The sequence below is a fragment of the Methanosarcina sp. DH1 genome (assembly GCF_020804205.1).
Taxonomy (GTDB): Archaea; Halobacteriota; Methanosarcinia; order Methanosarcinales; family Methanosarcinaceae; genus Methanosarcina; species Methanosarcina vacuolata.
Genome location: NZ_WJBJ01000014.1, coordinates 43,172 through 96,847, shown reverse-complemented (window position 1 = coordinate 96,847; position 53,676 = coordinate 43,172). Strand labels below are relative to the sequence as shown.

Genomic DNA, 53,676 nt, shown 5'->3' with positions numbered 1-53,676 from the left:
CCGCTGAYAAAGTGAAGGAAGCTTTTGAGAAGTCAGGATTTGACCTCAAGAAAGATGGTACTCACAACTCTGTCATTACTCCGGGTCTTGCTGCCCGTCTACAGGGTGACATTGAGGACAAACTCGGTGCAAAGGTTCTTGTGGGACCAATGGACTCAGGAAGGCTACCTGGATTTATGGAAAAGAACTGGCCTCCAAAATAATCAGAAACTAAATTTGAATATTAATATTCCGTGTCAAAAGGACACGGAAATTTCTTTTTTAAACAATTGTGAAATAATATATTTAGTATTTTTTGAGACAGTTTTGTAATAAAATAGCTTTTAGCTTTCTGAAAAACGAGACCTGTGAAAATTAATTTCTAGTATTTTCTGATACCTTTTAAATTTAAGAAATATTTATATAAGACAAATACTAATTTACTAAACATCTAAAATATAATTTTAAATCGTTTTATACCTGAAATATACTTTTATTACATTGTAAAGATATGAGCTCTTCGCTAATTTTGCACTCTATAACTTTGGGGAGTCTAAATGCTAAAAAGAAATTAGAAAATCCAGCTATTTTTAAGTAGTGTGTCAAATCTGTCATGCTATTTTATGTGAAAATTGTTTTCTCAGGACATAAAATTTTCGGCATTTTCGATATACTGCAATGATATATTAAAGATGATTCAAAATCTGACTTATAGCATATCCGAAAAAGTCACTAATGCATATCGAAAAGTTGAAATATGTCTAAATATCCGGGCATCTGTTCCGGTTTTACATATTGTAAAAGTTAGATGAATTGAGAAAAGTCTGACTTAAGAAAGAGATAATTCATCGTGAGTTGTGGAGCGTCCCGCGCGCAGGGATGTGATAATGTGGCGCGCGGGATTTATGGTATCAAGGCTCGCCCCAGGCAAATAGGCGAAGAAGCACGTTTTTTAGTTCAATATATTTTAGGCAGGAGTTTCCTTGCTTATGATATAAGCGACCATTTTAGGGTTAAGTTTTCTTTCCCTTGAAACCTTTGCTTCAATATCCTCAGTGGATATACCTTCAGATTTCATTTCCTTTATTTTCTCAGTCACCGAGGACGGAACGGTGTAGTATTCGTTAATGTCCTTCCTGTGACCCCAAACATCACCTTCGATTAGCTGGATACGCTGCATTTTAAAGAACATTTCCATGGACTTTGAGATTGTGCCCATATAGGATTTAGGCAACTGAATTACCTCGATCTTCGGGCAGGTCTCAACAAGTGCAAAAACGTCCTTGTTTGAAGGTCTGAAAGCCAGGTGAACAACGCGCTCATTCGGATTAAGTGTGAAGATTTCTTCTCTAGAACTAACTACTCGAATTTTCATACGTCTCATCATTACAAAGTTGTTTTTATTGATATGACATCATGTCAAATATAAGTAAGTGTGTTGTTGAGCCAATATTATTTATACGGTTGTCTGGAGATGCTGGATATTCAACTTATATTTTCTTTCTGCTCTTCGGGATTGAAATCGCTATACCGGAGTAGCAAAAAAATCGATATCGAACGCCCTCTAGTGTGTGAATCCTAGAGAATTATTTAGACTCCAAGGCTTTGGTTGAGACTAATAGAGAAAGAAGAATTAAACATTAAAATCAAAGCTTAATAGCTAGCAAAGAGAATTAATAGATAGAAAGGGAGTGAAATGTATGACTGAAATGACTCTAATCGAAGCACTGGAAAAACTTGCATTAATCAAAAAAAATGGACTAGATACACTGATCCAGATTCCGGATAGTGCAAATGGATCTATCACAATAAGTGAAGCAATTAAAGCGATCAGGGATCACACTCCAGACATATCCGAAACTGATAATTATATCATAGGCGGTGACGGAATTCGGAAAGGAGAGAAAGGCGAGATAGTATATCAAGTAAAAGACGAGTAAAATTGAGAATCAAAAAAATCGAGAGCTTTAATCCTCGAAATGTGTGCGTCCTGGATAATTCTTTCAACAAATTACATTCGACATACTTGGCTAGTGCAGAAATTGACCCAGGTTTGACCGGGAACACCCAGGACGGGTACTCTGGAGCCCCTGGCAGGTTCATGGCTGAGTCGAAAGGGCTGGGATGAGTTGCATGGGTGAGTTAAATTCGGTAAAATATCCATAAAATAGCAGCAAAATAGTACAACTTTATAAAATCTTATAAAAATATACTGCGGTATTTTAGCTAAAATAGTCACTAAAATATCCGTAAAATAGTACAACCATTTTAAAATTATATATAAATATACTCAATCAACGTTGCGTTGAAAACTCGAACGTAAAATAGTAAAATAGTACCCTCCATTAACACACCACCCTCACAGCACATACACATATGCTATATATAAAAAAAGAAATAAAAATGGTTCGCGTATATAGGATAGGGAGGTGTTAATGGAGGTTGTGATTTTACTATTTTACATCAAGCTTTTTAACGGAGCGTTGATTGAGTGTATTTATATATAATTTTAAAATGGTTGTACTATTTTACGGATATTTTAGTGACTATTTTAGCCAAAACGAGCACAGTATATTTTTATAAGATTTTATAAAGTTGTACTATTTTACTGCTATTTTAGTGACTATTTTAGCAGATTTTAGCGTAAATGACGCAGTTTCTTATAAAAATAAAATATATAAAAAAGAAGTGTATAAAAAATAAATTTTAAATGTCTAGTTGTTCTGGCGTTTGTGAAAAACTTTTATCAGTCGCAAAAACATCTTCAGTGATTGAATTAACAAATTCCATTTTCTCGGGTGGTATTAATGGTGTATTGTCGCGCTGGATAAGTGTTTCTACGGTCGATCTTTCTATAGGCTTTATTTTTTTGAGTATTACACCGGAGTGATATATTCCAGTACCTGTATATCCCACATAGTTTTTCTCGGGTAGCTTAAATTGAGTTCGATTTGTTTTCACATGCAGGAAACACATTGATGCACGGGGCGAACCATTTACACGTATGTACATTGGTATAATAACTCTATACCGAATTAACGTAGCAATGAGTGGTTTCATTTTATGCTCCCCGCGCCGTGTTGTGTTGTATATTTGGGTTTGGGTGATAAATTTGATATCAGCATCATCAGGTAACAGATCAAGCGTGTGTAGCAAATCCTTCATAAATGCAAGCGTGCAGCGTCTTGCATGTTCTACTTCCTCAGGTTTTTCACTACCAAACTCCTCAAACCAGTGGGTTTCGTAAGCGCGTGCTATATCTACCTTTTTTTCCAGTAGTTCCGCTTTAGCGATGTTTTGTGATGTGTTTTCGATTGACTCATACAACTTTTCCATATCCTTATCTACATTTTCACCTCGCAATAGCTCCATTGATCGTATTGCGCTGGGTAGATATATTGTGTCGAACAGCTTACAGGCATATTTCATCATATCCGGAGGTACAACGATCTTTTCTATCGCGACATCGTGCAATAGAGATGTTTTGAAATTAGCAAACATCTCGAAAAGATCATCTTTAGTGTCCTCAAATCGTTCTGCGATCTCGATTTCATCCCCCAACTGAAGCGAATTGTTTTTTATGCTGTGTTGAGATTTCACAATTTGGTAGGGTAAATTTCCGATTGTTATGAGTGCTGCGATTTTATAGAGGTTCTCGAAGTGTCGCCCTCTCACTAACTGCATGAATGGATTATCGCTATATGTTTCCCTCATGTTCAGTTCCCAATTTTTTGCAATTTTCAGGCTCTCCTCATGGAATATGATATCAACCTTTACACCGTTGTATTTTCTCGGATCGAATAACGCCCTAATTATTTCCGTTGCGTTGTACATGGCTTTCTCTTTCATTCCTAGAACAACAGCTTGATTTTCTCGACTATTTATATTAGCAAATATATCCAGGTCTCCATCATCAGAATCAGAAACATCGCTTTTCGGAGGTAGTGGAATTGGGTAATCCACATATGTATAAAGGAATCGCATTAAGAAACCACTGTCAAGATCAGCACTATCAAGGTGATTCATTGCATTCGGAGTAGTGAAGGCATTGATCGTGAGAAAAACATCACCACATCTGAATTCTGTAGTGACGCCCGGTTTATCTCCCGTGTTCTGTTTTGGGGGAAACACACAGGAGAACAGGCTGCACAACATTTGCTCTGATCCTGCCATGTAATTCTTATTCAGTTTCGCGAAAAAACCGCCGTACTCTTCGTCCCATGTACTTTTCCAGCAGTGGGGAATTCCAAGCTCGCTTGGCGGGTGAGTTATGTGAGTTGTTTTCATTTCATTTGTTTTCGGGTCGGGTCGGATGTCTATTTGCTCTTCACACAAGCTTTTTTGTAGGGTTTCCGGAGTAGGTGCGCACGCGGTGAAAGTGTGTGCACCTCCGAGCACGTTAGCCACTGTTTTTTGGCACTCCCTCATAATCGTGGTTTTTGATGATCCTGGTGGCATCAAACCAAGCAAAAAGACATTATTGTACAGCGGTGATGGGAACGGAGACCCAAAAATATCGTATGTGATTTCCTGTGTTTGCTTTAGCGTGACAGAGGCAATCGTTGCTATAGCGTTCTGAAAAACAGCTTCCTTGTAGAGATACGGAGAGTTAAGCCGATTTAACCACAGGTTGATATAATTGAATTTAGGCAAACCTTGCACATCTAGCTTGATTTTGATTTTTCGGTTTTCCTGGATTTCTTCATTCGATTCTTCACTCGATTTCTCAAATTCCAGTTCTTGCGCTGTGATTGGCTGCTGTGTTGTGATTCTTAACAGTTGCTCATATGCCTGATACATGTATTCTTCTGTGTCGATGCCGTTTTTTGACAGCTCGGCTAGAATGCTCTTAAATGCGCTAACCACATCAGCATACTTTATCTGACTTTGTGTGGCTAAATCACGGAGTAGCTTCTTAACACCTTCAGGTACGCTGTCAAGTGTTTCATTCTCGTGGTTTCTTACTTTTTCAGCATTAAGGCTGTGCTGTTCGATCAGGTAATTTATGCCATCCTGTACGTTTTGGGGTGGAATCACATTATTTAAGTCGTTACTCATTTTTATTACCTCACATTTAGGTGAGGCTAAACCGACGACAGCAACTGACAAACAAGTATAAATACAAAAACCGTGTATAAGATCATAGGCAATTGATTATATACACGGTTTGAGTCGTTGTATTCGGCTCAAGCCTCTTTCCTAATTTTCTGTCTTCTGTTCTGTTCTCTTTTCACGTTAGCTCAAATTCCTTCCGCAGTACGTTATTTATATACGTGCTGCGGGGCGCAACACCTCGTGCATTGTCGAGTTTGCTCAGTACATCGAAATCAAGTGTGATATTTAACGCATCTTTTGTTTTTGGTGATCTACTCATATTTAGATCCTCCAATTTGATTATTTGTAATAATGATATTTATGCTATATAAACATATTTGATGGTCTGCGTCTACCGATGTTGTTTTTGTTAAAATTGTTTGAGTTTCATACAAAATTAATATTTCATACATTCGAATATTAATCCGGTATCTCGATTTGCTCCACAACTCTTTGAAGGGCTTCCCAGGCAATCCCATCTTCACACCGCAGGCATCTTTCCCTGATCATTGATGCTTCAACTGATCTCGAATTCGCGATTGCCGGTCTATAGTTTATAAAGTTATACTGCTTGCCATATATCCGCAGCATTTCATCATATGTGCAGCCGCGTTCGGCTGCTAGCACTTTCAATTTCTCAAATACCTCGTCCGGGATCATTCCCAGCGCCTTTCGGACTTCGGGTGATATCATTTCCTAAAATCTCCTTATCCATATATTGGGTGTGGATCAGCTGCTAATGCATCATCCTCAGCGTCGTCCGCCTCGTCCACCGCTGCTATACATTGTTTTATGATATGCTCAATGGCAGATGACAACGAAATGCCTTCAATTTTGTACTCCAACAAATCTGCCAATACCGCCTCGTCTAATGCAATTGTAAGCAATGCCGTCCTTCCTCGCGTCCCTTGCACGGGCTTACTATTTTTAAGCTGTGCAATATGATCTCGCAACATACTCTCGATTGTTGCTGAGCGGGAAAACTCCCCGCTGATGTTGTTTATCTCTATTACCAAGTCCGGGCTGAGGGATGTGTTGACATTTATTTTCCGGTCTTCTGGTTTTTTCATTTTCACCATTGTATGACCCCTTGTTTGATAATCTGTTTAGTAATCTGTTTAGTAATCTGTTTAGTAATCTATTTAGTAATTTGACAACACTTCCCATGCTATAAAAACTCTTGGAGAGTCTTGCTACTAATTTAGGATGATGTTTTTCAACTGTTAAGATGCCTACAGCTCACGGTTTCTATACGTGAAAACAATAGGTATATATAAGATTAATTCAAGGACTGGCTATCCATTAATTGTTATATCGTGTTACGTAAAACCGATAAACCGCGCTGATGGTGTTAAGTATATATAGTAATAAAGCATAGATATATTTGCCAGTTGGGTGAGTGGGCTGCTTATCTCCCGCTTAAGACACATCCAAAGGCTTACCATGCTCTGAACAAAAAACGTATCAGGGTGGTCGTTTCCACCCTGACCTCAACACATTCTCAACCAGTTACTAATTTTCGACTAGTTTCTCACATGATCCCGCCCGTGTGCTTATAATAAACATACTCGCATGATGCACGTAATCGCGTGTATATACGATGAAAAAAGGTCAAAAACCGGAGCGGTAGAGGGTTCAAAAATCGAAAGTTGCACCGTTCGCGGCATATAGTATAAAGGGAAATTTTACTGCCCTATAACCATATTACAAGGTGTAAAAATATATTAATACTATAAATGTTAAAATATATTTGAACATTAACATATTATGTTACTTTCTGGATTTATAAATTTCGGATAATAGTAAGGCTCGGCTTCTTCTGGTTTGATGATTAAACTTTCGGGTTTTTTAAAATCAATGCGATTAAATCCTTTATAGGTTGGCATTCGGCGCGGTGTGTGGCGATTTCGGTTGAGATCAAAGCCGAGTTTGAGCCTCTTCATATACTCTAAATACGCTCTAATGCCTTTTTTGTTTATTTTGTAAAGATAAGCATTTGATCCTTCCAGAGGCTTTAAGCGCCTGAAATAACCATAATGATGTTGTATGTAATGGCATAAGATTCGACTTACATTTTTGGCAGGAACGTCCAAACGCTCTGCAATTTGCCTGCAAGTCATCGGTTGTGATGCCCACATGAGCACATCCATAATGCGCAGTTTCAGGAAGTTATACTTATGATAAAATCTAATTTCTATGCTTTCGTTTTCTGTTTCTTCCATGCATGATAGTTACATCATGAAACTATTTATTTTCTCGTCAGCGTGCAGTCTCCCGATTCGTAAAACACATAACGTGCACGCGCATTATGCCCACGCGCGTAATGTATGTAAAGCCTCTGTATCACGATTTTAATCCTTTATTAATATATTGCTTTTCTCGGAATTAAACTTTCAAAATTCCCTGGTCGCCACATCCTCCCCACGCACGCATAAATCCTGCGCGCGCACCTGTTTTATCGCGCGTGTAAATCCTGCGCGCGTATATGGGGTATATATGGTGCATATATGGTGCATGTATGGATTTAGGGTCTTTTATGGGCTTGGACTGTCCACAGCAAAATCTAAATACATTAGATGCCTAGTAAGGGATAACAGCTTAGTACTGTGGGAATGAGGGACAAATGACTACTATTATCGAAATTGCAGCAGCTCAGGTTCTGGGTTGTGATGTTGAGGATGTCGAAAAGCTAAACTATGATCACTTTGGGATGGATGTCTATACAGATGGAAGCCAGGAATACGCAATAGGGCTGGATGAAGAGGCAAGCCAGGCGGCTCGCGATGAGATCTTAGAGAGTCTCTGGGCTTTTAATGCGGAGTTCATCCTGAGCCACTCAAAGGCAGGTTCAAAGCCGTCCATTATAAAAGCCCTAAAACAGATGCAAGAATCTCTCTGCGAGGATGCAAACGAACTAATAAGAGTCCTCATAACTGACCTGGATCAATTTGTAGAGGATGCGATATCCTCAGATGGGCGCGGAAATTTCCTAAGTCCTTACGATAATGAAGAGCAGGAAATTAACATTAATGGGATCATATTCTACTGTTACAGGCTCAATTAAGTAATTCGCTCTCCGTGTGGGCTTCGACTGTCTACAGCAAAAGCTTTTATGGTACAAACGATATGATAGTTTATATGACGTTCGAACAACAGTACACAGAGAGCGACTTTCTAAAAGTCATTCCATACTCGAATCCTATCTCAATTGCAGCTATCATAAGCGAGATTGGCTGCGCGAAAAACACAGCCAAGCGATATTTAGCGGAACTTGAGCGGGAGCATAAAATCACACGCGCTAATATTCAAGGCTCCATTCATTTTGGATATGTGCGTATTCCTTCGCAGGAAATTACATTAGAGGGAGTTGTTGGACCGGATGGCATCATAAAAATAGATGATAAATTTAAGGGTAGTAAGTACAAATTAATTTTATACAAGGACGAAGATGTTAATCTCTAAAGTCCACCTGTATAATTCTGGATTCATTGATTCTGCACAATTCTCATAAAGCCTATGCAACGCAGTTTTCACGCCATTACAACCTGTATTTCTGCAACTCATAAAATATAAAAAATATTGTTTATATAAAAATATTAAATGTAAATAAGTATATATTATAGAAAAGCAGATTGTATGGTTAAAGCATTTGTCACATTTGACAAGTGCTTTAAACCGAACATCCACCCTAGATTAAAGGAAACCCTTTGGGATATTAAAAAACAACTTGTTGTATAGCAACGGAGAGAAGGGACGCGACTCCCTTCTCTAATCTTTAACTAAAGATGCAAAAGTGCTTATTTTGCATCTTCCAAATCCTCTTTTAATTATACGAAATGTTATTTATACGTTTTGTTTTATGCATTGAAAGACATAAACGCCGAACCCTTCGACTTTTCCCATTTTAAAGCCTCATATCGAAGTTCATATTTACATGGTTCTGGCTATCTTTTCTCGTACGGATGACATCAAGTAGCTTCACAAGCGCAATCAATCCTACGACCGCTGCAATCGCGACGAAAATCCAGGATAACCAGCCTGCCTGATACACTATATCTTCGCTCTGGATGCCTACCATGAGACTAAGCCCGCTCGTGAGCCAAAATACGAATCCTAAGATGCCTGAAATTACGTCCGTGTAGTTGTTTTTGTCATACCCAAACCAGGAATATGCTGTACACAAAAGCGCCAGACCAATCTGAACTTCCCAGATTCCGATAGGTATTGCCATATTAATTACCTCACATTTTTCCGAAACTCTCAACTAGCGCAATTGCAGCTACAATCAATAGTCCGTATCCAAAAGCCGTAAAGATTGGGTTTTCAATAGCTTTGGCTGTATCATTTTGCGTAGCTAATTCAGTGTCATTAGTTGTGTTCACTTCGCCGTGTAACATCTCTAAACCGTGCATTCCGGCAATAAGCAAGACGCCCAACCCGACAAAGAGAATTAGTGCGCCTGTCGTGTTCATGCTATTACCTCACATTGCTGCCATTCGGATAGCATTTGCTTGAGGAGGGATAATGGTTTTTTGGGGTTGGAAACTGACAGCCTGACCAGCCCAGCCCCGCTTGATATTTCCTTGTGGAATCTTCTGACAAATTCAGTATCGTTTTGATTGAGCCCCATCTCGGATAATTCAAGAGCAGAAGCTCCATTCAAATAGACTCTGTAATATTTCGGGATACTGTTATCATGAGGAACATCTATTTTAACGTTAAAATATTCCTTAAGTACCCGCCGTATCGTTTCTTGTTTTGATACTTTCCATTCCTGGGATTTTTGTTCCAAGGCTTCATCAAGTATTTTTCGTACATTCTCAGTACCGTGTTGTTGACCATTACTATATATTTCTCCGCGAGCACGTGAAATATTCAGAGCATCGCAGAGTGTATCCCGTACTACCCGACTTTTTGCGTGACCTCGCACCTCTGCAAGCTGGTTAATAATATCTGCTGCCTGTTCATCCAGACGGAGAGTTATATCGAAAAAACGGCAGCTATTGTGAGTTTTTTGCTCAACATCCTTTTTAGGTCTCTTCTGGGCGGACACTTTAAAATGTTGATCCAGAATTCTCAGCATTGCATGCGGTCGTGACAGCTGCCATGCCTGAGCTCTCCTTTCCAGGGCTGCATTTATTCTCTTTTTAGCGGTCGCGGCTCCATACTGCCTCCCAAGTGTATCGACTTGACCCTCGCATTTTGGTATGTCCAGGCACTCGCACAAGATATCCCTTAATACCTTTGCCTGAGTCTCACACCTTCTCCTGGCAAGCCTGTCTATCCTCTCTGCTATTGATATAGGGAGCCGTGTATGCGCTGAGGAACTTAAAATGTCGCCAAAATCCACAAAATTACCTTGTGTCATTGTTCGCTTCAAATGCCTTTTTAGATGCCTCTTCAAAACCCTGCGCCTTGCTTCCTGTTTTGAGATTCCCCATTTCTTTGCTTTTTGTTCAAGGGCTACATTAATTTGTTTTTGAGTCTGCTGCACACCTATTTGCCTGCCATCGCTGCGCTCAAATCCCTGGCAGGGAGTTAATTGGAGTGCTTCACACAATATGTCCCTAAACACTCTCATTTTTGGGTGTCCTCTCTCCTGTGCCAGCTGATCGAGTTGGTTTGCTATCTCAATATCAATTAGGAGCCTGCTGTCTGCATATTTTACAAGGGTCATAGTACAGGCTTCCTTCGTTTTTGAGATATTAGTTGATCCAATTTTGATACAGGTTTAGCCAGAGATTTTGGTCCCTGGGATTTCACAGGCTTTGAAGCTGACTTTGAAGCAGGTCTTGCAGCAGGTTTTGAGGATGGTATAACCTGGGATATTATTGACGCCTGCCTTCGAGTCGAAGAAGATATCATTGATGGTTTGGTTGCACTTGTAATTGTTTTTCTCGGTGTGCTTCCGAGCATTGTTTCAGCAAAACTCGCGACTTTCGTTGTTGCAATCACTTTATTCTGCTTTACACGCGACGTCTCTATAGCATCTCGTTTTTTATCTTTAGGTTTTTTAAAGAACGTAGTTTGAGGTGGTTTTGATGGTGGAGCAAACATGGTAGTTGCAATAGTTCTAGGGACTACTACAGGTGTAGTCTCCTGTCTTGGTGGTGTAATCGTTTTCTGGTCGATTGTTTCTATCGGAGGAACGATTACAGTCTCTGTAGGTGTTACTATGGGAGATACGATTGTAGTCTCCCATGGTTGTATCCGTGGAGGTGTAATTGTAAACTCTTTTGGCTTTACATTAGGTGGTATTATACCTGGTTTTTGTATTGTTTCGGGCTTTGGTGTTATGATCTGTTTTGTTCCAGGTATTACTACATTTGGGATTACGACAGGTGTTGACTTTTTTATAATTTCGTTTGCATCTGGTCTCTGCATCACAGTTGCAGTGGTTTTCGGAAACACCATCGATGTCATGCGTGACTTCTGACGCTCACTCGGCGCTATTTTTGCTTGTTCATTTGTTAGCGTCATACTGGACGTATCAAATGTTGATTCATCAACAGGCGTGTAAGATCGCGAAAAAAGTGCCGGAAAAACCGGTCTCGTATTGACCATTCCAGTGGTTTCATCTTCATATTTCAGCTTTTTCTTCGCATCTTTTTTCACCTCTGTTTTTACCTCTGTCTTTACCTCTTCCATAACTTTCGTTTTCTTGTCTTTGGCTTTAATATCCAAAATTCTGAAGATGTCCTCTTTCGTTTTTCCGAGGTCGCGAAGTATTTTAGACGCTGTGTTTTTCGACATTTTCCCGCTCTTCACACGGTCGGCAATATATTGTTCATTCTTCGATAGCTTTACTTCAGTCTTCACCTCGGGTGTAAGCTTTGTCCGCGTTTCTGGTATTTCCCTGAGCATTACAAGCTTTGCCCGCTTTTTTGGTGTTTTCATGAGCAATACCTGACCACCGGACTGTATTTCACTACCGCCGCCCATCGAGGCTGATCTATTCCGATCCAAAATCGCTCTACCTCTATCAGCAGCTTCGGTAGCTTTATCACGTTTCATCGTTCTCTCTCGTAGAACGCTTTTATCTGACGTCCCAAGAATATCTTCCATTTTCTGTGCTGTTTTATTGGTAGCCTTCATCATGCTGTTAATATCAGATTCACGATTACCAAATTCCCTTAATGCTGTTCTAGCTTCAGATTCGGACATCAAACCATTGCGATATTCGTCAACGATTGTAGCTTCTTGTTGTGAGTAACTTTTTTTGCCGAGCTCAGCATCTTTTGGTGTTGGCTTTGTTGATGGTGTTTTATTAGCAGCCTTCAACATATTGTTAATATCAGACTCACTGTTTCCAAATTCTTTCAATACTGTTCTAGCTTCAGATTCAGATGCCAAACCATTACGATATTCATCAACAATTGTAGCTTCTTGTTGTGAATAGCTTTTTTTGCCGAGCTCAGCATCTTTTGGCGTTGGTGTTTTATTGGTCGCCTTCATCATATTGTTGATGTCATACTCACGATTACCCAAATTTCCCAATATATCCCTTGTTTCTGCTTTTGTTAAAGCTCCAGTACGATAATCAGACATAGCTGCAATTTCTTGATATGAATATCCTCGGTTGCCAAACGTGGTATCAGTTTTACGATTTCTCGTAAACATGTTTGTGAGATCATATTTTTGGGCTCTAGCCATTGATTCAGGTGTGCGATTATCGATTACACTATAGCCGTCTTTTGCAACTATCTCGCCTTTCAACTCTGTATTATTACCATATTTCTTAGCTCTAGCTATTGATTCGGGTGTGTGATTATCGATTACACTATAGCCGTCTTTTGCAACTATTTCACCCTTTAGTTCTGTATTATTACCATATTTCTTAGCTCTAGCTATTGATTCAGAAGTTCTACTATCGATCACACTGTAATTATCTTTTGCAGTGATTTCGCCTTTCAACTCTGTATTATTACCATATTTCTTAGCTCTAGCTATTGATTCAGAAGTTCTACTATCGATCACACTGTAATTATCTTTTGCAGTGATTTCGCCTTTCAACTCTGTATTATTACTATATTTCTTAGCTCTAGCTATTGATTCAGGTGTACGATTATCGATTACACCTTTCTTCGCACTCTGTGTTACAACCGACTGCAAATCTGTTACACCAGATGATGTTTTCACCGCTTTACTGGCGACGCTATCAAATGCCTTTATGCCCTTGCTCATCCCCAAACCGCCGACTGCAAATTCCTTTGCAGTCCCAAACAGACCGGCGACATAATCCTGCTTCGCTGTTTCCTTTCCCTCCGCCGAAAGCGCTGAATATTCCTTGGACGTGAAAAACTTGTTCGCAGTGTAAACATTACCGCCTACAAGACTGCCTACCAGAGCTGCATCCACGCCATATTTCCCTACACCTGTAATGACTTTCTTAGCTGCACCGCTTGTTACTTTTGATGCTATCTTATTTACACCAACTTTGGACAAAAGTTTTAGACCACCGACACCGACACCGGCGATAGTTCCACCGACATACATTACACCTAGTTCAGCCGCGTAGTCTACAGGTCGTGTTTTAAGTTCGTTATAATCTTCTACAGCAAATTGATGTAAACCACTCAATACAACATTACTCTTTATGGTGTCGTCCTGCATCTGTTTCACATTGAATGTGGCGCCTGTTGCTGTTTCTTTCCCGGCTTTCGTGATAGATATTTTACCTTTATCAGAAAATGTGATGCTTGTATTACCGAGCAGGCTGTCGTACTTTGCTTTTGCACCCTCTGCAGCTGTAAACACAGGAGCTAATACATTTGAAATTTTTGCGTTTGCCTGAGCGCGGTCTTCCTGTATCACTTCAAGTGTGCTCATCTGGTTTCGACGGGCTACGTTGGCAACGCCCTGGAAATATTCCTCGGAACCATTCGGATTGACTGCCCTCGCCTCTTTCAGCGCATCGGCAACTTTGTCAGCATACGGATCATTTGTCAGGACGCTCCAACCAGCGCTGCGATCAATTTCACCACTGTTCATCACGCTAAATGGGTTTCGAATTGCAGCGGCTTTGAACGCATTAGCCGCTGTCTGTTTTGCATTCTGCGTATAATACTGAGTAGTAGGATCAACTGTCTGTGCAGCCAGGATGGTTTTTCCAGTATTAGGGTTCTTACTGCTTGTCAATCCCATCCCAAGGAGTGTATCATAGTCTTTTTTTACCGCTGTAAGGGCTGCCGCTTTTGATTCCTGTGATGCGTACACTGGAGTAATTATCTTTGCAGTATTACTTATTGTTGTTTTCGCAGCGCCTGTTGATGTAGTGATCTGATTTATGACAGCCCCAGAAGCATCAAGCAGGGGATTTGCGATTATCTTTTGTCTGAGCTGTTCCTGTTTTGCCGCTTCGGCTTTTGCAGTTTCGAGAGCGGCTTTTTGATACGGATTGACCGTACTCGCTTTTTCACCAACTGTCAAAACATTTTTATTATAATTGGCTTCCTCAATTTTTGCCCACTGTTCGTCGAGATCCTCTACGTTATTTTTTTCGGCAGCGTATGTCACGAGCTTGTTTTTATCGCCCTGTATATATGTTGTAAGTGTATCGGGCTCTGTAATATTTTGAGCATTTACAGCCCTATTATATTTAGCAAGTGCTGAATTTCCGGTCACGAAATCGGATTTTGTTGAAGACCCGGTAAGCTCAGCTGCTTTTTGTTCGGCGCTTACTGTAGAAACTATTTTAGGAGTGCTTTCTGTAACACTCTTATTTTTATCAATCTGTTCCTGGATTGATGTTTGGCTTGCCGTGAGCTCTGCCAACGCCTGTTGATATTTTGCTTGCGTGCTCGCTGCATACGCTTCGGCTTCGGAAGATTTCGAGGAACTTGAAGAACTTGAAGAGCTTGTTGGGCTCTTTGAAGATGATACCAGGGTTGCCTTATTTGTCTGTGCAGTGTTAGAGACTGCAGTTGCAGCATTATTGACACTGGAACTTGCTTTGATCTGAGCGATCTTCACATCACCAGAGCCGATTTTCGCAGTGGATCTGTTTCCGCCTGTAGAGTACCATTCCTTGGAATACGCAGCTGAGGGGCTCGCACCACAGGTAAGTGTGGTTTTTGCTGCCTGATGTAACTGTGCTCTCTGCTTATTTTCTAACGCCAGCTGGGCTTTGTCGCCAGCCGTGACAGGTTCCCACTCATAAAGTCCCTTGCTGTTGATCCACCAGGCTGCGTTGCTGTTTGCTACTTCTTCCGGGAGCACAGTATATGTGCCGGAGCTCTTGGCTTTAGACTGCCAGGTACTCATCTGCTCATATTGACTGTATGTTACGCTTTGTTCTCGCCCAAGGTCGTCATAAACGGTCACTGGCTGGGATTTTGTCCAGGTATCCAGGGCTGCATTAGCCTGCGCTACGTATGAGTCCAAAGCAGCCTGGGCTGATGCTTCAGATGTGTATTGCGTGACATCCGGCGCTTTAATAGAAATATTGTACTCTTTGAGGGTATCATTGACATTTGCAAGATTCGAACTGATGTCATAGGTCACGGGCAAAGCGGCGTTCAATTTTGTTTGATATTCATCGATGATTTTTTGAGCCTGGGTTTGGTCAGTGATTGTACTGCCATATGATGATGGTTTTGTGAGCCCGGTGGCACCAGCAGCTACCGCCTGGTTATACATATCAGTAAGTGCAGTATCCACGTCGTAATAAGAACTCGATGACGCGGCGGCTGCTACAGGCGCTACATAATTGTTGTTTAAATATTTTTTACCATTGACCGTGATGTATTCATCGGTTGTGTTGACTATGCTGTTACTTGCATCACGTGAAAATCGACCTGTTGAGAACGGAAGTGACGCAGCTGTAGTCTTTGCACCACTTGATGCTGTGGTCTTTGCACCATCACTTGATGTTGTGGTCTTCGCACCACTTGGTGTTGTAGTCGTTGAACCACTTGGTGTTGTAGTCGTTGAACCACTTGGTGTTGTAGTCGTTGAACCACTTGGTGTTGTAGTCTTTGCGCCTGAAGAAGTTGTACCCAGAATACTACTGGATTTATCCGCCGATGTACCCAGAATACTACTGGATTTATCTGTCGATGTAGTGCCACCAACTAGATTGTTGTTTGTTGACGTAGTTTTCAAAGTTGATGAGCTTAGTGGGTTTTCACCACCAGGTCCAACAATTGTGGTGTTAGCTACATCTGTTTGTAATGTGGGTGTGCTTGCAGCTGCTTTTGCAGCAGCAGCTGCAGCTTCTTGAGCTTTAGATTCCCCAATAGTAGTGCCTTTTACCGAGCGATCTTCCGTCACATATGTGTAGGTTCGACCATTAACCACAACTTTGTCGCCAGTTTTCGGCATATTACTTGCACTTCGGGCAAAGCGACCTGTGTTGATCGGAAGCGATGATACTTTTGCAGCCTGGGCTGTCTGGGCTGCCTTTGCAGCGGCTGCGGTCGCAGCAGCTGCTGTAGCTGCCTTTGTTGCAGCTGCAGTATTTGTAGCAGCTGTTGTTGCAGCTGTTGTTGCAGCCTGAGCTGCTTTTGTAGCAGCCGCAGTATTTGTAGCAGCCGTTGTTGCAGCTGCTTGCTGTGCGGCTTTAGTAGCTTCCTGTGCAGCGGCGTTTGCAGTATTAACTACTGTTTGAAGTGTTGTTAGATTTGCTGCGCGTGTCGCCTGAGCCGCTGCTTCCTTTTTTCTCCTGGCTGCCAATAATTCATCTAGCGTAGGTCCCCTACCTGCGAACGATCTCTTAACCATTTATTACCGCCTCTGGCTCAGGTTTTATTTCAGTCTCGGGCTCTTGGAGCTCTTCAGATTCTTGGAGCTCTTCGGGTATGAGCAATAATTCAGGTTCTGTGATGCAGATCAGCTGCAAAATCGCTGCCAGAGGATCAAACCTGTTTTCCAGGTATGTGTTGTAGATAAGGTGCTCGTTTTCATCCATGAGAATTTTCATATGACCCCTCAATATATTTTATGTGTATAATTATATCCATTTATATAGTAAGTTAGATTTTTTTCTTTGAAGCTGACTTCGTGACCGGCTTTTTCGATCTCCTGTTAGCTCTTACCATCCGGCTCGTATGCCCGGCTTTTTCACTATTTCCCAGTGGGCTCCCTTCTTTCTTTACCTGCCCTCTTAGTATCCGGCTAGTATGCCCACGCCTCTCATCGTCTCCAAGTGGATTTCCTTCCTTCCGGATCATTCCGATAGGGTCGCTAACCCGAACCATGTTTCCAAGAGGATTTCCCGAGACCCATCTGACATCTCCCAATGGATTTCCACGATAACCACCTACTACGAGAGTCGGCTTACTGTTCACTGCAAAAGGAGCATTGTAACGCCCAGGTGCAAAAGGAGCTTCATGCGTTCCGCCGACGAAAGACGCTTGATGACTTCCCAGTGCAAACGGAATTCCGTGATTTTGTAAATCTGCTAATAGGGTTTTAGGTCTGCCTAATGCGAAAGGTGCAGTTGCGTGTTGATTTAAATTTGCCAGAGGTTTCTGCATAGGCACTTTGCCTGCCATGTAAGCTCTGGCAGCTGCAGCCGAAATCTGTCTTCCGTATTGGTCAAAATATAAAACGACATCATTACGACCACGCCTGACGATTCTGGTTGTGATTTTCAGGTCTTGGTTTGTTGATGAAGAAGAACCAAATGCTCTGGGTTTGTTAAGGGCTGACCTTGTGATATTTGCCCTGCCACCTACAATTGATCCATGAGCTCGCTCGCCAGCTTCCTGCATCCCTCGTAGGGTCGCCTCATTCGCTTTCGTGATATTTTTTCCCATATGGGATTTTGCAAAAGTGGCTGTCGCTTTGTCTATTTCCTTGAGACCTTCACCAATAGCTTTTCCAGCTGCTTTTTCAGCTTTCGCAATCTTTTCTGGGAATGGAGTAGCTCGGTTTATCCCACGTTCTTGGGCTTTTTTGACGTCCTTCTTCAGCTTTTCAGCATCCCTGCGGTTCAGTTCTTCTTGATACGCATCCTCTTCGATATCTTCAAGGTTTAAACCCCGTCGCTTACCGCGTGTTTTAGCTTTCTTCATTCCAATTGAGTATTCAGCATCGTCACGTGCATCTGATTCAGTAGGGTCCTTAGCGTCTACTACATGCTTTTTCTGGGATTTTTGAGTAGGGACTTCCTCTTGCACAGAAGGCTCATCATGCAGAATATCCTTCAATTTTCGCGACCCTGTAGAGTCCTGTGTGAGTTTCGAAGAGTAGGTCTCATTAACATCTTCAAACTTCGCATCAATTGTGTTATCTGCAGATTTCCGCTGAGATTCAGAAGCAAGTCTTCGAGATCCCGAGGAAAGGTTGGACCCTCGATATTCCCGAGATTTCTGGTAGTCTGCAGATTGTCTTCTCCTGGCAGAGCTTATTGACTTTGGCTCATACACACTGACAGCCGTTGAGGTCTCCCCTTCATCCGGAACTGTTTCATCTTTACTGTAAAGTCGCTTGAGTTTTGAGATGACCAAATTTAATCACCATCGTAGTTTCGATTATTGCTATTTTCCAGGGCTTTTAGATCGGATTTGAACGCCATTTCAGCGCTAACTCCTTGGGCTGAAGGATTTGTCCGAGCCCTCAAGGTTCTGGCTTGATTTCGCCGGGCTTCTTGCTCTTCAGGACTGAGAGAATTCCATCTTTCCTTCGCTGAGAATTCCCTGGGTGAGAGCCCATCATACCTAAGCATTCCAGGGAACTGGGCTGAGATCCGTACTCTGATTGATTTTGCAATCGTACACCGCTTCTCAGGATCTTCAGGATCAATAGGCATGTTCGGATATTGAGGATGCAACGGACAAGAGTTGACATTGCAACTCGAATATCTCGGACACTGGTAGAAAGGTAGGTCTTTCATCGGATTTCGCCTCGCGTGAAACGTATGCCGTTTCTGATGTCAGAAAGTACGAAAAAATCCCCTTTTGCCCATCCGTGTCTTTTCATAATCTTTTTTGGTATAGTAAGATAATATGGTCCTTTTTCTCCCGATCTCTGGAGTTTCACAGCTCCTTTCCCCGAACCGCGTACATAACTGACCCCATTTTTCGTTTCAGTTACAACGAAGGAATTACCTATCTTGAACTCCTTTGCCCTCACCAGCTGAGCTGGGAAATAAAACCAGCTTACCCCACTGTGACTATTAGTTTGAATATTTGACATATTATCTATTTATTTCAATAGAAACTATTTAAATATTTTCACCAATATGTTTATATACTATTAATTAAAAAACCGCACTTATCGACGCTGTGTGATGATTTTTCTATTTTAAAAAAGAGGCGATGTTTCCCGTCAGTTGGTTATTAATCCGTCTATATGTATAGTCCGAAATTCAATAAAAAATTAAAACTATAACCTTGACAGTCAAGATTAATTATAAATAGTAAGACTCGCATATACCTAGTTTGTCAGGGGGTCATAACATACCTGCAAAAGATAGTTACACGAATAATTACACGACGGAAGATTTTATCAGTGTCCTACTACCAAACAAACCACGGTCTGTCGCCTTGATTATGAAGGAAATTGGCTGTGCAAAAAACACTGCTAAAAAATATTTGCAGCAATTGGAAGAGGCGGGGCTTGCTGAAAAAGTGCACATCGAGGGCTCAACTTTTGGCTGGATTCGTTCGAGTCCGGTCAAAACGGTTGAGATCGACGGTTTCGTAAATGAAAATGGCTTTCTTTGCGTGGATAAACAATATGCAGGCACGATTTGCGTCCTGACGATAGTGAACGAAATAAATGGGGGGAAATCAACATGATAACAGTGCCAATTGGAAATGGAATTAGAGCTGAGTTGCATGATGGCATCTTTCTCGACACAGAATCAATTCCGTTCGGTATCCCGGATGGAATTGAATACCGTGGTACGATGTATGTGTTCGGAAGAATGAACGAATCAGGCAATCCAGTCTACTATTTGGAAAATTAGAGAGAGTGGGATCCTCCCTCATGAGACGATTTTGAGGGAGGATCATCCATTAATCAATAGAGTAATCGGAATTGACATATATCAATTATTCGAACGCCAAGACAAAAATTAGAGAAGTTGACGAAATTAATCCTCCTGCTAAAGCAAGGAGAAATCAATTAACTGTCAACAAAAACATTTATTAAGTTTGAAAAACATAATAAAGTTTATCTTCCTATTTCATGGGTTATTTAGAGTATTCCCCACACGCATGGGGATAAACCGAGTTATCTGCAGAATGTAGCAAATCGCACATCGTATTCCCCACACGCACGGGGATAAACCGTCGTACGCTTTCTTGTGCTGTAAATTCAGAACGTATTCCCCATTTTGGGGATAAAACGTTGTATACCCGATGTAGTTGCAGGATGCTCTTGTATTCCCTGTCTTACAGGGCTTGCGTGCAGGCGCGCTTATACACCTGTGTTAGGAAAGTTAAGGGTGCTCTCGGGCACCCTTAATCATAGTAACCTTTTATTATTCGTCTTGCTTTCTCTTGTTCACGTCTGAACGCTTCAGAAAGTGTAAGTTTATCTGGCGACCTCTTGACCGGCTTCAAGGAAGGCTTGAACTGTCTTTAGTGCCCTTACCCCTCATGTCATAGCGATAAGGCTCTTCCTTCCAGGCTTCTTCATCCCTGGTCAGGTACTATTTCGAGTCCTGTCTTCCTTCAAGGAGTATTTTGCCCAGTCTATTACCTGGAAAACTAAGGGACATAAAGAAAGCCGAATTTATATGCACTATTGAGTTTGGATCATTGTTCAGGAATAGCAGTGCTTAAGACCAATGAATCATCGGGATGCATATCTATATAGATATATAATGCGGAACTGGTTTCGCTAAAATCCTTAGAAACAATTTCTGTTTTTGTGACATTGCGGTCTAGTGTAACTTTAATGCATGACCCTTGTGCCAATGTAAATGGAAACGGAATTTTCACGTTTTCTTTAGGGGCTGAAATATACGATTTGTTAAATATAGAGATGTTTTTTAAGTTAAGGACTTCTACAGTAACTTCATGGCTTTTATTTCCCCAATTGTCTATGAAAAACGACTGCGAGGAGTTATTTGTAGGTGTAGTATTTTGCGAGGAGTTATTTGTAGGTGTAGTATTTTGCGAGGAGTTATTTGTAGGTGTAGTATTTTGCGAGGAGTTATTTGCGAGTTTGTTATTATATGGACCATATGATTCTAAAGCTACTATTAATATTAACAAGCACACTCCAACTAAAATGATTGCATATTTTGTATTATTTTTCATACTTGTGCCTCAAATCATTTGATTTCAAATTAATTTTAGTGGCTTTGTTTTAACTACGCAAGATAAAAAAATAATTTGTAAATTGTCTAATAAAATTCATTGATCAACTTTATACATAAAATCTTATGCTTAGAGTTCAAAATAGTATACAAATTTGACTTTCAAAACTATTCATTGATTAATAGGTTCGTCCTTCAATTGTGTATTTATTTTGGAATCGCTACATAATTGTATTTGTATTTAACTCTTTGAGGAAATAGCTTACCTACAAAAATTGTGTAATTTTCCCAATTGCTTAAATCAAAATGACTTAAGACTTGGATAAGAAATTACACAATTATTTACAGCAATATCCTAAAATATTTATTGGAATCCCGAAATTGTACCCTTATTTGCTACAATGTGCAATATATTGTTACGCGTAGAGTTTCCGTGATTGTTTAAATTAGAGAATTCACTCTGCATTGTTGAGCCCTTGAAAGGAGACAACATACTAGTATAGTAGTGAACAGCAACTACGTACCAGTCATATGCTTCACCATGAGTTGCACCAAACATATGTCCCAATTCATGTGTTGTAACAGCTCGTCTTTCGTTAGAAGTTGCATGATAACTGGTGGAAGCTCCTGCTGATACCATCTGTGCTAACCCATATGCTTGATTAGAACTGCCAGTATATCCGTTTGCAATTCCAATATTACTATCAGTCAGCTCTTTTCCAGTGAATAAAAAAGCTAGATCGCTGTTTGTTGAGTCTCTACCAGCTGCAGCAGCACTTGTAAAGCGATTCAGTACAGTTTGGGAATCACCATTAGAGATGGTATACTTCCTATATGCTTTAATGTTTAAATTGCAATTCCCTACTGAAAATGCAGATGCGACAGTGGACATCATGTTACTTATCTCATTAGTAGGGTTGGAGAACTTTGATTGGAACTCCGAATCGTAGCATGCCATTACATCCACAGTAGGGGTAGAAAGCAGTAAAGCCTCAATTTGTGTTTGATTTAATGAGCCAGTTGATAGAGCTTTTTGATCTCCTGTAACAATATCTGTACAGTATGTTAAAATATTCCTCTTCTTGATAGCTTCTGAGGAATACACTACATGAACAACTTTGTTATTATAAGTCTTGTTCGTCTGATCAATGATATAGCTTTTATTATCAACTTTTATTTCTCCAATAAGAACATTATCTCCTGCTGTTAATACGACGCTACTATTTGTTTTATCAGCAACTGTTCCTTTATACGAATAAGATTTAGGAGCATTTGAGATAGATCCGTCTTCTGCTATTATTTTTGCGTCGTCACTTACTATATGCATTTCCTGAAGGTTAAGAAGATCGAATTTTTGTCCTAACAATTCAAGTGTGACCTGCCCATCAGATACATCATTGAGAAAAGCTGCAGGATTTGTAGTAACAGTTTCGAAACTATCTAATTCTTCATTAAAGTCACTAAGTTGTTTTTTGTCAAAATTAATATTATTTATTATATCCAATTGGTTATTCTCTGTGGTTGCACTTGCTACCGGTAAAAGAAGAATACTTACCAACAATGTTGTTACAAATATGACGCCTATTCCGTATTTTTTCTCTATTGTCATTAATTTCACTCCTGCTTATTTCCTAGGAGGCAGAATCAGGCAAGCTTAAATATATGCAAAGCTAACATGGTAACTGCCTCTCGGGGCATCTTTTATGGAGTTCGGATTACCTGGAAAGTACTTTTGAACTCCATAAACTATTATTAATACATATTATATAAACCACAAACTTTTTCACCAGATCATTAAACTATCCGTTTTTCATACTTTTTCAAGTTATTAATTATTTCAGAATCTTTGTTTGTTTGAATATTATACAGAAAGAATAATACATAGTATGCATAGCATTCTCTTTTTGACTTCTAATACATCCTGTCTCCTGTTCTGGCGCCAGCTATTCCGAGGCTTTTAGTTGACTTCTAGCAGAGTCAGCAAACATCCATCGTTCTCCAAAAACCTTACTATGAGCCAGTAAATTGTCTGGGATATTTCTGGCAAAACACGTCAGAACGAGTATATAATAAGTTATCAAACAATTGCATATAGAAAAATACGTTTGGTAATCGTATATACAATTGAGAACGTTTCGATTAATCGAACAGTGTACGATAAATCATAATTTATCTAACAACCCAGGCGAGGAAGAGAATGTTTGTTCGATAAATCGTAAACAAGATTGTATCTAACCTGCTTGATATTCATTTAATGGCTAGATATAGGAAATATATACCGATTAATATAATCGATACTCCTATTATTTTATCTGTCACATCACCACTCGTTTTAGTAATCTCTTTGATTTTTTTACCAAGGGTGCCACCAAAAGAGCTGATTACAATAAGAGGAATACTTAGACCAACTGCATATATCAACATAGTAATTAACCCTTGAAGCGGAGTTTGATATAATCCTATGTATGTTAATACAATTATTAGCATAGGGGCACCTCTACCTATTGTTATTGCCCCAAAAGAAAGCCCAAGTAAAAATGCTCCCATTATTGTATAAGAATTAGGTAATCTGAAGAAATTGAATATACTTCTTATTGGTGGTTTGTAAACGTGCAATAGTTGTAATCCCATTGCAATCATTAGGATTCCACCAATTGTCCAAGCGATTGCTCCGTTTAAAAAAAGTATATACTTGCCAATGTATCCAGCAATAAATCCAAGAGGCAATAACACTAACACAGTGCCTATTGAAAATGAGAAAACTAGCTTAAGAATATTAATGGGCGATAAGTTCGTTTTTCCACTCGTTAAGTAACCTATCAATCCTAAGCATAACACACTATTACATGGGCATATACCTGCTATCAGTCCGAAAACGAAGATACCGGTAATAGAAGGATCAAATGTAGCGGTCACATTATCAATTACTCCACATGTGATTCCACAAGACACGTTCTGAATATAAACAAATAAAATATTTTGATAAATAATACATAAACTTTCCTAAATACGGACAGATTTTTGATAATTTTGTAGTTTCTGTTCCGGGCTAAAACTCAATTTGGAACGAGTGAAAATACTCAGATTGTATCGTAGGATCTGTGCATTTTCTTGGATTTTCCCTCATTTTTACCTTGACCGCTGGCGATGATGTCAGTGTGTGAGAGAGGCTGGGTGAACTTTGTTATTTGAAGAAGCGCTGAGTTGAACTCTCGCCATCCCCAGAAAGTCCAGCCTTGAGCCTGTAAAGGGCTGCAAATCATATTCCAAAGGGAAGAGGATACGAAAGATTGCTGACATCTCAGCGATTGGCTCTCAAATCTGTACTATAATAATTGTTTCTATATTTTCAAGCTTATTTTGTGTTAATAAATAACTTTATTTACTATTTTTTAAATTAGGTAATAATTGTTAAAAAGAAAAATCATTTATAATTAATAAATTTAAATTTGTTTATAAATTAAAAAAATATGTTTTCACATTATACTTCTCCGTCAAAGAGAGGAGCCTGAAGAGGAAAAATGAATGAAGCAATTTCAGGAGAATAATCTAAATCCTGCAATTAGTGTTGGAAAAGATGGTACTATTCTTTACTCAAATGAGGTTAGTGAGACCTTACTGCATGAATTGGATGTGTCAGTAGGAGAAAAACCACCTTCGAGTGTCGTAGATATTGTGCAAAAAGAAACTAACCAGAAATGTGTAAACATTTTTGGAGTTGATACAAATAGCAGCCATAAAGATCTTGAAGAAAAGCCTCAGGGAAATGAAGCCAGGGAGGTGGCAAACCTTGAGATGGCTGATATTCTTGATATTCCAGCAATCAAGTCCCTCATGGATGACTTACATGAACTCATTCACGTTGTCATAGCTCTGGTTGATCTTAAAGGCAACGTTCTGATAGGCGTAGGATGGCAGGATATATGCACGCAATTCCATAGGGTTCATCCTGAAACCTGCAAGCACTGCATAGAAAGTGACACAAAACTATCCCTGGGTCTTGACCCTGGAGAGTTTAAGATATATAAGTGCAAGAATAATATGTGGGATGTTTCGACTCCACTTATTGTGGATGGTCAACATATAGGTAATGTCTTCTCAGGACAGTTCTTTTTTGATGACGAGTCTCTGGACTATGAGTTTTTCCGATCCCAGGCTAAAAAATACGGTTTCAATGAGAATGAATACATAGCTACTCTCGAAAAAGTCCCAAGGCTGAGTAGAGACGCTGTGAACAAAAATATGTCCTTCTTCGTGAAACTTGCCAACATGATCTCACAACTAAGCCACAGTAACTTCAAACTTGCTAAGTCGCTGAAGGAACGCGATATTCTGGTGGATAAGCTGGAGAAAAGCAGGGAAGATCTTAATAAAGCACATAATAGCTTAGAAGCAAAAGTTAAAGAACGTACATCAGAGCTTGAAAAAGCTTATGAATCATTGATAGAGGAAGAGAGAAGACTCTCTGAAGCCCAGAAAATAGCTCATGTTGGAAATTGGGATTGGAATCTTGCAACCAATGAGATTTACTGGTCTGATGAGATGTGTCGTATTTTTGGGCGTTTTTCCAAAAGGTTGTTTCATACACACAGTGAACTTTTAAACTTTATACATCCCGAAGATCGAAGTTATGTGGATAATGCCGTTAAAAATACTTTAAATGGAAAGTCCTTTAGCATTGATCACAGGATTATCTCAGCTGATGGAGAAGAGTGTATAGTCCATGCACAGGGTGAAGTTGTTTTTAATGGAAATAAAACTCCAATTCGAATGAGGGGAATAATTCAGGACATTACAGATTTCAAGAAAGCAGAGGAGAAGATCAGAATATTAGCGGATGCTGTGGAATCATCAAATGATGCTATTGTGACTGAGTCTTTCCAAGGCATTATTACAAGCTGGAATAAGGGAGCAGAGCAGATTTATGGTTATTCTGCTGAAGAGATTATAGGGAAAAACATCTCAATCATGGAACCAGATAATCTTGAAGGAGAAGTAAAAAAGTTAATCGAAATGGTTAAGCAGGGAGAAAAAGTTCATCGTTACAGAACTTTACGGCTAAAAAAAGACGGTACAATAATTAATGTTTCAGTAACTTATTCTCCGGTTTACGACACATTTGGAAAGCTAAAGGGTGTCTCAGCTATTACAAGAGACATTACTGAACAAATCAATGCGGAAAGACTACTGGCAAAAGCCGAAGAAGCCAGGAAAAAAGAAATCCATCACCGAATTAAAAATAATCTGCAAGTGATTTCTTCCCTTCTTGATCTGGAGGCTGAAAAGTTCAGAAGTAGAGAATATGCTGAGGCTGTGGAAGTTCTTAACGCTTTTAGAGAGAGTCAGGACAGAGTAATGTCAATTGCCCTTATCCATGAAGAGTTGCACAAAGGCAGAGGAACTGATACATTAAACTTCTCGGCATATCTTGAAAGGCTTGTTGGAAATCTATTCCAGACTTATAGAGTTGGAAATGTTAATACGAACCTGAGCATAGATCTGGAAGAAAATATTTTCTTTGATATGGATATTGCTGTCCCGCTGGGGATAATCACTAACGAACTTGTTTCAAATTCCCTGAAGTACGCATTTTTAGGCAGAGACAATGGGAAAGTTCAGATCAAACTTCACAGGGAAGACTATGCAGAGCACGCAAATAAAGAGCAGGGAGACAAAAAAGGAGATTATAATGACACCATTTTTATTTTAACAGTTTCAGATAGCGGAATTGGTATTCCTGAAGACTTTGAGTTAGAAGATTCTAATTCTCTTGGCTTACAGTTAGTGAAAATACTAGTAGACCAGTTAGGTGGCGAAATTGAACTTAAAAGAGATTATGGGACTGAATTCTGTATAAAGTTCACAGTACCAATACAAAGCCGAAAAACAAGCAACGAAAGAAATTAAATAATTGACAGAAAGAGTTAAAGAACTTTCGCAAAAATTTAAATGTTTTAATACTGATGTATATGCAGACCCAATGAGCTGGGGTCTCCTATCATTCAAGCCTGGGCGGGGTTGAGCTCCCCGCCCAATCTACCTCTTAATCTGTTCACTCAAGCTACATACTTATGTTCAGGGAACAAGGTTGACGTGTCTCGAAAATAGACTTTTATGCCAGTCAAAATTTCCAATATATTAAGATCATGACTATACTTCCTATATTATATTTTGTACTTCGAGTGTGGACTAAATAGCGAAAATTACTTTTTATAATTATACGCTTATTAACCACCCTTAGATCGTTTTTTGCCCTTTGTACTCTTCTTATCAGACTTTTTATCATCTTCGGGCTTCTCGGGCTTCTTCAACTTACGATATTGACCAGAACCCACCAAATTCAAGTACTCACGCTCGATCTTCTCATCTTCCTCTTCAACATGTTTTTCAGCCGCCTCCATCATTAGTTCTTCTTCGCTACGAGCTACCTCTTCTTCTACAAGTTTATCTTCTAGTGCGGCTTCCGCTCTCTCTTCCTCACTCCGTGACGTCCAATATGCTTTTGTATTCCTTACATTTTCCTCTTCAATATGATCTTCAGCTGCTTCTTGTAGCTGGTCTTCGTCACTTCTCGATGCACTCCGTTCCTCGAAAGCCTGCTGAATCTTTTCCTCTTCCTCTTCGATGTGGTCATCCCCAATGCGCTCATCGAGTGCAGCCGTCTTTCGTTGCAATTCGCCCTGCATCCACAGTTGCTTTGCCTTGAGAGTCCGTATTTCCCGCTGTTGTTCTTCTAGTTTGCGTTGGTGTTCCTGCAGCTCATATCTTTCTATGGATGCACTCTCTACTTCGGATTTCAGTTTATCCCGTTCTACAATAACTTCTTCATACTTTTCAATATCAATTCCCTGTTTTGATTTATCGATAGTCAAATATGGTGCTGCAAGTTCGTACGTTGCTCTCAACGTCTCTGTTGTAAAATCGATATACGCCTTACCACGCTGGTTTTTCTTGTGACCCATCATGTGCTCGATTTGATCACTATCGATGTGTACACCTGCATTGCGCAAAGTTAAACTAAAAAATTTTCTTGAGTTATGGGACCGTACAATGTTCCAACCATCTGGGTTAATGTACCCGCTTTTTTCCGCCAGCCGCCGAAACAGATGTGTGATGGCATCCTCATTATATTTTCGAAGCTCTTCGTTATCAGCCCATTCATTGGGTTCGTAATTCACTTTATATTCTTTTGGAATTACCTGCTTGATAAATAAGTACCCCTTCTCGCTAGTGATTTTTTGTTTCGCCGCCTTTTCTAATATTTCCTCTGACTTCTCTATTGGTTCATGATTGCGAAACTTCAGGTAATCCCTAACAGCCTGCGAGGCTTCTGGCGTCAAAAAAGTTGTAAATTGTACCTTTGTTTTAACCCTTATTAGTTTTTCTAGTGTCGTGAACCCTGTTTTTGCGTCATATCCTTTCTTAAATTGTTCTATTTTCAGGTTTATTATATCAGCTTCAGCGAGTCCGCTTGCACAGCCTACCAATATTATTGCTTTTTCAACAAGTGTACAATGTTTTAAAACTTCGTAAATTTGTTCTCTGGTAATAGTTTGTGTGTTCTCTGTACACGATTCGGCGATATCTCCTCCGTGAAGTTTCGGTGCGTCGAGGTGAAACGCTGTATAGAAGCTCTGCACACCACGCATAGCAGACCGTATTGACAGTGGCTTGAGTTTTGCGTTTGTTCTCTCAGATTTCAGATTTTGCAGATGTTTACGAAATCCATATCTGCGATTCTGGATTGCTCGATCGTCAGGGTCTACCCCCTCTCTATTCTCCCTTTTGGCTTCTTCAATAAGCTGTGTTGGAGTCATACCAGTAAATTTTATATATTTATCAAGCGCCATTAGATATGACTTTTCAGTCTTGGGTTTCCTATTAATTCTTTCTAACCATTTAATGACTGTGGGTTCCTTCCGCAATTCGTCATAGGACGCCATAGTAAACCTCCTCAAAAAAATAGTATGACATATATTACACTCTACTTTTAAATAGCATGAGTAAGCTTAACAGGTCAATTGCTTAAATACACCGCAGAAATTTTCCTTTCTGATATTTTCAAAAATTAATATTCCAGGAAGACTATTGTTCAAGAAAATTTTACTATTATAAGAACATTGTGAAGTAAGGATTACAGATGAATTTTATTACATGCCCTAGATGCGGCAGAGAATGCTACAGGCTCTTTGATTCAGTTTGCAAGGACTGTTTTTTTGAGACTTTCAAACTGATTGAATTGCCCCATGTACTCCATGTAAGGATATGTTCAGCTTGCGGAGCACACTTTCATAGAGGCCGGTGGGAAGATGTTGGTAATATTGAAGATGTAGTGCTAAAGGCCGTAGAAGATACTCTTTTCATCCACAACGAAGCCGGAGATGTGGAAGTCTACCTTGAACCCAGAGAGATTACGCCTTATATGTATATGGTAAGAGCTGAAGTCGATGCAGTGGTCAAGGAAGAGCCTGTGCACGCAGAAGCTGAGACTGAGGTAAGGATTCAGCGAACAGCTTGCGATATGTGCAGCAGGGAGTCAGGAGGATATTTTGAAGCGATTATCCAGATCAGGGCAGCAGGCAGGTTTCCTACAGAAGAAGAGAAAAAACGCTCTATGGCTATCGCCAGAGAAGCCACGGAAAGCATGAGAAAAAAGGGTGACCGACTTGCGTTTATAAGTGAAGAAGTCGAGCAAAAGGGAGGAATAGACCTTTACATGGGTTCCATGAATGCCAGCAGGCAGATATGTAGGCTAATCACCTCAGAACTTGGAGGTAACTTTTCCGAATCTCCTACCCTTGTCGGAATGAAAGATGGGAAGAATCTTTACAGGATTACTTTTGCTGTACGCCTTCCCGAATTCAGACCAGGAGATGTGATAAAGTTCAGAGGAAAGATTATTCAGATAAAGAGTTCCGGAAAAAAGGTTAATGGAACTTCCCTTGAGGACGGCTCAAGATTTATCTCAACCCCTGAAGAGTTAAAAGGAGCAGAGAAAATAGGCAACATAGGAGATACGGTTTTAACAGTGCTGGTCTCAATCGAAGACAATGCAATTCTGGTGCTTGACCCTGAAACTTATGAGACCGTTGCCATAAAGAAACCTATGTCGTTCAACGCAGAAGCAGGAAGTGAAATTCCTGTCCTGAAAACCCCATATGGAATCTTTGCACTGGCGCATTCTGAGATTCCGCAAGCGAAATGAATGGTCCAGAAAGAGGAAACATGCAGAATATCCTTGTAATCGGATTTGATACCCGGAATGTTGTCTGTTCTGCAAGCCGGGCTGGCTATATGGTCTGTTCTATAGATGCTTTCTGTGACCTTGACCTGCGGGAGTGTGCCCATGCCACGGCATTTCTTGAGTGCAGAACTATACAGGAACTGCACCAGCTTAAGGCTTCCAGGATAAAGGCTCAGATGGCTGAGTTTGGACTTGAGTTTGATGCCCTTGTCCCAGGTTCGGGACTGGAAATGCTTGACCATAATGATTTTCCCTGCCCGGTACTTGCCAGCAGTCCGGATGCGATGCAGAAGGCTTCAGACAAACTTTATCTCTCGAAAAAGCTTGAAGCCATTGGAATCCCTCATCCACGCTGTTATTCCTCGGAAGAACTGGATGCAATAGAATATCCAGTTATGATTAAGCCAGCTTCAGGAGGAGGAGGAATTTTCAACCGAATTGCCAGGAGCAGACAGGAGCTTTTAGCCATCCTTGAGGAATTACACGGGCTGAATCCAGAGCTTACGGAAGATACCATTGTTATTCAGGAGTTTCTGGCAGGAACGCCTTCAAGTGTTTCCTTGCTTTCTACAAAAAACGAAGCTCTGTCAGTGGCTGTAAACGAACAGCTTATAGGAATAACCTGGCTTTCGCGGCTACCCTTTGCTTATTGTGGAAATATAACCCCTTTCAGGACAGATCAAGCTGAGGAAATGGAAGCCCTTGCTGAAGAACTGATGCTTGATTTCAAGCTCCTCGGCTCAAACGGAGTGGATTTCCTGACTTCAAAAAAAGGGCCTGTAGTACTTGAAATAAACCCAAGGTTCCAGGGAAGTCTTGATACTGTCGAGAGAGCAATGAACATTAACCTTTTTGAGGCTCATGCTGGCTGCTTTAGAGGAGAACTTCCTGAGAAACCCGAAGCTAAAGGTTTTGCTGCACGAGGAGTTATTTACTCGGATCGAGAACTTTTTATAGATCAAAAGCTCATGGAGCTCATTCTGAGGGAAAAAGGCGCTGACATTCCCTCCCAGGGAAATGTTATAGAGCCTGATGGGCCTCTTACTTCCCTTTTCGCGTGTACCTCTACAAGAGAAGAGGCAGTTCTATCGCTTGAAAAAGGAGCAAACAGGATAAGGGCTTTTATTGAAAACCAGCTGAAAAGAGAAGATACCTGAGATTTGCCGAGAATATATGAAAATTAAAAGTTAAGAATGTTTAGAATGTTCAATTTTTTCTGGCTAAGAAATGTTTCCGGAAAAGGGGAATGTAAATTTTAATACTGGTATATCCAATTCATACTGGCATTTGCGAGGTGAACATATTGGTTGATATAAATGACAAGGTAATTAGAGGATACCTCCTGAGCCTTGTAGGGGAAGAAGGGCTACAAATGATTGAAAAAATGCCTGAAGGCGAGGTTACGGATGAAGAAATTGCGGGAAAGACCGAGGTTCTATTGAACACCGTGAGGAGAACGCTCTTCATATTAAACGAAAACAAATTTGCAATATGTCGTAGGGAGAGAGATTCAAACAGTGGATGGTTAACATATCTCTGGCGCCTGGATTTTTCTGATATAGAGCACCAGCTCATGAAGGAAAAGAAAAAATTGCTCCGCAACCTGAAGACTCGCCTTGAGTTCGAAGAAAACAATGTTTTCTATATGTGCCCTCAGGGTTGTGTTCGCCTTCTTTTTGACGAAGCTACAGAAACAGAGTTTCTCTGCCCCATGTGTGGAGAAGACCTGGTCTTCTACGATAATTCATATTTTATTGATGTCCTGAAAAAGCGTGTAGATGCTCTCAGTTCAGTGTAAGTGATCTACCTTGACTACCCGAGCCGAAGCAATAAACCTGCTTGAGGAAAACGGATGTGCTCCAAATGTGATAGAGCACTGTAAGGAAGTCGCATCAATCGCAGTTGAAATTGCAAATAAGGCAAAAGCAGCAGGGCATGACGTAAACCCACAACTGGTAGAAGTCGGGGCTCTTCTTCACGATCTTGGGAGATGTAAAACACATAAAATCGCTCATGCAGTAGAAGGGTACAGGCTAGCCAGGATCGAGAGACTTGAGCCTGAGATTTCTGAAATAATAAAAAGGCATATAGGGGCAGGGATCTCAAAAGAAGAGGCAAGGGCTTTAGGGCTTCCGGAGGACGATTATTTTCCACGAAGCCTTGAGGAAAAAATAGTTGCTCATGCCGATAACCTTGTTAAGGGAACGAGCAGGATTACTGTAGCTGAGAGAATTGAGCTCATGCGTAAGCAAGAGGTACCCGAAAATGTGATTCAGAGAGTAAATAAACTTGCTGAAGAGGTCGAGAGACTTTTTCTTTAAATTTTGGATTTTTCGGGATATCAGGAGTTTTGAATCTCCTGTAAATGAAAAATTATTTTACCAAATCTTCCTTCGAATTTAAATTTAGACGCGTTCAATAAAAAAGAGAAGGAAAACTTATATATAGCGATATTAATAATGAGATAATGAAGTGCTAAATCCTGCTATTTAAGTTAAAAATACTTACCTCACTAAAACATTTTTTTTAGCGACATTTTCTCATTTTTAACTTATTATGAGGGTATGTTTATGGATAATGACAAATATCTAAAGGGCACAACTACCGTAGGAGTAGTTTGTACCGATGGTATCGTGCTCGCAAGTGAACAGAGAGCCACAATGGGGAATTTCATCGCAAGTAAAACTGCAAAGAAGGTTTACCAGATCGACGACCTTGTAGCAATGACCACTGCCGGTTCGGTAGGGGATGCCCAGCAGCTTGTGAGGCTCGTAAATGTAGAATCACAGCTCTATAAGATGCGTAGAAACGAGTCGATGACAATAAAAGGTATTGCAACTTTAATGTCAAACTTCTTAAATGCCAACCGCTACTATCCCATGATGGTCCAGCTCCTTATAGGGGGAGTTGACAAAAATGGGCCTGGGATCTACTCACTTGACGCCCTTGGAGGAAGTATCGAAGAGACAAGGATATCGGCTACAGGTTCCGGTTCTCCCATGGCATATGGAGTGCTTGAAGACCAGTACAGGGAAGACATGACTATAAAAGAAGGTCTTGACCTTGCTATCCGAGCGATCCATAATGCAACTAAAAGGGATTCAGCGTCTGGAGAGAACATCGATGTAGTTGTGATTACTAAGGAGGCGTTCAGGAGACTGGACCCTGAAGAAGTAAAATCCATAAGAGCTTCATTACCTAAATAACTTAAACTGTTGGTTTTTTATTCTAACACTAAACTAACATCTTTTTCAATCTATCGTTTTTCCAATATCTATATACTTTTCCATTTTTTGACAAAAAGGAAGATTCTTGATGCCTATTGAAGATGTACTATTAGACCTCAAACATAAAATTGAGAAAAATCTACCCGCGGGAGTTACAATTACCGACGTGGAATTTGAAGGGCCTCAGCTTGTGCTATATACCGAAGAGCCCCGCAAATTCGCAGACGATGGGAACATTATTCGCAACCTCGCAAAAGAACTCCGAACGCGGATTGCAATGCGTCCTGACCCCAGGGTGCTTGCAACTCCTGAAGACTCTATTTCTATAATCGAAGAAGTTGTTCCAAAAGAATCCGTAATCTCAAGCTATTATTTTGACCCAGATTCCGGAGAAGTAATTATTGAAGCTGAAAAGCCTGGTCTTGTGATCGGAAAGCACGGAGCTACTCTCCGTGAAATCACAAAGCAGATTGGCTGGATTCCAAAGGTTGTACGTACTCCCCCTATTAAATCCCGTACAGTAAAGAATGTAAGGGAATTTATGAGAAACAACCTCAAGGAAAGAAAAGAGATCCTTAAATCGGTGGGGAGGAAGATTCACAAAGAGTGTACTTCTAAAGATCAGTGGGTAAGGGTTACATCGCTTGGGGGCTGCAAAGAAGTAGGGCGGAGTTGTTTCCTGCTCTCGACTCCTGAATCTCGAATTCTGATCGATTGCGGAGTCAATGTAGGTTCGGACGAAAACATGACTCCTTACCTGTATGTTCCTGAAGTTTTTCCTTTAAACCAGATCGATGCCGTGATAGTTACTCACGCTCACCTGGATCATCAGGGTCTTGTTCCTTTGCTTTTTAAATACGGGTATGAAGGCCCTGTCTACTGTACGCCTCCGACTCGGGATTTGATGGTGCTGCTCCAGCTTGACTACATCGACGTGGCAGCAAAAGAAGGGAAAAAGATTCCCTATGAGTCAGGCATGGTAGCAAAGACTCTCAAACACACAATTCCTCTGGACTATGAGGAAGTAACGGATATAGCTCCTGATATCAAACTGACTTTCCATAATGCAGGCCATATTCTTGGGTCGGCTATTTCTCATTTCCATATTGGAGACGGGCTCCATAATGTCGTCTTTACGGGAGACTACAAATATGAGAAAACGCGGCTTTTCGACCCTGCGGTCAATAAGTTTCCGAGAGTCGAAACAGTTATCAGTGAGGCTACTTATGGAAATTCCAATGCTTTCCAGCCCTCACTTAAGGACGCCGAAAGGCACCTGCAGATGGTAGTGAAAAACACTGTGGAAAGGGGAGGAATTTGTATCATCCCGGCTTTTGCAGTAGGTCGAAGCCAGGAAGTTATGATAGTGCTTGAAGAGTCTATAAGGAAAGGACTGATTCCTGAAGTTCCGGTCTATCTGGACGGAATGATCTGGGAAGCGACGGCAATTCATGCTACACATCCCGAGTACCTGAATAATGATCTGAGGAAACTGATATTCCAGAAAGGCCAGAACCCCTTCCTGTCCGAATGCTTCAAGCCTGTTGATTCCCATGACATGCGCCAGAAGATAATTCAGAACCCTCACCCCTGTGTAATCATCTCGACATCAGGCATGATGAACGGAGGGCCGGTTATGGACTATTTCAAAGCCTTTGCCGACGAACCACGCAATTCTCTGGTGTTTGTAGGGTACCAGGCCGATGGAACAATCGGGCGCAGAATCCAGAAAGGATGGAAAGAGATCCCTATGGCAGGAAAGGGCGGAAGCACTGAAATCCTGAAGTTAAACATGGAAGTCCAGGTAGTTGACGGCTTCTCAGGTCACTCCGATAGGAGACAGCTCATGGATTACATCAAGAGGATGCAGCCCCGTCCGGAAAGGGTATTTACCGAGCACGGAGATGAAAAGGCCTGTGTTGACATGGCAAGTTCGATTTATAAAAAACTGAAAATTGAAACCAGGGCGCTTACAAACCTTGAAACTGTAAGGTTACTGTGACCCCATTCGGGGCCCAACTCTTTTTTGAAAGTAACTAAATTTTTTCATACCCCGAACCCGTGAGCTGGCTCAAGGCTTAGAAGATGTTGCATTAGCTGTTTGTGATCTCCTACCACAAGGTCTGCCCTGCCAAGCTGTGAAGGTTCCAGATATGTGGGGATCCCTATACAGTAGATTTTGGCTTTTTTTGCAGCTTCTACACCCAGAATGGCATTTTCTATTACTATGCATTCTTCCCGCTGTACATTAAGGAGTTCAACAGCTTTAAGGAAAGGATCGGGATGAGGCTTTGAATTTGTGATATCGTCTCCTGTAACCACAATATCAAATATGTCGGGGAAAAGCTGGTCAACTATCTCGTGAACAATAAGATGGTCAGAGCCCGAGACTACTGATAGCAGAAAACGCGTTTTAAGGACTTCGAGGCACTCTTTCATTCCGTCGAAGGCTTTCAGTTTAAATACCCTCTTGAATTCTTTCCTGTAGACTGAGGTAATAGTTTCGAAATCATATGCTTCTGGTTCTTTTCTGGCTTTTCGGATAAGCAAAGGAAGACCATTTTTGGGATTTGAACCTTCGATTGCATAAATATCCTGGTCCTGGATTTCCATACCCATATCAAGGAAAGCTTTTATCCAGGCTGCTGCATGGAAGGGCATAGAGTTCACAAGAACGCCATCCATATCAAAAATTAATGCCTTTAACACAGTTCTGACTCCAGAATTAAAGATTAGTGATTAAAATAAAGGTTCTAGGGAAATTAAGTAACCAAGATTCCTGGGAATTAAGGTAATCAGGATTCCTGGGATAAGGTAACTGAGATACAAGGTAACTGAGATACAAGGTAACTGAGATACAAGGTAACTGAGATACAAGGTAACTGAGATACAAGGTAACTGAGATACAAGGTAACTGAGACCCTTGAAGACTAAGATAAAGATGGCTTTGAGGCTTTAAAGTTTTCCCGGAAAATCTCCGGCAGAACCGTAGATTTAAATCATTTTTATATTTATAAACCCGTGTCATGAATTATATAATTTTTGTATAAATTTATAAGGTTTATATGACGAAGCGTAAAATTCCTGAGTCTTTAGCTTAGGGGTGATTCACCATGATTTCAACCCACATATCAAAGATTTTAAGTGTTTTTTATATATTCTAACACCTTTTCCATGAATTTACAAGTTTATCGTGAATTTAAATATCTTATAAATTTAATTCAAAGAATTTCTAATGACGAGATCAACAGTCAAAGAAGGGTAAGGTGAAAAGTAATTTCATTTCGTTGTGCCGGTTATTCGAAGAATATCATGTGCGTTTAACATGTTATTGACTTTTCTTAGTGATTTGGTATTTTTTATGATTTTGTCACTTTATTACTTTTTAATGTGCCTTCTTATCGGCAATTTCCAAAACGTGCACACTGAAGAAATTAATTTGAAGCTTTCTAAGCAAACAAAATTAAGGAGAGAATCTGAAGCTTGTTTCCTGTGAATTATAAATATGGAAACATTTATATTAATTTAAAAACATTAATTTAAAAACATTAATTCAAAAAATTAAGTAAGAGACTCTAAATCCCAGAACAATACCGAAACAGTTTTTAAGAGGGGAATTCTAGTTAAAAGTAATAATATAAACAGTCTGATTTAATTGCAAGACTCTGATAGAAAGTTTTATCAAAACGAATGTCAGGACTACAGTGTCAGCCTCTGAAGTCAAGCATGGCATCAAAAGAATAAATAAAAGAAAATATAAAAATTGCCCTGACTTGGATAATCAGAAGAGCTTTGCTGAGAAAAATGAAACTTTCAATAAAAGTTTATGCTTACGTATATAAACATTTTGGTAGTTCCTCACCCTTCATCTTTGAGAATTAAGTACTAAAGGAAGTAAAAGAGTGAGTATATTAGAGTTATGGGTGACATATTTAAACTTAATAAACAATTTAAAAGTATCATTTAAATAAGTCCGAAACATTTAAGTTCGGCAGAGTGCCAACTTATTAAAGATAACGGATGAAAATCTTTGATAGGTTCTGAAGGTTATCGCATAACTCCACTCAGAGTATTGAAAAGATATGTGACCCCCGATGTAAAGGGTGGGGAGTCAAATGTAACAATAAGACACAAATCCGGTCGAGGGGATAGAATTGCAGTCAATAGTACAGGAAGCAATGAAATTCAGCGAAAAAGAGAAAGAATATCGAAAGAATTCTTCCTCTGATGAAGATTTTGAAGAATTCGGGCAACCGCGAATCATGATTGTCGGATGCGGGGGCGCCGGAAACAACACTGTAAACCGTCTTTATAATATGGGAATCGAAGGTGCGGAAACGGTCTGTATAAATACCGATAAGCAGCACCTTGACAATGTAAGAGCTGACAAGAAAATCCTGGTGGGAAAAACTCTCACGCGGGGGCTGGGAGCAGGTGGTTACCCCGAGACAGGAAAGAAAGCTGCAGAACTTGCAAGGGGCACACTTGAAGAAGTGCTAAAGGACGTTGACCTGGTTTTCATCACTGCAGGGTTAGGCGGAGGTACCGGTACAGGAGTTGCACCTGTAGTTGCCGAAGTAGCAAAAGAGCAGGGGGCAATCGTTGTAGGAATGGTCTCCAGTCCCTTCAGAGTTGAAAGAGCTCGGATTTACAAAGCCGAAGAAGGCCTTGAAGATCTGCGCAGGGCAGCTGATACCGTAATTGTCCTTGATAATAACAGGCTGCTTAATTACGTGCCAAACCTTCCTATAGATCAGGCTTTTTCCGTAATGGACCAGCTAATTGCCGAAACCGTAAAGGGAATTACAGAGACCATCACAGTGCCCTCTCTGATAAACCTTGACTACGCCGACATAAGGACTATCATGAGCTGCGGCGGGGTTGCAGTTATGCTTGTAGGGGAGTCAAAAAACCAGGACAAGAGCACTGAAGTTGTGCGGACTGCCCTAAATCATCCCCTGCTTGATGTTGACTACAAGGGCGCAACCGGAAGTCTTGTCCATGTAACCGGCGGGCCTGACCTGAGCCTCAAGGAAGCTGAGGAAATTGCATCCATGCTCACCTATGAACTCTCCCCAAGTGCAAATGTTATATGGGGCGCAAGGATTAGAGAAGATTATGAAGGCAAGGTCAGGGTAATGGCCATTATGACAGGTGTGCAGTCTGCACAGATCCTGGGCCCTCAGGCAGCAGGCGGAATTCTGGAGTCCAGAGCCGAAGCTGATCCTATGCAGGAAAGAAGATTCGGAAGAATGACAGCAGACCGATTAAAGAATTCTGCAGGGTCTTTTAGAAAGAAACATGACGAGTCAATCATTGATTTTATAAATTAAATCAAGCTCAGGTAAAAGCCCGGATTATCAAAGCTGAATACTTCGGGCTTTTCATTCCCTTATACTTTTTTTATCGATGCGTTTCAAACAGATACTCTTTTTTATTAGCGCTTCTATCTAAAAAACATGAATATTTTGATTGCAACAGGGCGGCTTGCGGAAAATACCGTCAGGAAAGCAATCGGGGAAAAAGCAGATATCCTCGTAGCCGACATTGATATTGCTGCCTTCATCACCCCTCGAAAACTAATTAACACGTTTCAGGAAGCTAGGTTTTCGAAAGTTTATGACCTTATTCTGCTTCCAGGACTTGTGGCAGGAGATTTTTCAAAAGCTTCTGAAGAACTGGGGTGTAAAATCCGGCTTGGGCCAAAGCACGCCTATGACCTTGGATTTGTGCTTTCCTTTGCCGGAAAAATCGAGTTTTCCGAAAAAGTCCCTGCATGTGAGCTCCTTGCTGATGTTAGAAAAGAGATGGCTCTTGAGTTAATAAAGAAAAACGAAGCAGAAGCCTCCGCCCCCTTTACACTCAGAGATGTAAAACTCGGAGGAAAGGCTCGCATGAAGGTTATGGGAGAAATTGTAGGGGCTCTGGAAATGGACGCTGCTACCCTCCAGACAAAAATCGAAGCTTTTATCGCCCGGGGAGCAGATATAATCGACCTTGGGGCTACCCTTAATACCCTGCCAGAGCAGGCTAAAAGAGCCGTATCCCTTGCAAAAACCATTACAGAGACTCCAGTAAGCATAGATACCCTTGACCCTGAACTGATAAGAGAAGGAGTAGAAGCAGGGGTAGACCTTGTCCTGAGTCTCAACAGCACGAATCTTGAAACTGCAGGTCCGACCGTTGCCAGGGCAGGGATTGCAGCTGTTATAATTCCGGATGAGGACAGAAGTCTGGAAAGCCTCATCAGGAATGTTGAAGCTGCCCGCAGGCTTGGAATTGAAAAAATTATAGCCGATCCTGTGCTTGATCCTGTGGGTCACAATATCACCGAATCCATTGTACGTTTTCATGAATTTCACAGGATATACCCTGAGGTCCCCGTGTTCTTTGGGGCTGGTAATGTCACTGAGCTTATGGATGTGGATACCATAGGAGTCAATGCCACACTATGTGGAATTGGATTAGAAGTAGGAGCAAGCATTCTTTTCACCCCCGAGTTCAGTGACAAGGCGCAGGGTTCAATTATGGAATTGAAAAGGGCTTCCGAGATGATGCTGCTTTCCGGTATAAGAGAAAGCTCACCAAAAGACCTCGGGCTTGATCTCCTCTGCATTAAAGAAAAACGCAGGCGTCCGGATTTTCCGCTTCCGGAAAATGCAATTCAAGCCAGGCTTTCGAAAGGCTGGCGTGTAGATTCCGCAGGTCCTATCCGCATCCGTACAGTACCGGACAGGACGAGTGGAAACGGCGGATTGATTGTAGCCGAACACGAGAAAGCTTCAGTCGTGGGAAAAAATGCCAGGGAAATTATGGATACGCTACTTGAACTGGAACTTGTCTCCCGTCTGGACCATGCCGCATATCTGGGAAGGGAACTGGAGAAAGCCGAACTTTCCCTGCAGTTTAATAGAAGTTATGCCCAGGACGACGCGTTCTGAGTGCAAAAACACAGACAAAACAAAGAAGTGAAAGAATGAGACTCGAAGATGAAGATAAACAGGCAATTTTTGAGATAGTGGCAGCCCGCTATTTCACAACACAGAGCTGGAAATGGGTTAACTTGAGGAAGGATATTAATAAAATCCTCAAAGCTTTTGATGAGCTGAATGAACAGTATGCCTCCTACTCATACGTCAGCAAGGACTGGTACGTGGAAAATATGGGATCCAAGTACATTCACATGTGCAGCACCTGGGAAGAACTTAAAAATCTTGTTGCTTTTCTGAACACTCATGGAAATGCCTTTAATTTCCTTGTAAATACAGGAAACCGGAAGTCTTTCTGCATAGTAAGCGATACAAGGGACTTGAATGAATCTCAGGCAAATGCAATTAAAGAAGTTCAAAAACTCGGGTACAATACGTTTATATTCTTAGCTACAGTCCCGGATGAGATAGAGTTTCAGCTACTGCAGGTCAGGGGAGTTAACTGACCTCTCCTGACCTGTTTAACTTTGGTCTGTCTATTTTCTGGTTTGGCCGGAAAAATATGGATAGCAGTTTTTGTCCTTTGAACTCTCTCATGCTTCTTATTTTTAATTTTCAAAGTCCAAAGTTTGTTTGATTATTCCGAATATTATTTTTGGAGAGGCAAGGTTGAGTTTTGGAACTAGCTTTAGAAGTAGCATTTTTATTTGTCATGAAAGTGTTTTCAGGTACTTTCATTTCTTTGTGCATGTTATTCAAAGAATATCATGTTCGTTTGGCATGAAAGCGTTTTCAGGTACTTTCATTTCTTTGTGCATGTCATTCAAAGAATATCATGTGAGTTTTTTATCAATATATTGTTTAAAATGGGCACGTAGTACAACGGTTTTCTTTTGGCATATAAATGGAAAGTGGTTATAAACTCATATGGCTCTTCGTTGCCTTGTATGGATTATCCTCATAATATTCTCATAAAATCCAGCGCGGTCTTGAATTGAAAATATTATTATCCATAGAGAATGACGACGAACCAATAATATAAATTTCAAGTATTGGAAATCTATATATAATATAAAATAGTACAACGGATACCGGTCTCCGAGTATTCTGATAGGGAAAATAAGAACCAAGGTAAAAAGATGAGACAGATAGCAATCTATAGAAAAGGTAAAATTGGAATATGTACGACCACGCAAAATCTGACTGCGGTCCTTGCAACCATTAGCAACAAAATATTACTTGTAGACGTGGTCCGAAAGCAGATTCCACCAGAGGGCTGCTGGTGGCTTAAACCAGAAGACCTTTGCGATACTCTGAAAAGTGAAGGAGATGAAGGAGTTCACCTTGAGACTGTCATGCAGCCGGTTTTTGGCAACATAAAATGTGTGGAATCCTGAGGGCCTGAACCAGGTGTAGGATGTGCAGGCAGGGGAATTCTCACTTCAGTCAGGTTGCTCAAATACGATCAGTCTAATGACCTGGTAAAAAATTTTGTTTTTGCAGTTTTGTATAGGAACTCGGAAACTTATTACCTTGTTGACTAGGTATATAAATATTTAAAAAATGCAATTTACAAATAGAACTGCTTTTTTTTACCAGAGATTTGTCGATATCTTTATATATGTAGCAACTTAACTGAAAAAACATAGATCGGGACATAACTGAAAAAACGTGGAACGAACCCTTTAAATTGTAGAATACTCAGGGTTTATCTCCCAGCAAACTCCTATTGCCACAGTTCCACTTCTTTATATTGTCCAGGCAACATGCTATATATTTGCGTCTTGTTTGGATCCTTAGATTGGAAACATTATATTATTGATAAAGAAACAACTTACTGTAAAAAAATAATTCCAAAGTTATTGCTCAGACAAAGGTAAAAATACTTATATAAAAGCAACTGATTACGCTTTTGTCAAAATCAGGCTTTAACAATTCAAAATTCAATTTACGTTACAATTTATTATCAGAAAACCGCGAGCCGGATTAAATGATAGATTCAGGACTCATGAACGTTTATAAGTTAGTTTTAGAGCTGACTTTGCTGATCATGACTACCTATCACTACTATAATTTCTGTGATGTGCATAAGCATACTCTTTGCGACAAGGAGTACGTCATGAATCGCCCTGTACTGCCCTTTCGATTGGGGTAATTTCATTATGAGGCGCATCAGTAATAATGCACATCAAATAATAGACTTAAGGCTTATTTTTAAAGGCTTTGTTATGAGGTGCATCGTAGTAGTGCAGACATACGCACCCTGACTTATAATACACAAACCAAAAAAAAGCCGGAAAGTCTAGCCTAATTCATCTTCCAGGATATAAATAATATTCTGGATTTTAAGGTATACCGGAGAATGGCAGTTATATAGGTTCAACGCATTTAAAAGACCTTAACTCCCCACAAACTGCACAAAATCATAAAGATAATTGCTTACACTTTCATTGAGATTAACCTTTAACCAATTTATCTGTCAAAAATGTGATGAGAGAAGTGATCGGCTAAATGGAGATTATAACCAAAAATAAGGTGGTCAAGGCAACACTAGAAAGCCTTTTTAGCCTGGCCATAATGTCGCTAACACCGGCAATAGCAGCTGCCAGTGAGGCGAATCTTAAAATTCCGAATTTAAGCCAGGAGCAAAACAATTTGCTGCTCTGGGGTATCGTAGTCTGTGTATTAGGTATGCTGTTTGGTCTTTACCAGTTTACGAAGGTAAAAAAAATCAGGGCCCATCAGTCAATGCTGGATGTGGCCGACACGATTTACGAGACCTGTAAAACTTATCTTATCCAGCAGGGTAAACTGCTGTGTATATTATTTGTTTTCATCGGCTTATGTATAGCCTTTTACTTTGGCTTCCTTCAGAAAATGCCTCTGAGCGGAGTACTGCTTATCATGGCCTGGACCATTTTAGGGATACTGGGTTCTTACACGGTCGCCTGGTATGGAATTCGTATGAATACCCTGGCTAACAGCAGAACCGCATTTGTCTCCCTGGAGAAAAAACCCCTGAAACTATTAAACATCGCTCTCGACGCTGGGATGAGCATAGGTGTGCTTCTGGTCTGCGTTGAGCTGATAATGATGTTAATTATACTGCTGTTTGTTCCCAGAGAATTAGCCGGCTCAAGCTTTATAGGCTTTGCAATCGGAGAATCTCTGGGAGCCAGCGCCTTACGTATTGCAGGCGGGATATTCACCAAAATCGCCGACATCGGCTCCGACCTTATGAAAATAGTTTTTGGAATAAAGGAAGATGACCCGCGTAATCCAGGCGTTATTGCAGACTGTACTGGAGATAATGCAGGTGACAGCGTAGGGCCAACAGCAGATGGATTCGAAACTTATGGTGTGACCGGAGTTGCCCTTGTTTCCTTCATAGTTCTGGCTGTACAGCCTGACCTGACCGGCATCCTGCTTACCTGGATCTTTGTCATGCGTATACTCATGATTATTACTTCTGTAGCTTCTTTCTACATCAACAGGGCACTCAGCCAGGCAAGATTCAGTAGCAAAGACGATTTTGATTTTGAACAACCTCTGACCAGCCTAATATGGATTACCTCTATTTTTTCTATAATTGGAACCTTTGCTGTAAGCTATTACATCCTGGGACCTGGTTCCGGAGTGCCTGTAGAGTTGGAGAATCTCTGGCTTGTACTCTCAATAATAATAAGCTGCGGTACCCTGGGAGCGGCTTTAATTCCCGAATTTACTAAAGTCTTTACCAGCCCAAATTCCAAGCACGTAGCCGAAGTTGTCAAAGCTTCCCGAGAAGGTGGGCCGTCTCTTAACATTCTTTCCGGACTGGTTGCAGGAAACTTCAGTTCATTCTGGATAGGCATGGTCTTCTTTTTGCTAATGTTCGTTGCCTACTATGCCAGCGGATACGGCTTGAGCGAGATAATGATTTATCCCTCCATATTCGCATTCGGCCTAGTAGCTTTCGGGATGCTGGGCATGGGCCCTGTTACCATCGCAGTTGACAGTTACGGACCTGTGACTGATAACGCTCAATCCATTTACGAGCTATCGCTCATAGAAACCATTCCTAAAGTAAAGGAACAGATCCAGAAAGAATTCAACTTCAAACCTGATTTTGATACAGCCAAACATTATCTTGAAGCAAATGACGGAGCAGGAAATACCTTTAAGGCCACAGCCAAACCGGTTTTAATAGGCACAGCCGTGGTTGGCGCTACAACGATGATCTTCTCCTTGATTCTTGTTATTAAAGATGTTCTCGGTGTACAACCTGAAGAAATCCTGACTCTGCTTAATCCCTATACAATCTTTGGATTATTAGCGGGCGGCTGTGTAATTTACTGGTTTACAGGAGCATCAATTCAGTCCGTAACTACCGGAGCTTACCGGGCAGTCGAATATATTAAGAGAAATATTCAGCTTGATGAAAACGCCAGCCAGAAGGCATCCACGGAAAAGTCAAAAGAAGTGGTAAAAATCTGTACCCAGTATGCACAGCAGGGTATGTTCAATATTTTTATCACCATATTCTCCTTTACTCTGGCATTTTCCTGTCTTTCTGCCCCAGTCTCCAGAAATGATTCGGTGGCGCTTTTTATTTCATATCTGATTTCCATTGCAGTATTTGGACTGTTCCAGGCCGTGTTTATGGCAAATGCTGGTGGGTGCTGGGATAATTCTAAAAAGGTAGTTGAAGTGGACCTTCAGGAGAAAGGTACCGATTTACATGAAGCTACTGTGGTAGGCGATACTGTAGGCGATCCTTTCAAAGACACTTCATCAGTTGCCCTCAACCCAATCATCAAGTTCACCACCCTGTTTGGCCTATTAGCCATGGAAATCGCTATTTCCGAGTCCTTCCGGAACATAGCTCCCTATGCAGGTGGCATATTCCTGTTGATTGGTCTGTTTTTTGTCTGGCGTTCATTCTATAGAATGAGAATCCCGACAAAAGAGTAATTAAGGAAGAAACATTAGCTGCTAATCAGTAAAGTGGGATCAAGCCTTACAACATTAGATGTTGTGAGGCTTCTCCTGAATAGTGCTTTCACGAAGCAGCAAATCTTATTTTCAAATTTTTTTGCAGTATGAATAAGTTTCATTTTCAAGAGTGGGTCGAATGTGAGATTGACGTTAAGTAGCTTAAATGCAAAAAAATGAGAATGTGATGATCTAAATTTTGTCGTTTTTGAAGTCAAATGGTCTCCAGGGGGTTAGTGCAGTTTACAGAAGAAGATTTTGCTATTGAATCTTCATACAGGATGAGAATTGTGGTTAAACCAGAGACCTCATCTAAAAACGCAATTATCAGGTACTTTTATGCACTGATATCTTTCCTGTTAAAAAACGAAACACATAGAGAAGGGATTTTTAGTGAATTACTGAAGTTACTACTTCTCCTATATGTGTTTTTCCGAAAAACGCCCCGAAAAAACCAAATTCATAAAAGATTAATCTCAGAGAAATTCGAGGCATAGAGATACGTAATACTCTCTTGCGATCTTCTTGAGCCAATCAGGCACAATGCAATATCTGTCAACTATAAGCTCATTCAGGTAGTATAGAGACTCCTCAGTTTTACAATCACATAGCCGCTTTACTGCCGTTCGTCTTCCCCACGCCGATCTTTCAGTGTCCAGAGCTTCAAGGTAAAGCTGATATTCTCTACTGTTTTCCATTACATTATAAATATCTGCCAATCAATATAAATATTTGTATTGGGATTCAATTAAAAAATATTAGGAATTAAAATATGTTATAGATGTACCCTATGGGAGCCTTTTCCTGCAGCTTATTTCAGATATTAAGTAGAATTAATAAGTTAACAGAGAACGATAATACAGTGATCAGTTGATGAGAATTCCTGCACAAGGTTTTTGTTCACTCTTGTTCGCTACGCTTTATTATGTAAACATCAGGTGACTACTCCCATCATTGAAGTGACGGGCATCTTCCGATTTTACGGCCAGATTGTAATCCCAATCTGAGAAGATTTATAGCAGCATTAAGATCACGGTCAATAGATAATCCACAGAAAGGACAATTATGAGTTCTCTCTGATAGTTCTTTTTTGACTATCTGAACACAGACAGAGCACATTTGAGAGGTATTCTTAGGATTAACAAGTATTACTTTTCTACCAGCGTTTTCAGCTTTGTAGGAAGTATAAGTTACAAGTTTACTCCAGACCGCATCAAGAATGTGCTTTCCAAGATTGTGGTTTTTTGTCATGTGCTTACTTGCTCCAAAAAAGGTAAAAGCCTGAAATCCGGTCAGTTTTTTAAAGTAGATAAACAAAACCTTCGGTGAATCCGAAAGTATTTATTCTTTAGTTGAAGTATAAGAAAAGAAATATTTAAAATAAACAAGTTTACTTGATTTTCATCCTCAGGAGAAAAATAACAGCCAATTTATAAGAATTATAAAAGTAAGTTTAAAAAAGAAGCGTTCGAGCAGAAGGTGTGGTAAAAATGGAAAAGAAAAGCGTCTTGATCCTGGGAACTGCTTCCCATGTTGGGAAAAGTTCAGTCGTGACTGCCATATGCAGAATCCTTTCAAGAGAATACAGGGTTGCCCCCTTCAAGGCTCAGAACATGAGCCTGAATTCCTGGATTACAAAAGACGGAAAGGAAATCGGCATTGCCCAGGCAATTCAGGCAAAAGCCGCAGGCACTGAGCCCACTGCCGATATGAATCCCGTTCTTCTAAAACCCAAAGGAGACTGCGTTTCCCAGATAATCCTGCTGGGAGAACCTTACGCCGACAGGAGCGCAGGTCAGTACTACGATTCCATCGCAGAAATGAATGAAGTACTTGAAGGAGCTCTTGAAAGGCTCTTCAAAGAACATGATATCATTGTCATGGAAGGAGCGGGAGGGGCTGCCGAGATTAACCTCTACGAAAGAGATATTGTAAATATCGGCACTGCAAGGCTTACACAGGCTCCTATAATCCTTGTTGGAGACATAGAAAGAGGAGGCGTTTTTGCAAGCCTCTACGGTACAATTGCACTTCTTCCAGAAGATGTACGGAAAAACGTCAAAGGATTTATTATAAACAAATTCAGAGGCGATCTGGAAATCCTGAAGCCAGGCCTGAAACAGCTTGAAGAAAAGACCGGCATTCCGGTACTTGGAGTGCTTCCTTATTTTAAGCTTAACATTCCTTCTGAAGACTCGGTCTCACTTGAAGATAAAGAAGCCGAGAAAAACGAAAAAGAAATAGAAATAGCAGTCATCCGCCTGCCAAGAATATCGAACTTTACGGACTTCGAGCCCCTGGAAGGATCTGCTAAAATCCGCTATGTGGAACTTGACGAAGACCTCGGAACTCCGGATGCGATCATGATTCCGGGCACAAAGAACACGGTTAATGACCTTCTCGACCTTAAAGCAAGCGGCATGGCAGAGAAAATCCAGGCATATAAGGGAAAAATCCCAATTTTCGGGGTCTGCGGCGGCTACCAGATGCTCGGAAAAACAATTTATGATTCCGGAGTTGAAAACGGAGTCGAAGCAGAATTCGAAGGCCTGGGACTTCTGAACATAGGGACAAAGTTCGGAGAATACAAAAAGAGGACAATCCAGGTCACGAAAAAGGTGAATGCTTACGGCCCGATACTAGCTCCAATAGACGGAGAGGAAATAAAAGGATATGAAATCCATATGGGCATAACCGACTCTTCCCGTAACATCTTCGGAAATGACGGAGCAATCGATGAGACAGGCCTGGTAATCGGAACTTACCTGCATGGACTCTTCGACAATAAAAATATAAGAGACGCTCTTATGCAATACCTCTACGAGAAAAAAGGACTTGAGTACAGCCCTGAAAACGCCATGACCGAAAGCGATGCCTACGAAGAACTTGCAAATGTAGTTGAGCAGAACCTTGAAATGGAAAAACTCTACGAAATAATAGGTATCTGAAAAACAAGGATATGAAAAATAAGGATATGAAAAATAAGGATATGAAAAATAAGGATATGAAAACTGCCGGCACCAGAATATTCAGGTGTACAAGGTAGAGCACCTGATTAAACTTTTTTAGAAAAGGCATTGTGCGTAAAAAGAGTATTGACCGTAAAAAAAGAATTGAGTGGTTCAGGAGAACATTAATAATAGTCGGAACTAAAAACCTGGAATATTTGGGGACAAAGTACAGTATTCGTGGAGTGTATAACCGGCCTCCAGAAACCACTCAATAATATATGGTTTACTGCTAGTTATTTATGCATTGTGAATTTGTTCTATTATAGTTTCGAATTTAAAGATTCATGTTAAACTTCTCTTGCTTCTAACCAGGAAGGAATACCTGTGACCTATTTGTTTTCTTTTTTAGCTTTCAATGATCCTAACTAACTATACTACAGACCATCGTGTAAGGAAATCCCCATTCGGACTTTACAACCACGAAAAAGAAATAAAATGTGGGAAAAAATAATCCCACCCTTCTTATATTCATCACTTCTGACCCGCAACAACTCTGGCTTTGATCCGCTACAACCTCTGTAGCGACCAGGATATCAAAGACGCGAATAACCTTTACTCTAAAAATTAGTCCACTTGCCGGACGGAAAGCAATGTTTACCTAAAATTGTCTCTTCAGAGCAACCGTTGACCCGTAACCGTTTGGCTGCAACCGTTGGGCTAGTTGATTACACAGATAACGTCGTTGCTTGGTTTTTTCGCTCAAGCCTTTTTTAAAAAGACTTGTGATCACACCAATAACTTCGTTGCTTGGTTTTTTTTCGCTCAAGCTTTTTTTCAAAAGGCTTGTGATCACACCGATAACGTCGTTTCTCAGGTTTTCGCTCAAGCCTTTTTTGAAAAGGCTTGCGGGCAAGCAGTTTATTCAAAAGGCTATATTATGTGACCCAAAGTGCAACTTGGACAGTTCTCCCTAAGCAAAATTCGTGTATATCTCTAGAAATTGCCCCGCTTGAGCGAACTAAGTGAGCGAAACGGACCCGTCCTCCCGAGACGGGACTCGGGAGGTTAGAACATAAGAACATGCTTCCCGAGCCCTTTACTGACAGCCCTCTCATAAACCAGGTGTGCGCTTGCAACGTCCTGAATAGCAAGGCCTGTTGAATCAAAGATCGTAATTTCTTCATCACTTGTCCTGCCTGGTTTCAGGCCGACAATTACCTCACCGAGCTCGGCATGAACATCGTTTTCCGAGATATAGTGCTTGGAGAGGGGAACGTTTACTTCTCCGGAGTGAAGGGCCTGGACAATATCATCCACAATTATCTTGGACCTGATTAAAAGTTCGGGATCAAGTTCTTCTTTTCCTACTGCATCAGCCCCTATTGCGTTTATGTGAGTGCCTTCATTGATCCACTGGGCCTTTACGATAGGTTTTCTGGAAGGAGTGGTCGTAACAAGGATATCGCAGTCGCAGACCTTCTTAATGTTTTCTTCATAACGGATTTCACAGGGAGTAATATTTGCCATTTCCCGTATAAATTGTTCAGAGCTCTCCTTTGTCCTGGAAGTAACCCTTACCAGCTCGGGTTCAAAAACCTCGCAGAGAGCTTTTAACTGGGTCTTTGCCTGATTTCCGGCCCCAACAAGCCCTATAACCTTTGAATCCTTTCTTGCAAGGTATTTTGCAGCAATTCCTCCTGCAGCTCCTGTCCGGATATCAGTCAGGTAGGTTCCGTCCATAATTGCCATAGGAGCACCTGTTTCCGGAGAAATGAGGACAATAAGCGCCATTACCGTGGGAAGCCCACGATCCGGATTTCCGGGATGGACATTTACAATTTTCACGCCAGTAATATTCTCCTCCTCAAGATATGCAGGCATTGTCCGCAGGTCTCCGTTATATGCCGTATAGTAAAGGTAGGACTTGGGAGGCATCTGAACTCTGCCCAACCCATGCTGCCTGAAAGCCCTTTCTACGACCTGCATATCAGAACTCATATCTATAACACTTGTTACTTCTTCCTGAGCCAGCCATAATATTTCCATAATAAACCCTCCAGCTGGAACCGTGAGCTGGCCCACAGCTGAAAATCAAGACAAAATTGAACAGAACCGAAATAAAAACCAAAGAGGCAAACCGATGGCCTGAGATCACATTAGTATTTTTATTTCTGCAAATATGTATATATAACATATATCTTCACTCATTTAAAGAACTCCCTTCCCAAAAGGAGAAAACCATTAATGAGAGATACGCATGTAAGTTCAGCCGATCTTTCTGGTTCCTGTCTGAAAGAGGAATTACTCAAAGAAAAATTACTCAAACCTGCGCGGGATATCCGGAGCATACTCCGGTGGAGCTATCCGAAGTTTGCGACCATCCGCTTTGTGGCTGACCACTTCCAGCTCAGTCTGGAAGAACGATACATTCTCACAAGAGTGATCATGCCCCCGGACAGGATAGTTTCCAGAATAAATAAAAAAGTAGCATGCACAGACATAAAAGATAGGGATCTTCTCCTTGACGGGTATAATGTCCTGCTAAGTGTGGACAGCCTGCTAAAAAAAGAACCCATGTGGTTCTGTGATGACGGGTACATAAGAGATACACGCTACTATTTTAGCAAAGCAAAACAGGCCGAAGATATCGAAGAAGCCATCAATGCAGTCCTAAAGTTTCTTTCCGAAACAGGTCCAAAATCAGTTGTTTTTCTCCTTGACGCCCAGATTAGCCGAAGTGGAGAGCTTGCAGGTTTCATTCGCCACAAAATGAAAGAATACGGAATTTTAGGCGAGGCAAAAACCTCAAAAATCGCGGACTTTGAGCTGAAAAATGAGGGAGGAAATTCTGGAAAAAAGATAGTTTTGGCAACTTCCGATGGGATTATTATCGATTCGGCCCTGGAGATACTCGATATCCCTGCTTGCCTTATGGAAAAAATGGGAATCGAACCGATCAGGCTATATTAATCGGTTATCAGGCATTCTTTTATCAGGCGCTCCGTTTAAAGAATTCGGCCTGCCTGTAAATTTCTTCGGCGGCTGTATACTGCCCCTTTTCTTTTAGCAAATCTGCATACCCTCTAAGGGTTCCGAAGTGCCCGGGGTCAAGCTCAAGAGCTTTTTTGTACTGTACCTCAGCTTCGTGCCTGTGTCCAAATCTGGCAAGCAGGCTGGCATATTCACAATGAGATTCAACATCCTCAGGGTTCAGTTTAAGAGCACACCTGAAGTGCACCCTTGCCCCGTGAATAAACCCGTGTTCTGCAAGCAAACGGGCATAGAAAAGGTGCGGGCGCGGGTCATCAGGATTGGCTTTGAGGGCTACTATGTAATGTTTCTCGGCATCAAGAGGTTCTCCTTTTTCTTCAAGGAGACGGGCATAGCGAAAATTGGATTCCACATGACCAGGCTCAAGTTCAAGAGCTCGAGTATAGTGGTAACTTGCTTCCGTCATTTTCCCGCGTTTGGAACGTAGAATCCCATATCCACAGTGGGCGCTCACATTATTTCGGTCAAGAATCAAAACTCGGTTATATACTTCTTCGGCTTCATCCAGTTTTTTGAGCCTGTAAAGCAGGCAGCCGTAATTGCAAAGCGTATCTATGTGAGAAGGGTTGACTTCCAGAGCCTTTTCGTATTGAACCCGTGCAGCATCGTTTTTTCCTTCTCTCGCCAGAACTATCCCATACCCGCAAAGTGCCTCTACATTTTTGGGGTTTTGCTGGAGAAGTTCTTTGAATTCCCGTACAGCAAGTTCATCAAGTCCCAGTAAATAAGCTGTTTTTCCTGCTTCCATAAGGGTTTCTTCCTGGGCTTTTCCTGAGAATAACAAAGCACAGGCTCTGATAATTACATATTTCTCCCGGCACATTGAATCTTTTTCAAAAATAGATGAAAGTTTCAGCAGGATTTCCTGGGAAAGCGAATGCTCATCTGAGAAAGAAACGACAAAATCAACGACCTTATCGAAGTCACAGTCATCAGCTGCAACCTGTTCGATTACATGAAACACCAGCTCGTCTACAGCATCAATCTCCATGTCTAAAAACCTCCTGAAATTTACCTTTAAAGAGATTTTATTCGGCTGGATATAAATAGTTGGCCGTCTCCCTATCTGAATAAAAAACGACAGATGAAATATTAAAAAAACAATTTTATAATATATTAAAAAAGCTGCCATATTCGAAATTCAGAGAAATAGAGAACCGAAAAAAGAAAATGAAAAGAGAAAATGAAAAAAAGAAAATGAAAAAGAAGAAATGAAAAAAATTACTTTTCTCGGGTTTTCACTTAAAGGCTTCTCTATTCATTTAGATTTTACTTCATTTCATTCATTCGGAACCTGCCTACGTGTACACTGCATAGTATCCCGATTCTTCACCTGAAAATTCGTTCCTGCTCCTTCAGAATACTTCTTCCTATTTGTTAGGTTCTTTTTACACGTAAATTGTAACGCGTCTCTACATCATATGTACCCTGAAGTTCTTCTTCAGTCAGGATTCCTTTTTCTATCAATCTGCTGAGATTTTTCCTGTCAACTGATTCAACTATGTCCCAGAGACCTTTCTTCGTAAGATAGGGTTTTAACCTGTTGATGCGCCAGAGTTTCCAGTCAACCTTCTGCCGCCTGAGTTCCACATCTCCAACTCTCAATACATCGATCTCTTTTTCCTTGAAGGTGTTGAGGATATGAGTTCTTAATTCCTCTCTGCGCTTTTCCAGAACTGAGATTGCAGATACAATATCATCGTATTCAAGCACAACATCTGTAAGATCCATATCTTCAGGATCCTGCTCATTGATATCAAGTTCCATAAATCTGCCTCCGTGTATATGCTGAATAAAGAATTTTATAAATAGATGTAATTTATGACTCAGTTTCATAATTTAGTGATTTCTCATTTTTTCCGTCCTTAAAACTTCACTTTTCTCTGCTAACTGCTCAAATAAACTGTAATAATCCTTGAGAAATGATTTCTTTGGCAGGAATGCCAAAGAATTATTTTACTCCGTTAATTGTTTCACTGAATTTCTTGACTAAAATCGATACGCTCCGCTACTT

The 53,676-nt window shown here is 40.7% G+C and carries 42 protein-coding genes and 2 pseudogenes; 20 read left to right on the top strand and 24 right to left on the bottom strand.

The features are described from left to right. Positions 1 to 203: pseudogene (locus tag FXW07_RS07270) on the top strand (acetyl-CoA synthase subunit gamma); the annotation flags it as partial. 743 nt (positions 204 to 946) lie between these two features. On the opposite strand, the gene FXW07_RS07265 reads toward FXW07_RS07270, so the two are convergent. After that, positions 947 to 1,354 (bottom strand): DUF1699 family protein, encoded by a 408-nt coding sequence (locus FXW07_RS07265; RefSeq protein WP_229394869.1) that lies wholly within the window; start codon positions 1,352 to 1,354, stop codon positions 947 to 949. A gap of 325 nt (positions 1,355 to 1,679) precedes the next feature. Between FXW07_RS07265 and FXW07_RS07260 the strand changes: the two genes are divergently transcribed. Continuing rightward, complete coding sequence (locus tag FXW07_RS07260; RefSeq protein WP_229394868.1) at positions 1,680 to 1,919, top strand: hypothetical protein; 240 nt, start codon at positions 1,680 to 1,682, stop codon at positions 1,917 to 1,919. Positions 1,920 to 2,685: 766 nt separating this feature from the next. Here FXW07_RS07260 and FXW07_RS07255 read toward each other — a convergent pair. The 5 genes from FXW07_RS07255 to FXW07_RS07235 form a co-directional block, all read right to left on the bottom strand. Next, positions 2,686 to 5,037 carry a hypothetical protein gene (locus FXW07_RS07255; RefSeq protein WP_229394867.1) on the bottom strand — a complete coding sequence of 784 codons (2,352 nt, stop codon included), beginning with the start codon at positions 5,035 to 5,037 and terminating at the stop codon, positions 2,686 to 2,688. Positions 5,038 to 5,209: 172 nt separating this feature from the next. Next, the gene (locus FXW07_RS07250) at positions 5,210 to 5,353 is read right to left on the bottom strand and encodes a hypothetical protein (protein ID WP_229394866.1); all 144 of its coding nucleotides are present in this window, start codon (positions 5,351 to 5,353) and stop codon (positions 5,210 to 5,212) included. Between the two features lie 140 nt (positions 5,354 to 5,493). Continuing rightward, entirely contained in the window at positions 5,494 to 5,766 is a 273-nt protein-coding gene (locus FXW07_RS07245) for a hypothetical protein (RefSeq protein ID WP_229394865.1), read from the bottom strand. 14 nt (positions 5,767 to 5,780) lie between these two features. Further along, complete coding sequence (locus FXW07_RS07240) at positions 5,781 to 6,152, bottom strand: hypothetical protein (protein ID WP_229394864.1); 372 nt, start codon at positions 6,150 to 6,152, stop codon at positions 5,781 to 5,783. A gap of 678 nt (positions 6,153 to 6,830) precedes the next feature. Then, positions 6,831 to 7,295: a helix-turn-helix domain-containing protein gene (locus FXW07_RS07235; RefSeq protein ID WP_229394863.1), complete on the bottom strand. Its 465-nt coding sequence runs from the start codon at positions 7,293 to 7,295 to the stop codon at positions 6,831 to 6,833. Positions 7,296 to 7,696: 401 nt separating this feature from the next. Here FXW07_RS07235 and FXW07_RS07230 point away from each other — a divergent pair, with 401 nt between their 5' ends. Further along, positions 7,697 to 8,137: a hypothetical protein gene (locus FXW07_RS07230; RefSeq protein ID WP_229394862.1), complete on the top strand. Its 441-nt coding sequence runs from the start codon at positions 7,697 to 7,699 to the stop codon at positions 8,135 to 8,137. 74 nt (positions 8,138 to 8,211) lie between these two features. Beyond that, positions 8,212 to 8,535: a hypothetical protein gene (locus FXW07_RS07225; protein ID WP_229394861.1), complete on the top strand. Its 324-nt coding sequence runs from the start codon at positions 8,212 to 8,214 to the stop codon at positions 8,533 to 8,535. 442 nt (positions 8,536 to 8,977) lie between these two features. Here the strand turns inward: FXW07_RS07225 and FXW07_RS07220 are convergent, their stop codons facing one another. From FXW07_RS07220 to FXW07_RS07185, 8 genes are read right to left on the bottom strand one after another with little or no spacing between them, the layout of a single operon-like run. After that, positions 8,978 to 9,304 carry an alkaline shock response membrane anchor protein AmaP gene (locus FXW07_RS07220; protein WP_229394860.1) on the bottom strand — a complete coding sequence of 109 codons (327 nt, stop codon included), beginning with the start codon at positions 9,302 to 9,304 and terminating at the stop codon, positions 8,978 to 8,980. Positions 9,305 to 9,314: 10 nt separating this feature from the next. After that, a complete protein-coding gene (locus FXW07_RS07215; RefSeq protein ID WP_229394859.1) occupies positions 9,315 to 9,545 on the bottom strand; it encodes a hypothetical protein in 231 nt (76 codons plus the stop codon). After that, positions 9,542 to 10,750, bottom strand: a complete 1,209-nt coding sequence (locus tag FXW07_RS07210) for a hypothetical protein (protein ID WP_229394858.1) — start codon at positions 10,748 to 10,750, stop codon at positions 9,542 to 9,544. The genes FXW07_RS07215 and FXW07_RS07210 overlap by 4 nt, the downstream gene beginning before the upstream one ends. Beyond that, on the bottom strand, positions 10,747 to 16,794 hold the full coding sequence (locus FXW07_RS07205) for a hypothetical protein (protein WP_229394857.1): 6,048 nt from the start codon (positions 16,792 to 16,794) through the stop codon (positions 10,747 to 10,749). Before FXW07_RS07205 ends, FXW07_RS07210 begins: the two co-directional genes overlap by 4 nt. Next, complete coding sequence (locus FXW07_RS07200) at positions 16,787 to 16,993, bottom strand: hypothetical protein (RefSeq protein WP_229394856.1); 207 nt, start codon at positions 16,991 to 16,993, stop codon at positions 16,787 to 16,789. The genes FXW07_RS07205 and FXW07_RS07200 overlap by 8 nt, the downstream gene beginning before the upstream one ends. 52 nt (positions 16,994 to 17,045) lie before the next feature. After that, a complete protein-coding gene (locus FXW07_RS07195; protein WP_229394855.1) occupies positions 17,046 to 18,524 on the bottom strand; it encodes a hypothetical protein in 1,479 nt (492 codons plus the stop codon). Positions 18,525 to 18,526: 2 nt separating this feature from the next. Then, positions 18,527 to 18,910, bottom strand: a complete 384-nt coding sequence (locus tag FXW07_RS07190; protein WP_229394854.1) for a hypothetical protein — start codon at positions 18,908 to 18,910, stop codon at positions 18,527 to 18,529. Continuing rightward, on the bottom strand, positions 18,907 to 19,212 hold the full coding sequence (locus FXW07_RS07185) for a hypothetical protein (protein ID WP_229394853.1): 306 nt from the start codon (positions 19,210 to 19,212) through the stop codon (positions 18,907 to 18,909). The genes FXW07_RS07190 and FXW07_RS07185 overlap by 4 nt, the downstream gene beginning before the upstream one ends. A 398-nt stretch (positions 19,213 to 19,610) precedes the next feature. Here FXW07_RS07185 and FXW07_RS07180 point away from each other — a divergent pair, with 398 nt between their 5' ends. Both FXW07_RS07180 and FXW07_RS07175 read left to right on the top strand, forming a co-directional pair. Continuing rightward, positions 19,611 to 19,817, top strand: a complete 207-nt coding sequence (locus FXW07_RS07180) for a hypothetical protein (RefSeq protein ID WP_229394852.1) — start codon at positions 19,611 to 19,613, stop codon at positions 19,815 to 19,817. After that, on the top strand, positions 19,814 to 19,987 hold the full coding sequence (locus FXW07_RS07175) for a hypothetical protein (protein WP_229394851.1): 174 nt from the start codon (positions 19,814 to 19,816) through the stop codon (positions 19,985 to 19,987). The genes FXW07_RS07180 and FXW07_RS07175 overlap by 4 nt, the downstream gene beginning before the upstream one ends. A 793-nt stretch (positions 19,988 to 20,780) precedes the next feature. Here FXW07_RS07175 and FXW07_RS07170 read toward each other — a convergent pair. From FXW07_RS07170 to FXW07_RS07160, 3 genes are all read right to left on the bottom strand, one after another. Further along, positions 20,781 to 21,287: a hypothetical protein gene (locus tag FXW07_RS07170; RefSeq protein WP_229394850.1), complete on the bottom strand. Its 507-nt coding sequence runs from the start codon at positions 21,285 to 21,287 to the stop codon at positions 20,781 to 20,783. 363 nt (positions 21,288 to 21,650) lie between these two features. Further along, the gene (locus FXW07_RS07165) at positions 21,651 to 22,895 is read right to left on the bottom strand and encodes a M12 family metallo-peptidase (RefSeq protein WP_229394849.1); all 1,245 of its coding nucleotides are present in this window, start codon (positions 22,893 to 22,895) and stop codon (positions 21,651 to 21,653) included. A 638-nt stretch (positions 22,896 to 23,533) separates the two neighbouring features. Continuing rightward, entirely contained in the window at positions 23,534 to 24,202 is a 669-nt protein-coding gene (locus FXW07_RS07160; RefSeq protein ID WP_229394848.1) for a cytochrome c biogenesis protein CcdA, read from the bottom strand. Between the two features lie 609 nt (positions 24,203 to 24,811). On the opposite strand from FXW07_RS07160, the gene FXW07_RS07155 reads away from it, so the two are divergent. Further along, a complete protein-coding gene (locus FXW07_RS07155; protein ID WP_229394847.1) occupies positions 24,812 to 27,193 on the top strand; it encodes a PocR ligand-binding domain-containing protein in 2,382 nt (793 codons plus the stop codon). A gap of 320 nt (positions 27,194 to 27,513) precedes the next feature. Here the strand turns inward: FXW07_RS07155 and FXW07_RS07150 are convergent, their stop codons facing one another. Then, positions 27,514 to 29,229 carry a hypothetical protein gene (locus FXW07_RS07150; protein ID WP_229394846.1) on the bottom strand — a complete coding sequence of 572 codons (1,716 nt, stop codon included), beginning with the start codon at positions 29,227 to 29,229 and terminating at the stop codon, positions 27,514 to 27,516. Between the two features lie 197 nt (positions 29,230 to 29,426). Here FXW07_RS07150 and FXW07_RS07145 point away from each other — a divergent pair, with 197 nt between their 5' ends. The 6 genes from FXW07_RS07145 to FXW07_RS07120 all read left to right on the top strand — a co-directional run bounded on the left by FXW07_RS07145 (position 29,427) and on the right by FXW07_RS07120 (position 35,759). Then, positions 29,427 to 30,491, top strand: a complete 1,065-nt coding sequence (locus FXW07_RS07145) for a 60S ribosomal export protein NMD3 (RefSeq protein WP_229394845.1) — start codon at positions 29,427 to 29,429, stop codon at positions 30,489 to 30,491. Between the two features lie 20 nt (positions 30,492 to 30,511). Further along, a complete protein-coding gene (locus FXW07_RS07140; protein ID WP_229394844.1) occupies positions 30,512 to 31,687 on the top strand; it encodes an ATP-grasp domain-containing protein in 1,176 nt (391 codons plus the stop codon). 146 nt (positions 31,688 to 31,833) lie between these two features. Next, positions 31,834 to 32,328 (top strand): transcription factor, encoded by a 495-nt coding sequence (locus FXW07_RS07135; RefSeq protein ID WP_229394843.1) that lies wholly within the window; start codon positions 31,834 to 31,836, stop codon positions 32,326 to 32,328. Between the two features lie 10 nt (positions 32,329 to 32,338). Next, positions 32,339 to 32,851, top strand: a complete 513-nt coding sequence (locus FXW07_RS07130; RefSeq protein ID WP_229394842.1) for an HDIG domain-containing metalloprotein — start codon at positions 32,339 to 32,341, stop codon at positions 32,849 to 32,851. A gap of 249 nt (positions 32,852 to 33,100) precedes the next feature. Beyond that, complete coding sequence (psmB, locus tag FXW07_RS07125) at positions 33,101 to 33,736, top strand: archaeal proteasome endopeptidase complex subunit beta (RefSeq protein ID WP_048118907.1); 636 nt, start codon at positions 33,101 to 33,103, stop codon at positions 33,734 to 33,736. A 109-nt stretch (positions 33,737 to 33,845) separates the two neighbouring features. After that, the gene (locus FXW07_RS07120; protein ID WP_229394841.1) at positions 33,846 to 35,759 is read left to right on the top strand and encodes a beta-CASP ribonuclease aCPSF1; all 1,914 of its coding nucleotides are present in this window, start codon (positions 33,846 to 33,848) and stop codon (positions 35,757 to 35,759) included. Positions 35,760 to 35,803: 44 nt separating this feature from the next. On the opposite strand, the gene FXW07_RS07115 is transcribed toward FXW07_RS07120, so the two are convergent. Then, positions 35,804 to 36,466 (bottom strand): HAD family phosphatase, encoded by a 663-nt coding sequence (locus FXW07_RS07115; protein WP_229394840.1) that lies wholly within the window; start codon positions 36,464 to 36,466, stop codon positions 35,804 to 35,806. Between the two features lie 1,445 nt (positions 36,467 to 37,911). Between FXW07_RS07115 and ftsZ the strand changes: the two genes are divergently transcribed. From ftsZ to FXW07_RS07090, 5 genes and pseudogenes are all read left to right on the top strand, one after another. Further along, positions 37,912 to 39,090, top strand: coding sequence for a cell division protein FtsZ (ftsZ, locus tag FXW07_RS07110; protein WP_048118901.1), 1,179 nt, complete (start codon positions 37,912 to 37,914; stop codon positions 39,088 to 39,090). Between the two features lie 126 nt (positions 39,091 to 39,216). After that, positions 39,217 to 40,698 carry a dihydropteroate synthase-like protein gene (locus FXW07_RS07105; protein WP_229394839.1) on the top strand — a complete coding sequence of 494 codons (1,482 nt, stop codon included), beginning with the start codon at positions 39,217 to 39,219 and terminating at the stop codon, positions 40,696 to 40,698. A 35-nt stretch (positions 40,699 to 40,733) separates the two neighbouring features. After that, positions 40,734 to 41,192, top strand: coding sequence for a hypothetical protein (locus FXW07_RS07100; protein ID WP_229394838.1), 459 nt, complete (start codon positions 40,734 to 40,736; stop codon positions 41,190 to 41,192). A 633-nt stretch (positions 41,193 to 41,825) separates the two neighbouring features. Continuing rightward, positions 41,826 to 42,230: pseudogene (locus FXW07_RS19510) on the top strand (hypothetical protein). 967 nt (positions 42,231 to 43,197) lie between these two features. After that, positions 43,198 to 45,639: a sodium-translocating pyrophosphatase gene (locus FXW07_RS07090; protein ID WP_229394836.1), complete on the top strand. Its 2,442-nt coding sequence runs from the start codon at positions 43,198 to 43,200 to the stop codon at positions 45,637 to 45,639. 497 nt (positions 45,640 to 46,136) lie between these two features. On the opposite strand, the gene FXW07_RS07085 is transcribed toward FXW07_RS07090, so the two are convergent. Together FXW07_RS07085 and FXW07_RS07080 are read right to left on the bottom strand one after the other, a co-directional pair. Further along, the gene (locus tag FXW07_RS07085; RefSeq protein ID WP_197078837.1) at positions 46,137 to 46,358 is read right to left on the bottom strand and encodes a hypothetical protein; all 222 of its coding nucleotides are present in this window, start codon (positions 46,356 to 46,358) and stop codon (positions 46,137 to 46,139) included. A 253-nt stretch (positions 46,359 to 46,611) separates the two neighbouring features. After that, positions 46,612 to 46,911 (bottom strand): transposase, encoded by a 300-nt coding sequence (locus FXW07_RS07080; protein ID WP_255678888.1) that lies wholly within the window; start codon positions 46,909 to 46,911, stop codon positions 46,612 to 46,614. A gap of 239 nt (positions 46,912 to 47,150) precedes the next feature. On the opposite strand from FXW07_RS07080, the gene FXW07_RS07075 reads away from it, so the two are divergent. Next, positions 47,151 to 48,608 carry a cobyric acid synthase gene (locus tag FXW07_RS07075; RefSeq protein ID WP_229394835.1) on the top strand — a complete coding sequence of 486 codons (1,458 nt, stop codon included), beginning with the start codon at positions 47,151 to 47,153 and terminating at the stop codon, positions 48,606 to 48,608. Positions 48,609 to 49,676: 1,068 nt separating this feature from the next. Here the strand turns inward: FXW07_RS07075 and ala are convergent. Then, a complete protein-coding gene (gene ala, locus FXW07_RS07070) occupies positions 49,677 to 50,657 on the bottom strand; it encodes an alanine dehydrogenase (RefSeq protein WP_048118876.1) in 981 nt (326 codons plus the stop codon). Between the two features lie 198 nt (positions 50,658 to 50,855). On the opposite strand from ala, the gene FXW07_RS07065 reads away from it, so the two are divergent. Next, positions 50,856 to 51,581, top strand: coding sequence for a DUF434 domain-containing protein (locus FXW07_RS07065; protein WP_229394834.1), 726 nt, complete (start codon positions 50,856 to 50,858; stop codon positions 51,579 to 51,581). 22 nt (positions 51,582 to 51,603) lie between these two features. Here FXW07_RS07065 and FXW07_RS07060 read toward each other — a convergent pair whose 3' ends face one another. Continuing rightward, a complete protein-coding gene (locus FXW07_RS07060) occupies positions 51,604 to 52,653 on the bottom strand; it encodes a tetratricopeptide repeat protein (RefSeq protein WP_229394833.1) in 1,050 nt (349 codons plus the stop codon). Between the two features lie 386 nt (positions 52,654 to 53,039). After that, complete coding sequence (locus FXW07_RS07055) at positions 53,040 to 53,429, bottom strand: hypothetical protein (protein WP_229394832.1); 390 nt, start codon at positions 53,427 to 53,429, stop codon at positions 53,040 to 53,042. Positions 53,430 to 53,676 lie beyond the last annotated feature (247 nt).

Coding starts and splice junctions, on each gene's coding strand:
- FXW07_RS07205 (WP_229394857.1), bottom strand. CDS start 16,794: ATGGTTAAGAGATCGTTCGCAGGTAGGGGACCTACGCTAGATGAATTA.
- FXW07_RS07085 (WP_197078837.1), bottom strand. CDS start 46,358: ATGGAAAACAGTAGAGAATATCAGCTTTACCTTGAAGCTCTGGACACT.
- ala (WP_048118876.1), bottom strand. CDS start 50,657: ATGGAAATATTATGGCTGGCTCAGGAAGAAGTAACAAGTGTTATAGAT.
- FXW07_RS07240 (WP_229394864.1), bottom strand. CDS start 6,152: ATGGTGAAAATGAAAAAACCAGAAGACCGGAAAATAAATGTCAACACA.
- FXW07_RS07145 (WP_229394845.1), top strand. CDS start 29,427: ATGAATTTTATTACATGCCCTAGATGCGGCAGAGAATGCTACAGGCTC.
- FXW07_RS07140 (WP_229394844.1), top strand. CDS start 30,512: ATGCAGAATATCCTTGTAATCGGATTTGATACCCGGAATGTTGTCTGT.
- FXW07_RS07190 (WP_229394854.1), bottom strand. CDS start 18,910: ATGAAAGACCTACCTTTCTACCAGTGTCCGAGATATTCGAGTTGCAAT.
- FXW07_RS07165 (WP_229394849.1), bottom strand. CDS start 22,895: ATGACAATAGAGAAAAAATACGGAATAGGCGTCATATTTGTAACAACA.
- FXW07_RS07155 (WP_229394847.1), top strand. CDS start 24,812: ATGAAGCAATTTCAGGAGAATAATCTAAATCCTGCAATTAGTGTTGGA.
- FXW07_RS07055 (WP_229394832.1), bottom strand. CDS start 53,429: ATGGAACTTGATATCAATGAGCAGGATCCTGAAGATATGGATCTTACA.
- FXW07_RS07260 (WP_229394868.1), top strand. CDS start 1,680: ATGACTGAAATGACTCTAATCGAAGCACTGGAAAAACTTGCATTAATC.
- FXW07_RS07150 (WP_229394846.1), bottom strand. CDS start 29,229: ATGGCGTCCTATGACGAATTGCGGAAGGAACCCACAGTCATTAAATGG.
- FXW07_RS07075 (WP_229394835.1), top strand. CDS start 47,151: ATGGAAAAGAAAAGCGTCTTGATCCTGGGAACTGCTTCCCATGTTGGG.
- psmB (WP_048118907.1), top strand. CDS start 33,101: ATGGATAATGACAAATATCTAAAGGGCACAACTACCGTAGGAGTAGTT.
- FXW07_RS07175 (WP_229394851.1), top strand. CDS start 19,814: ATGATAACAGTGCCAATTGGAAATGGAATTAGAGCTGAGTTGCATGAT.
- FXW07_RS07170 (WP_229394850.1), bottom strand. CDS start 21,287: ATGAAAAATAATACAAAATATGCAATCATTTTAGTTGGAGTGTGCTTG.
- FXW07_RS07215 (WP_229394859.1), bottom strand. CDS start 9,545: ATGAACACGACAGGCGCACTAATTCTCTTTGTCGGGTTGGGCGTCTTG.
- FXW07_RS07235 (WP_229394863.1), bottom strand. CDS start 7,295: ATGGAAGAAACAGAAAACGAAAGCATAGAAATTAGATTTTATCATAAG.
- FXW07_RS07200 (WP_229394856.1), bottom strand. CDS start 16,993: ATGAAAATTCTCATGGATGAAAACGAGCACCTTATCTACAACACATAC.
- FXW07_RS07060 (WP_229394833.1), bottom strand. CDS start 52,653: ATGGAGATTGATGCTGTAGACGAGCTGGTGTTTCATGTAATCGAACAG.
- FXW07_RS07065 (WP_229394834.1), top strand. CDS start 50,856: ATGAGAGATACGCATGTAAGTTCAGCCGATCTTTCTGGTTCCTGTCTG.
- FXW07_RS07255 (WP_229394867.1), bottom strand. CDS start 5,037: ATGAGTAACGACTTAAATAATGTGATTCCACCCCAAAACGTACAGGAT.
- FXW07_RS07185 (WP_229394853.1), bottom strand. CDS start 19,212: ATGTCAAATATTCAAACTAATAGTCACAGTGGGGTAAGCTGGTTTTAT.
- FXW07_RS07100 (WP_229394838.1), top strand. CDS start 40,734: ATGAGACTCGAAGATGAAGATAAACAGGCAATTTTTGAGATAGTGGCA.
- FXW07_RS07105 (WP_229394839.1), top strand. CDS start 39,217: ATGAATATTTTGATTGCAACAGGGCGGCTTGCGGAAAATACCGTCAGG.
- FXW07_RS07210 (WP_229394858.1), bottom strand. CDS start 10,750: ATGACCCTTGTAAAATATGCAGACAGCAGGCTCCTAATTGATATTGAG.
- FXW07_RS07120 (WP_229394841.1), top strand. CDS start 33,846: ATGCCTATTGAAGATGTACTATTAGACCTCAAACATAAAATTGAGAAA.
- FXW07_RS07265 (WP_229394869.1), bottom strand. CDS start 1,354: ATGAAAATTCGAGTAGTTAGTTCTAGAGAAGAAATCTTCACACTTAAT.
- FXW07_RS07245 (WP_229394865.1), bottom strand. CDS start 5,766: ATGATATCACCCGAAGTCCGAAAGGCGCTGGGAATGATCCCGGACGAG.
- FXW07_RS07230 (WP_229394862.1), top strand. CDS start 7,697: ATGACTACTATTATCGAAATTGCAGCAGCTCAGGTTCTGGGTTGTGAT.
- FXW07_RS07090 (WP_229394836.1), top strand. CDS start 43,198: ATGGAGATTATAACCAAAAATAAGGTGGTCAAGGCAACACTAGAAAGC.
- FXW07_RS07220 (WP_229394860.1), bottom strand. CDS start 9,304: ATGGCAATACCTATCGGAATCTGGGAAGTTCAGATTGGTCTGGCGCTT.
- FXW07_RS07250 (WP_229394866.1), bottom strand. CDS start 5,353: ATGAGTAGATCACCAAAAACAAAAGATGCGTTAAATATCACACTTGAT.
- FXW07_RS07080 (WP_255678888.1), bottom strand. CDS start 46,911: ATGACAAAAAACCACAATCTTGGAAAGCACATTCTTGATGCGGTCTGG.
- FXW07_RS07225 (WP_229394861.1), top strand. CDS start 8,212: ATGACGTTCGAACAACAGTACACAGAGAGCGACTTTCTAAAAGTCATT.